The 55,819-nt window shown below is 65.9% G+C and carries 64 protein-coding genes and 2 pseudogenes (1 of these 66 cut by a window edge); 54 read left to right on the forward strand and 12 right to left on the reverse strand.

What is annotated here, in order from left to right; translation table 11 throughout:
• Together JWQ81_RS20960 and JWQ81_RS20965 are read right to left on the reverse strand one after the other, a co-directional pair.
• A pseudogene (locus JWQ81_RS20960) lies at positions 1-249 on the reverse strand (ATPase); the annotation flags it as partial.
• On the reverse strand, positions 246-596 hold the full coding sequence (locus JWQ81_RS20965) for a metalloregulator ArsR/SmtB family transcription factor (RefSeq protein ID WP_297544067.1): 351 nt from the start codon (positions 594-596) through the stop codon (positions 246-248). The pseudogene JWQ81_RS20960 and the gene JWQ81_RS20965, both read right to left, overlap by 4 nt.
• 303 nt (positions 597-899) lie before the next feature.
• On the opposite strand from JWQ81_RS20965, the gene rpoC reads away from it, so the two are divergent.
• The 4 genes from rpoC (at position 900) to JWQ81_RS20985 (ending at position 9,555) form a co-directional block, all read left to right on the forward strand.
• Positions 900-4,559, forward strand: coding sequence for a DNA-directed RNA polymerase subunit beta' (gene rpoC / locus JWQ81_RS20970; RefSeq protein ID WP_297544068.1), 3,660 nt, complete (start codon positions 900-902; stop codon positions 4,557-4,559).
• 1,069 nt (positions 4,560-5,628) lie between these two features.
• On the forward strand, positions 5,629-7,425 hold the full coding sequence (locus tag JWQ81_RS20975) for a hypothetical protein (protein WP_297544328.1): 1,797 nt from the start codon (positions 5,629-5,631) through the stop codon (positions 7,423-7,425).
• Between the two features lie 77 nt (positions 7,426-7,502).
• Positions 7,503-9,260 (forward strand): hypothetical protein, encoded by a 1,758-nt coding sequence (locus JWQ81_RS20980; RefSeq protein ID WP_297544070.1) that lies wholly within the window; start codon positions 7,503-7,505, stop codon positions 9,258-9,260.
• A 58-nt stretch (positions 9,261-9,318) separates the two neighbouring features.
• Entirely contained in the window at positions 9,319-9,555 is a 237-nt protein-coding gene (locus JWQ81_RS20985) for a hypothetical protein (protein ID WP_297544072.1), read from the forward strand.
• A 72-nt stretch (positions 9,556-9,627) separates the two neighbouring features.
• Here JWQ81_RS20985 and JWQ81_RS20990 read toward each other — a convergent pair whose 3' ends face one another.
• Positions 9,628-9,882 carry a hypothetical protein gene (locus tag JWQ81_RS20990; protein ID WP_297544074.1) on the reverse strand — a complete coding sequence of 85 codons (255 nt, stop codon included), beginning with the start codon at positions 9,880-9,882 and terminating at the stop codon, positions 9,628-9,630.
• 166 nt (positions 9,883-10,048) lie between these two features.
• Here JWQ81_RS20990 and JWQ81_RS20995 point away from each other — a divergent pair, with 166 nt between their 5' ends.
• Positions 10,049-10,543 (forward strand): hypothetical protein, encoded by a 495-nt coding sequence (locus tag JWQ81_RS20995; protein WP_297544076.1) that lies wholly within the window; start codon positions 10,049-10,051, stop codon positions 10,541-10,543.
• A gap of 5 nt (positions 10,544-10,548) precedes the next feature.
• On the opposite strand, the gene JWQ81_RS21000 is transcribed toward JWQ81_RS20995, so the two are convergent.
• Positions 10,549-11,256 (reverse strand): GNAT family N-acetyltransferase, encoded by a 708-nt coding sequence (locus tag JWQ81_RS21000; RefSeq protein ID WP_366942321.1) that lies wholly within the window; start codon positions 11,254-11,256, stop codon positions 10,549-10,551.
• 120 nt (positions 11,257-11,376) lie between these two features.
• Here JWQ81_RS21000 and JWQ81_RS21005 point away from each other — a divergent pair, with 120 nt between their 5' ends.
• The 39 genes and pseudogenes from JWQ81_RS21005 (at position 11,377) to truA (ending at position 35,683) form a co-directional block, all read left to right on the forward strand.
• On the forward strand, positions 11,377-11,532 hold the full coding sequence (locus JWQ81_RS21005; protein ID WP_297544343.1) for a hypothetical protein: 156 nt from the start codon (positions 11,377-11,379) through the stop codon (positions 11,530-11,532).
• A 344-nt stretch (positions 11,533-11,876) separates the two neighbouring features.
• A complete protein-coding gene (rpsL, locus tag JWQ81_RS21010; RefSeq protein ID WP_297544077.1) occupies positions 11,877-12,251 on the forward strand; it encodes a 30S ribosomal protein S12 in 375 nt (124 codons plus the stop codon).
• Positions 12,251-12,721, forward strand: a complete 471-nt coding sequence (gene rpsG, locus JWQ81_RS21015; RefSeq protein WP_297544078.1) for a 30S ribosomal protein S7 — start codon at positions 12,251-12,253, stop codon at positions 12,719-12,721. Before rpsL ends, rpsG begins: the two co-directional genes overlap by 1 nt.
• A gap of 63 nt (positions 12,722-12,784) precedes the next feature.
• Positions 12,785-14,881, forward strand: coding sequence for an elongation factor G (gene fusA, locus JWQ81_RS21020; protein ID WP_297544080.1), 2,097 nt, complete (start codon positions 12,785-12,787; stop codon positions 14,879-14,881).
• 136 nt (positions 14,882-15,017) lie between these two features.
• Positions 15,018-16,211, forward strand: a complete 1,194-nt coding sequence (gene tuf, locus JWQ81_RS21025) for an elongation factor Tu (RefSeq protein WP_297544082.1) — start codon at positions 15,018-15,020, stop codon at positions 16,209-16,211.
• A gap of 420 nt (positions 16,212-16,631) precedes the next feature.
• Positions 16,632-16,937: a 30S ribosomal protein S10 gene (gene rpsJ / locus JWQ81_RS21030; RefSeq protein ID WP_020668427.1), complete on the forward strand. Its 306-nt coding sequence runs from the start codon at positions 16,632-16,634 to the stop codon at positions 16,935-16,937.
• 30 nt (positions 16,938-16,967) lie between these two features.
• On the forward strand, positions 16,968-17,624 hold the full coding sequence (gene rplC / locus JWQ81_RS21035; RefSeq protein ID WP_297544085.1) for a 50S ribosomal protein L3: 657 nt from the start codon (positions 16,968-16,970) through the stop codon (positions 17,622-17,624).
• Entirely contained in the window at positions 17,621-18,310 is a 690-nt protein-coding gene (gene rplD / locus JWQ81_RS21040) for a 50S ribosomal protein L4 (protein ID WP_297544087.1), read from the forward strand. The genes rplC and rplD overlap by 4 nt, the downstream gene beginning before the upstream one ends.
• Positions 18,307-18,618: a 50S ribosomal protein L23 gene (rplW, locus tag JWQ81_RS21045; RefSeq protein WP_297544089.1), complete on the forward strand. Its 312-nt coding sequence runs from the start codon at positions 18,307-18,309 to the stop codon at positions 18,616-18,618. Before rplD ends, rplW begins: the two co-directional genes overlap by 4 nt.
• 14 nt (positions 18,619-18,632) lie before the next feature.
• The gene (rplB, locus tag JWQ81_RS21050) at positions 18,633-19,469 is read left to right on the forward strand and encodes a 50S ribosomal protein L2 (RefSeq protein ID WP_297544092.1); all 837 of its coding nucleotides are present in this window, start codon (positions 18,633-18,635) and stop codon (positions 19,467-19,469) included.
• An 18-nt stretch (positions 19,470-19,487) separates the two neighbouring features.
• A complete protein-coding gene (gene rpsS, locus JWQ81_RS21055) occupies positions 19,488-19,769 on the forward strand; it encodes a 30S ribosomal protein S19 (RefSeq protein WP_091618498.1) in 282 nt (93 codons plus the stop codon).
• 29 nt (positions 19,770-19,798) lie between these two features.
• Complete coding sequence (gene rplV, locus JWQ81_RS21060; protein ID WP_297544095.1) at positions 19,799-20,218, forward strand: 50S ribosomal protein L22; 420 nt, start codon at positions 19,799-19,801, stop codon at positions 20,216-20,218.
• Positions 20,218-21,069: a 30S ribosomal protein S3 gene (gene rpsC / locus JWQ81_RS21065; protein ID WP_297544097.1), complete on the forward strand. Its 852-nt coding sequence runs from the start codon at positions 20,218-20,220 to the stop codon at positions 21,067-21,069. The genes rplV and rpsC overlap by 1 nt, the downstream gene beginning before the upstream one ends.
• 1 nt (position 21,070) lies before the next feature.
• Positions 21,071-21,490 (forward strand): 50S ribosomal protein L16, encoded by a 420-nt coding sequence (rplP, locus tag JWQ81_RS21070; RefSeq protein WP_297544099.1) that lies wholly within the window; start codon positions 21,071-21,073, stop codon positions 21,488-21,490.
• Positions 21,490-21,741, forward strand: coding sequence for a 50S ribosomal protein L29 (gene rpmC / locus JWQ81_RS21075; protein ID WP_297544101.1), 252 nt, complete (start codon positions 21,490-21,492; stop codon positions 21,739-21,741). The genes rplP and rpmC overlap by 1 nt, the downstream gene beginning before the upstream one ends.
• A complete protein-coding gene (gene rpsQ, locus JWQ81_RS21080) occupies positions 21,738-22,043 on the forward strand; it encodes a 30S ribosomal protein S17 (RefSeq protein ID WP_297544103.1) in 306 nt (101 codons plus the stop codon). Before rpmC ends, rpsQ begins: the two co-directional genes overlap by 4 nt.
• A gap of 122 nt (positions 22,044-22,165) precedes the next feature.
• Positions 22,166-22,534: a 50S ribosomal protein L14 gene (gene rplN / locus JWQ81_RS21085; protein WP_020668416.1), complete on the forward strand. Its 369-nt coding sequence runs from the start codon at positions 22,166-22,168 to the stop codon at positions 22,532-22,534.
• A 3-nt stretch (positions 22,535-22,537) separates the two neighbouring features.
• The gene (gene rplX / locus JWQ81_RS21090) at positions 22,538-22,852 is read left to right on the forward strand and encodes a 50S ribosomal protein L24 (protein ID WP_297544109.1); all 315 of its coding nucleotides are present in this window, start codon (positions 22,538-22,540) and stop codon (positions 22,850-22,852) included.
• Positions 22,852-23,415, forward strand: coding sequence for a 50S ribosomal protein L5 (gene rplE / locus JWQ81_RS21095; RefSeq protein WP_297544111.1), 564 nt, complete (start codon positions 22,852-22,854; stop codon positions 23,413-23,415). Before rplX ends, rplE begins: the two co-directional genes overlap by 1 nt.
• Before the next feature lie 4 nt (positions 23,416-23,419).
• Positions 23,420-23,605 carry a type Z 30S ribosomal protein S14 gene (locus JWQ81_RS21100; RefSeq protein ID WP_125788823.1) on the forward strand — a complete coding sequence of 62 codons (186 nt, stop codon included), beginning with the start codon at positions 23,420-23,422 and terminating at the stop codon, positions 23,603-23,605.
• A gap of 83 nt (positions 23,606-23,688) precedes the next feature.
• Positions 23,689-24,087: a 30S ribosomal protein S8 gene (rpsH, locus tag JWQ81_RS21105; protein WP_020668413.1), complete on the forward strand. Its 399-nt coding sequence runs from the start codon at positions 23,689-23,691 to the stop codon at positions 24,085-24,087.
• 17 nt (positions 24,088-24,104) lie between these two features.
• A complete protein-coding gene (rplF, locus tag JWQ81_RS21110) occupies positions 24,105-24,644 on the forward strand; it encodes a 50S ribosomal protein L6 (protein WP_297544119.1) in 540 nt (179 codons plus the stop codon).
• 1 nt (position 24,645) lies between these two features.
• Positions 24,646-25,044, forward strand: coding sequence for a 50S ribosomal protein L18 (gene rplR, locus JWQ81_RS21115; protein WP_297544121.1), 399 nt, complete (start codon positions 24,646-24,648; stop codon positions 25,042-25,044).
• Positions 25,045-25,078: 34 nt separating this feature from the next.
• Positions 25,079-25,732 (forward strand): 30S ribosomal protein S5, encoded by a 654-nt coding sequence (rpsE, locus tag JWQ81_RS21120; RefSeq protein WP_297544123.1) that lies wholly within the window; start codon positions 25,079-25,081, stop codon positions 25,730-25,732.
• Position 25,733: 1 nt separating this feature from the next.
• Positions 25,734-25,919 (forward strand): 50S ribosomal protein L30, encoded by a 186-nt coding sequence (gene rpmD, locus JWQ81_RS21125; protein WP_297544125.1) that lies wholly within the window; start codon positions 25,734-25,736, stop codon positions 25,917-25,919.
• Positions 25,916-26,362 (forward strand): 50S ribosomal protein L15, encoded by a 447-nt coding sequence (gene rplO, locus JWQ81_RS21130; RefSeq protein ID WP_297544127.1) that lies wholly within the window; start codon positions 25,916-25,918, stop codon positions 26,360-26,362. The genes rpmD and rplO overlap by 4 nt, the downstream gene beginning before the upstream one ends.
• Positions 26,363-26,575: 213 nt before the next feature.
• Entirely contained in the window at positions 26,576-27,178 is a 603-nt protein-coding gene (locus JWQ81_RS21135) for a hypothetical protein (RefSeq protein ID WP_297544129.1), read from the forward strand.
• Positions 27,179-27,571: 393 nt separating this feature from the next.
• Positions 27,572-28,879 (forward strand): preprotein translocase subunit SecY, encoded by a 1,308-nt coding sequence (gene secY, locus JWQ81_RS21140; protein ID WP_297544330.1) that lies wholly within the window; start codon positions 27,572-27,574, stop codon positions 28,877-28,879.
• Positions 28,876-29,430, forward strand: coding sequence for an adenylate kinase (locus tag JWQ81_RS21145; RefSeq protein ID WP_297544131.1), 555 nt, complete (start codon positions 28,876-28,878; stop codon positions 29,428-29,430). Before secY ends, JWQ81_RS21145 begins: the two co-directional genes overlap by 4 nt.
• A 44-nt stretch (positions 29,431-29,474) precedes the next feature.
• A complete protein-coding gene (map, locus tag JWQ81_RS21150) occupies positions 29,475-30,251 on the forward strand; it encodes a type I methionyl aminopeptidase (protein ID WP_297544133.1) in 777 nt (258 codons plus the stop codon).
• A gap of 323 nt (positions 30,252-30,574) precedes the next feature.
• A complete protein-coding gene (infA, locus tag JWQ81_RS21155; RefSeq protein WP_033384191.1) occupies positions 30,575-30,796 on the forward strand; it encodes a translation initiation factor IF-1 in 222 nt (73 codons plus the stop codon).
• 37 nt (positions 30,797-30,833) lie between these two features.
• Positions 30,834-30,947 carry a 50S ribosomal protein L36 gene (rpmJ, locus tag JWQ81_RS21160; RefSeq protein ID WP_004558882.1) on the forward strand — a complete coding sequence of 38 codons (114 nt, stop codon included), beginning with the start codon at positions 30,834-30,836 and terminating at the stop codon, positions 30,945-30,947.
• Positions 30,948-31,150: 203 nt separating this feature from the next.
• Positions 31,151-31,531 (forward strand): 30S ribosomal protein S13, encoded by a 381-nt coding sequence (gene rpsM, locus JWQ81_RS21165; protein ID WP_297544163.1) that lies wholly within the window; start codon positions 31,151-31,153, stop codon positions 31,529-31,531.
• Positions 31,528-31,707: a hypothetical protein gene (locus tag JWQ81_RS21170; protein ID WP_297544164.1), complete on the forward strand. Its 180-nt coding sequence runs from the start codon at positions 31,528-31,530 to the stop codon at positions 31,705-31,707. The genes rpsM and JWQ81_RS21170 overlap by 4 nt, the downstream gene beginning before the upstream one ends.
• 18 nt (positions 31,708-31,725) lie before the next feature.
• Entirely contained in the window at positions 31,726-32,133 is a 408-nt protein-coding gene (gene rpsK, locus JWQ81_RS21175; protein WP_297544165.1) for a 30S ribosomal protein S11, read from the forward strand.
• A gap of 23 nt (positions 32,134-32,156) precedes the next feature.
• On the forward strand, positions 32,157-32,762 hold the full coding sequence (gene rpsD, locus JWQ81_RS21180) for a 30S ribosomal protein S4 (protein ID WP_297544166.1): 606 nt from the start codon (positions 32,157-32,159) through the stop codon (positions 32,760-32,762).
• Positions 32,763-32,925: 163 nt separating this feature from the next.
• On the forward strand, positions 32,926-34,002 hold the full coding sequence (locus tag JWQ81_RS21185; protein ID WP_297544167.1) for a DNA-directed RNA polymerase subunit alpha: 1,077 nt from the start codon (positions 32,926-32,928) through the stop codon (positions 34,000-34,002).
• Between the two features lie 80 nt (positions 34,003-34,082).
• Positions 34,083-34,547: pseudogene (rplQ, locus tag JWQ81_RS21190) on the forward strand (50S ribosomal protein L17); the annotation flags it as partial.
• A 275-nt stretch (positions 34,548-34,822) separates the two neighbouring features.
• On the forward strand, positions 34,823-35,683 hold the full coding sequence (truA, locus tag JWQ81_RS21195) for a tRNA pseudouridine(38-40) synthase TruA (protein WP_297544168.1): 861 nt from the start codon (positions 34,823-34,825) through the stop codon (positions 35,681-35,683).
• 4 nt (positions 35,684-35,687) lie between these two features.
• Here truA and JWQ81_RS21200 read toward each other — a convergent pair whose 3' ends face one another.
• The 3 genes from JWQ81_RS21200 to eccE form a co-directional block, all read right to left on the reverse strand.
• On the reverse strand, positions 35,688-35,975 hold the full coding sequence (locus JWQ81_RS21200; RefSeq protein WP_297544169.1) for a hypothetical protein: 288 nt from the start codon (positions 35,973-35,975) through the stop codon (positions 35,688-35,690).
• Positions 35,976-36,789: 814 nt separating this feature from the next.
• The gene (locus tag JWQ81_RS21205; protein WP_297544170.1) at positions 36,790-37,512 is read right to left on the reverse strand and encodes a hypothetical protein; all 723 of its coding nucleotides are present in this window, start codon (positions 37,510-37,512) and stop codon (positions 36,790-36,792) included.
• Entirely contained in the window at positions 37,509-38,690 is a 1,182-nt protein-coding gene (eccE, locus tag JWQ81_RS21210; protein WP_297544171.1) for a type VII secretion protein EccE, read from the reverse strand. The genes JWQ81_RS21205 and eccE overlap by 4 nt, the downstream gene beginning before the upstream one ends.
• A 44-nt stretch (positions 38,691-38,734) precedes the next feature.
• Between eccE and JWQ81_RS21215 the strand changes: the two genes are divergently transcribed.
• The 4 genes from JWQ81_RS21215 to JWQ81_RS21230 all read left to right on the forward strand — a co-directional run bounded on the left by JWQ81_RS21215 (position 38,735) and on the right by JWQ81_RS21230 (position 42,280).
• Positions 38,735-38,998: a hypothetical protein gene (locus JWQ81_RS21215; protein WP_297544172.1), complete on the forward strand. Its 264-nt coding sequence runs from the start codon at positions 38,735-38,737 to the stop codon at positions 38,996-38,998.
• A gap of 164 nt (positions 38,999-39,162) precedes the next feature.
• Complete coding sequence (gene eccB / locus JWQ81_RS21220) at positions 39,163-40,797, forward strand: type VII secretion protein EccB (protein WP_297544173.1); 1,635 nt, start codon at positions 39,163-39,165, stop codon at positions 40,795-40,797.
• Between the two features lie 78 nt (positions 40,798-40,875).
• Positions 40,876-41,190, forward strand: a complete 315-nt coding sequence (locus JWQ81_RS21225) for a hypothetical protein (RefSeq protein WP_297544174.1) — start codon at positions 40,876-40,878, stop codon at positions 41,188-41,190.
• 4 nt (positions 41,191-41,194) lie between these two features.
• A complete protein-coding gene (locus JWQ81_RS21230) occupies positions 41,195-42,280 on the forward strand; it encodes an endo-1,4-beta-glucanase (protein ID WP_297544175.1) in 1,086 nt (361 codons plus the stop codon).
• 51 nt (positions 42,281-42,331) lie between these two features.
• Here the strand turns inward: JWQ81_RS21230 and mycP are convergent, their stop codons facing one another.
• Together mycP and eccD are read right to left on the reverse strand one after the other, a co-directional pair.
• On the reverse strand, positions 42,332-43,936 hold the full coding sequence (gene mycP / locus JWQ81_RS21235; protein WP_297544176.1) for a type VII secretion-associated serine protease mycosin: 1,605 nt from the start codon (positions 43,934-43,936) through the stop codon (positions 42,332-42,334).
• A 28-nt stretch (positions 43,937-43,964) separates the two neighbouring features.
• Entirely contained in the window at positions 43,965-45,329 is a 1,365-nt protein-coding gene (eccD, locus tag JWQ81_RS21240; protein WP_297544331.1) for a type VII secretion integral membrane protein EccD, read from the reverse strand.
• Positions 45,330-45,681: 352 nt separating this feature from the next.
• On the opposite strand from eccD, the gene eccCa reads away from it, so the two are divergent.
• The 5 genes from eccCa to JWQ81_RS21265 all read left to right on the forward strand — a co-directional run bounded on the left by eccCa (position 45,682) and on the right by JWQ81_RS21265 (position 52,953).
• Positions 45,682-49,695, forward strand: coding sequence for a type VII secretion protein EccCa (gene eccCa / locus JWQ81_RS21245; protein ID WP_297544177.1), 4,014 nt, complete (start codon positions 45,682-45,684; stop codon positions 49,693-49,695).
• Between the two features lie 34 nt (positions 49,696-49,729).
• Positions 49,730-51,664, forward strand: coding sequence for a type VII secretion-associated protein (locus JWQ81_RS21250; RefSeq protein WP_297544178.1), 1,935 nt, complete (start codon positions 49,730-49,732; stop codon positions 51,662-51,664).
• Positions 51,665-51,680: 16 nt separating this feature from the next.
• Positions 51,681-52,046 (forward strand): hypothetical protein, encoded by a 366-nt coding sequence (locus JWQ81_RS21255; RefSeq protein WP_297544179.1) that lies wholly within the window; start codon positions 51,681-51,683, stop codon positions 52,044-52,046.
• Positions 52,047-52,285: 239 nt separating this feature from the next.
• Positions 52,286-52,600 carry a WXG100 family type VII secretion target gene (locus JWQ81_RS21260; RefSeq protein WP_297544180.1) on the forward strand — a complete coding sequence of 105 codons (315 nt, stop codon included), beginning with the start codon at positions 52,286-52,288 and terminating at the stop codon, positions 52,598-52,600.
• Between the two features lie 59 nt (positions 52,601-52,659).
• Positions 52,660-52,953: a WXG100 family type VII secretion target gene (locus JWQ81_RS21265; protein WP_297544181.1), complete on the forward strand. Its 294-nt coding sequence runs from the start codon at positions 52,660-52,662 to the stop codon at positions 52,951-52,953.
• Between the two features lie 60 nt (positions 52,954-53,013).
• Here the strand turns inward: JWQ81_RS21265 and JWQ81_RS21270 are convergent, their stop codons facing one another.
• From JWQ81_RS21270 to JWQ81_RS21280, 3 genes are all read right to left on the reverse strand, one after another.
• Positions 53,014-53,589 carry a DUF4333 domain-containing protein gene (locus tag JWQ81_RS21270; RefSeq protein WP_297544182.1) on the reverse strand — a complete coding sequence of 192 codons (576 nt, stop codon included), beginning with the start codon at positions 53,587-53,589 and terminating at the stop codon, positions 53,014-53,016.
• A 46-nt stretch (positions 53,590-53,635) separates the two neighbouring features.
• Positions 53,636-54,502, reverse strand: a complete 867-nt coding sequence (locus JWQ81_RS21275; protein WP_297544184.1) for a hypothetical protein — start codon at positions 54,500-54,502, stop codon at positions 53,636-53,638.
• A 67-nt stretch (positions 54,503-54,569) separates the two neighbouring features.
• Complete coding sequence (locus JWQ81_RS21280) at positions 54,570-55,448, reverse strand: hypothetical protein (protein WP_297544186.1); 879 nt, start codon at positions 55,446-55,448, stop codon at positions 54,570-54,572.
• A gap of 220 nt (positions 55,449-55,668) precedes the next feature.
• On the opposite strand from JWQ81_RS21280, the gene rplM reads away from it, so the two are divergent.
• Positions 55,669-55,819 carry the 5' end (the start) of a 50S ribosomal protein L13 gene (gene rplM, locus JWQ81_RS21285; protein WP_297544188.1) on the forward strand. It continues 302 nt past the right edge of the window, so the window shows 151 of its 453 coding nt (coding positions 1-151); its start codon is at positions 55,669-55,671; its stop codon lies beyond the right edge, outside the window.

Below are 55,819 nucleotides of genomic sequence, written 5' to 3' on the forward strand. Positions count from 1 at the left end.
GAACACGAGGCGCGCCGGCGGCTCGTAGGTGAGGACGCGGCCGAGCTCGTGCGGGTCGCCGTCGGCGTCGATGCCGTACCAGCGTCCGCCTTCATGCGGCTCGATGATCGAGGCGCGCGCCGGCGCCTTGCCGATCGTGTGCGTATCCAGCGGCCACCAGGCCGTCATGTTGACAAAGGTCTCGAAGGCGCGTGCGCGAGGTGCGGTCACCACGATCTCGCGGGTGACCGAAGTGGTGGTCGGGGTCATCGTTTCTCCTCGGGGGGCTGTTCGGCAGGGGCCTGTTCGGCAGGGGGATGCTCGGCGACGTCTTTGAACGCCACCAGCGCGTCACGCCAAAACCGCTCGACCGACGCCTTCAAGAGCGCGATCCCGGCGGGATCGGCCGCGTAGAGTCGTCGGGCGCCGTCGCGACGTACGGTCAGCAGGCCGGCGTCGACGAGCACCCGCAGGTGCTGGGAGACGGCCGGACGGCTGATCGGAAACTGCGCGGCGAGCTCGCCGACCGCGTGTTCCTCGCGGGTCAGGAGCTCGAAGATCGCGCGGCGGGTGCCGTCGCCCAGGGCATCCAGTTGGGCAGCTTGGTGAGTCTTCACTTACGGTAAGTGTAGGCTAACCAATGGCGCGCGTCAAGCGGTCGGCGTGGACATTGTGATCCGCGCGTGCTAAAATAGGCGTCTATGCCCCTCGGCCGATAACGCGGGCCCAAGGAACGTCAAACCGGCGTCTCCTGGGGTCTGTTCGCCATTCTCGCCCTGAGCCCGCCCGCGAGGGCCCTTCGACAACCCTTCGACAGGCTCAGGGTGACAGAGAAGTAGCGACAAGACTCCAGCCACTCCGGACCTGTGACGTCACCTCGGCCGCCTCTGTCTTGCCGACGCGCTGAGATAAAGGAATCGATGAACCTCCTCGACGTCAACAATTTCGACGCAATGCGTATCGGGCTTGCGTCACCTGAACAAATTCGCGCTTGGTCCTTCGGTGAAGTGAAGAAGCCGGAGACGATCAACTACCGGACCCTGAAACCGGAACGCGACGGCCTCTTCTGCGAGAAGATCTTCGGGCCGACCAAAGACTGGGAATGCCACTGCGGCAAGTACAAGCGCATCCGCTTCAAGGGGATGATCTGCGATCACTGCGGCGTCGAGATCACGCGCGCCAAAGTGCGCCGCGAGCGGATGGGCCACATCGAGCTCGCCACGCCCGTCACCCACCTCTGGTACTTCAAGGGCGTGCCGTCGCGCATCGGGATTTTGCTCGATATGTCGCCGCGCCAGCTCGAGAAGGTGATCTACTTCGCCGCGTACGTCGTCACCGATCCGATGGCGACCACGCTGACGAAGCGTGAGATCCTCACCGAGCAGAAGTACCGCGAGAGCCGTGAGAAGTACGGCACGAACTTCAAGGCCGGGATGGGCGCGGAAGCGATCCGCGAGCTGTTGCGCGACCTCAACTTGCGCAAGCTCCAAGAAGACCTGCGCCGCGAGTTCAAAGAGACGTCCGGTCAGAAGCGTATCAAAGCGATCAAGCGCCTCGAAGTCGTCGAAGCGTTCCTGCAGAGCGGCAACAAGCCGGAGTGGATGATCCTCTCCGCGGTGCCGGTCATTGCGCCGGAACTGCGCCCGATGGTTCAGCTCGACGGCGGCCGCTTCGCGACGTCGGATCTCAACGATCTCTATCGCCGCGTCATCAACCGCAACAACCGCCTCAAGCGGCTGCTGGAGTTGAGCGCGCCTGAGATCATCATCAAGAACGAAAAGCGCATGCTGCAAGAAGCAGTCGACGCGCTGATCGACAACGGCCGCCGCGGGCGTCCGGTCACCGGGCCGAACAATCGCCCGTTGAAATCGCTCTCGGACATCCTCAAGGGCAAGCAGGGGCGGTTCCGTCAGAACCTGCTCGGCAAGCGCGTCGACTACTCGGGCCGTTCGGTCATCATCGTCGGTCCGCAGCTGAAGCTGCACCAGTGCGGGCTGCCGAAGGACATGGCACTCGAGCTGTTCAAGCCGTTCGTGATGAAGCGGCTGGTCGACCTGAACCACGCCCAGAACATCAAGTCCGCCAAGCGGATGGTCGAGCGTTCGCGGCCGCAGGTGTGGGACGTGCTCGAAGAGGTCATCACCGGTCACCCGGTGATGCTGAACCGCGCACCGACCCTGCACCGCCTGGGCATCCAGGCCTTCGAGCCGCAACTGGTCGAAGGCAAGGCCATCCAGCTGCACCCGCTGGTCTGCGAGGCGTTCAACGCCGACTTCGACGGTGACCAGATGGCGGTCCACCTGCCGCTGTCCACCGAGGCGCAGGCCGAGGCCCGCATCCTGATGCTGTCGGCGAACAACATCCTTTCGCCGGCGTCGGGCCGTCCGCTCGCCATGCCGCGACTGGACATGGTCACCGGGCTGTTCCACCTTACCCGGCTCGACGAGGGTTCCGAAGGTGCGGGCAAGGCGTTCTCCTCGCCGGCCGAGGCCATCATGGCCTTCGACCGCAAGGCGATCAGCCTGCACGCGCCGGTCAAGATCCGGATCAAGGACCGTCAGCCCGCGAAGGCCGACGAGCCCGCGCTGATCGAGAAGGGCTGGGGACCGGGCAAGACCTGGCTCGCCGACACCACCCTCGGTCGCGTGCTCTTCAACGAGCTGCTGCCGGCGGACTACCCGTACATCAACGAGCCGATGCCCAAGAAGCGCCAGGCCGTGATCGTCAACGACCTCGCCGAGCGGTACTCCATGACGCAGGTCGCGCACACGCTCGACAAGCTCAAGGACGCCGGCTTCTACTGGGCCACGCGGTCCGGGGTCACCGTCGCCATCTCCGACGTCGTCGTGCCGCCGGAGAAGCCGGCCATCATGGACGAGTACGAGGGCAAGGCCGAGCAAGTCGAGAAGCGCTACCAGCGCGGTCAGCTCTCGCACTCCGAGCGCAACAACGAGCTGGTCAAGGTCTGGACCCAGGCGACCGAAGACGTCGCCAAGGTCATGGAGGCCCACCTCCCGGACGACAACCCGATCTCGATCATCGTGAAGTCGGGCGCGGCGGGCAACATGACGCAGATCCGGTCGCTGGCCGGTATGCGAGGCCTGGTGTCGAACCCGAAGGGTGAGTACATCCCGCGTCCGATCAAGGCCAACTTCCGTGAAGGCCTGTCGGTGGCGGAGTACTTCATCGCCACGCACGGTGCCCGTAAGGGCCTGGCCGACACCGCGCTGCGGACCGCCGACTCGGGTTACCTGACCCGTCGTCTGGTGGACGTGTCGCAGGACGTCATCGTGCGCGAGATCGACTGTGGCGGTACCCGCGGTATCTCCATGATCATCGGCGAGGACGTCGGCGGCGGCAAGGTCATCCGCGACCAGCACGTCGAGACCAGCGTGTACGCCCGCAGCCTCGCGGACGACGCGGTGGACGCGCAGGGCAACGTCGTGCTCAACCGCAACGACGACATCGGTGACCCGGCGATCGAGAAGCTCATCTCGAGCGGGATCGCCAAGGTCAAGGTCCGCAGCGTGCTGACCTGTGAGTCGGTCGTCGGTATCTGCGCCACCTGCTATGGGCGTTCGATGGCGACCGGTCTGCTGGTCGACGTCGGTGAGGCCGTCGGTATCGTCGCGGCGCAGTCCATCGGTGAGCCGGGTACCCAGCTGACCATGCGTACCTTCCACCAGGGTGGCGTCGTCGGTGACGACATCACCACGGGTCTTCCCCGAGTCACCGAGCTGTTCGAGGCTCGGGTGCCGAAGGGCAAGGCGCCGATCGCCGACGTCGATGGCCGGGTGCGCATCGAGGAGAGCGAGCGGTTCTGGAAGATCACGCTGATCCCGGACGACGGTGGCGAAGAGATCATCTTCGACAAGCTGTCCAAGCGTCAGCGGCTCGCGAACACCCCGAGCGGCCCGCTCGCGGACGGCGACCACGTCTCCGTCGGCCAGCAGCTGCTGGAAGGTACTCCGGACCCGCACGAGGTGCTGCGGGTCATGGGTCCCCGTGAGGCGCAGATGCACCTCGTCGACGAGGTCCAGAAGGTGTACCGGGCACAGGGTGTGTCGATCCACGACAAGCACATCGAGGTCATCGTCCGGCAGATGCTCCGCCGGGTGACGATCATCGAGAACGGGTCCACGGACTTCCTGCCGGGTGAGTTGCCCGAGCGGACCAAGTTCGAGGCGAAGAACCGTGCGTCGGTCGCCGAGGGCGGCGAGCCGGCTTCGGGTCGTCCGGTCCTGATGGGCATCACGAAGGCCTCGCTGACCACGGACTCGTGGCTGTCCGCGGCGTCGTTCCAGGAGACCACGCGTGTCCTGACCGACGCGGCGATCAACGGCCGCAGCGACAAGCTCGTGGGTCTGAAGGAGAACGTCATCATCGGTAAGTTGATCCCGGCTGGTACGGGGATCAACAAGTACCGCAACATCCAGGTGCAGCCGACCGAGGAGGCACGGGTGGCGGCGTACGCCATCCCGTCCTACGACGACGGTTACTACACCCCGGATGTCTTCGGTACCGGTACTGGCGCAGCCGTCCCGCTGGACGACTACGACTTCGGCCGCGACTTCCGCTAACCCCACCGCTCCACCGCTCCACCCAGAGAGCCCCCGGCCCACCGCCGGGGGCTCTCTGCATGTCCCGGCCCGCACGCCCCTGAGCTGCAGTTAGCGGGCTAAATGTAGCGCTTAGCATGCGCAAGTAATTCGAGGCGCAGGTGGGGAGCGGTGGTGGTGCGGCGGTGTGGGGGAGCGCCCTGACCTGCGTTTAGCGGGCTAAATGTAGCGCCGCCGGGTGCCGGTGGTTGTGCCCTCGTGCCGAGGGGCCGGGTCGGAGCGTCCTGCGCTCGGTCGGGTCGCTCTTCGGCGGCAGGCTCCGGGAACTGAGCAACTCGGCCGGCCAGTGGCGCTACAACCAGGCCACCAACTCACCGGCGAAGGACCAGCGAAGGACAAGGCCCTCAAGGCCGCCGTCGCGGAGATCACACCGAGCTTCAGCCAGTGCCACGCTGCGGCGACTGGATGTGCTCCAGCCTCTGCTCGGACTGCGGAGGGTATCTCTAGTTCCGGGAATCCGGTAACGAAACGGTCACGGATTCCGACGCTCGACTCGGCCATTCAGTCTAGGGATAACTCGCCGTAACGGTTCAGGTCGACACAATCGCGACATGTGGGACGGGCTAACCCATTCGGCCTAGTCAAACGACGCAAACGCGCCCACGTCGTGGGAAAGTCACCTAATTGGGTAGCGTCCCATTCTTTGATCACAAGATTGACACTTCAGACGGATCACACGAGTATTTCGCACATGCTCGCTCCGGTTCCCCTTGTGTGGCGTCGCCACGTTGATCTGCGTCAGCAGGCAAGCGCACTCTGTATGGGCTTCTGACCGACCCCTCATCGCCGTCCACTGATTCCGCGCGCCGCGCGTCGAGTCAGGTCATATCGGTGACTTCTGTCGCACGTCAACGGTTTCCGGACTCCGGACACCGCTAATAAACACGTGCTCCCGCGCTCTCCCTACATTCTTCCGGCATGCGGAGAAAACAGGGGTGAGAGGTGTGCCTATCCATGGCGCTTTTCCGAGAATCAGGAGTTATGAATGTCAGCCAAATCGCCTAAGTGGCGAAAAGTGTTCATGGGCGCGATGGCAGGTGTGCTCGCCATTGGGGCCGTGACCTACACGGGCTCGAACACGAGTGCCTACGCCGACGTCCAGGTCGTCACCGACGCCAAGACGGCGGCCGACGGCAAGCAGTACTGGGTCCAGAACCACCTGGTCACCAAGGATCTGGCGGCCAACGCCCGCGCCGCGGGTGGCACGCCCAAGAAGTGGCTGCTGGTCTGGGCCGGCGACGAGAACATCGCCGACACCGCCGTCAAGGACATCAAGAACCTGCCGGGTTCGCTCGGCGGCGGCCTGACGAAAATCAAGAACGCCTTGCCCGGCCCCGATTTCCTCGCGGTCATCGACGCCACGCAGGGTTCCCCGAGCTACGGCAAGGTCGTCAACACCGCGACCGTCGGGCCGCTCGTGGAAAACGAGCCGCACCACATGCAGTACGTGTGGCACCAGGGCAACACGGTCTACGCCGGTGCGCTGTTCGCCGCGGCGACCTACGCCTTCGACGTCAGCGCGTTGCCACAGCTGAAGCTCAAGGGCATCAGCCTGCCGACCCAGACACTGGGCGGTTCGGTTCCCGACGCGTACTGGGTCCTCAAGGACGGGACCGCGTACGGCACCTACATGGGTGGCCCGGTCGTACCCGGCCCGTACACCTACAGCGACGGCTCGACCCAGATCGGCAACGGGTTCGCCGGCAGCCCCGGCGAGGTCGTGCACTTCGACCAGAACGGCCAGGTCCTGTCCCAGTCCCCGGCGGCGACCCCGCAGGGTGACAACGCGAAGCTGTGCGATGACCTCCCGCAGCTGGGCAACCCGACCTGCGCCAACCCCCACGGCATCCAGGCCCGCGAAGACCTGAACACCCTGGTCACCAGCGACTACGCCGAGCCGCGGAACATCATCCTCGATCCGGTCAAGCAGCCGTCGCCGTACCTGCGCCGGCCGACGATCCGCACTTGGGACATCTCCGACCGCAACCACCCGAAGCTGCGTGCGGTGTCCTACCTCCAGGACGGCCCGCGTGCCGACCCGGCGGACCCGCTGCACTCGGAAAGCCGCGCGGTCATGGAGACCACGGTGACGAACCTGCCCGGGCACAAGGGCGCGTTCGCCGAGACCATGCAGGGTGGCGCGGTCTACTACACACCGGACATCACGGCTGCCGCTCCGCGGTGGCGTGAGGTGTTCGACGACGGTGCCGCGAACAAGGACATCTACGCCGCCAACGACTCCAACGGGGCCAGCTCCAACGGTGGCTGGATCCAGACCAGCCCGGACGACAAGTACCTCTACCGCGCCATCGTCGGCAGGCAGAAGGGCACCCTCAGCGCGGACGACCCCGGCACCACCGGTGGCGTCTACGTGCTGGACATCCAGAAGCTCCTGGCCGCCGGAGTCAACTACAAGGGCTCCATCGACACGAAGCTGAAGGCACAGCAGGGCGGTGGGGACGACCTCCCGACCGTCGTCGGCGCGGCCCCGATCAACGCCGGCGTACCGGGCGCGGGCCCGCACTGGGGTGCCTATGACAACTGGGACCTCGGCTCCGACGGCTACTACCACGAGACGGACCAGCCGCAGCACCTCGCGGTGTCGAACTACTTCGTAGCACGCTCCGGACTCGACGGTGACCACAAGGTCAACCTGCTGAACATCGGGACGGACGGGAACGTCGCGGTCGACCAGAACTTCCGCGACGAGTTCACCGGTCAGGTCGGCATCAACTTCAACCGCAAATCCTGGCCGCACGGGGACTTCGGCAACGCCAAGCCGCACTCCGAGCTGTTCGTGATCGCGGACGCCGACATCAGGAAATAACCGAACCATCGCGGCCGGGTCGTGAGGGGGCAGGTTCCCCTCGCGACCCGTCCGCGAGCCACTCCGGAAGGTCCCCGATGGATCACCACGACATGCCGACGACGTCGAGTACGACGTTCGACGCGCTGGCGCTCGTCCTGCGACTGGTGTTGTTGCTGGGCACCGCTTTCGTCGCCGGGGCCGGGCTGCTCCGGCCGCTGGTCGGCGACCTGCCCCGCAAGCTTGTCCGAACCATCGCCGCGTTGGGCGCGTTGTCCGCGGTACTCGCGATCGTCTCGGCGCTGACGGTCGACGTCAACGTCGTCGCCGTCGTCATCCACGTTCTGCTGGCGATCGCCATCCCGGTGCTACTGGGCCGTCCATCGCTGGTGCGGTGGATCTCGGCCGGGCTGATCCTGTTGGTGGTACTGGAAACCGCGCTCGGCAGCTCGGGCATCGACTTCGCCGTCGACACCGTCTACGTCGCGGGCGCAGCTGTCTGGTTCGGGGTCACAGTGCTGTCTGCCGGGGTCCCGGCGGACCAGTGGCGAAGCACGAACTTCCGGCTCGGCCCGTTGTCGCTGACCCTCGGCGGCATGCTTGCGCTGGCGGGCGCCGTGCAGCTCGCTCTGTCCGGCGTCGGGTTCGATCGGCGTCTGTACGAAACGGTTTTCGGCGTCTCGCTGGTCCTGATCATCGTGCTACCGGTCGCGGCCACCGTGCTCGCGGGCGTCCTGCTGGGGCGCGCCGAACCAGCTCGGGCGTACCGCTACGGCGCACTCGGCATCGGTCTTGGCTTCCTCGCGTGGAGCGCGCTCGCCGCCGTACCGCAACCGGCTCCGCTCCCGGTACCCGGCGTCCCGCTGCTGGCTCAGGCTTCCGCCGGTGGCGCGGACTTCCCCCTGTTGGTCAGCCCCCAGCGTCCGGGGCAGAACCTGGTGCACTTCCCCGACAGCGCGGGCAAGGACCTGTCTGTCGGAGTCGCCGGTGGCCCGGTCGCCCAGGCTCTCGCCAGGCCAGGAGCGGAAGGCACCTGGGCGGTCGTCGACCTACCGCACGGGCGCACCGACCTGGTGGTGCACAAGGGAAACGCGCAGACCTCGGTCGAGGTCGACGCCGGTGACCAGGCCGGACCTCCGATCGCCGACGCGGACGCACCGGAGTGCGCGTCCGCCGCGCTCGGCGGCCTGATCGCCGAGCGCCGCGAAGTCCTGACGAACTGCCCGTCGGATGCCCTGTCCACCGAGGACAACGCCGCGCTGGTCAAGCTGGTTGCCTTCGTCGCGGGCCGCAAGCCGTCCGCGATCACGCTGGTGGGGGACAGTTCGCCACGGGGAGCGGCCGCCGCCAAGGTGGTCCGTGACACCGCCGCGCAGGCCGGGCTGCCTGTCCGAGCCGATGCCACTGCGACCTCGGCGCTTCTCGTCGTCTCCGGCTGGGCCGGCGGTGAGGTGGCGATGACCCGCGCGGCCGAGGCACAGCGCCTCGCGCCGACCTACCAGTACGGCCTCTACCTGGCACCTTGGCTGCTCAACGGGCCGATCGTCAACGCCGTGTCCAGTTCGTCGGTTCCGCTGCGGTTCGATCCGCGTGAGACGTTGGCGATCAGCTACGCGGTCGCCACCAGCGATGCGTTCGGGGGCGAAAGCCCGAGCGTCGGCGGCTTTTATGACTGGCTCGGTGAACAGGGGCGGACAGTATTCGGCGACGTGCAGATCTTCGCTTCGGCGCAAGTGAACGCGATGCCGATGTACCCCAGTGAACCGCATTCTCCGGGAATCGAAATGAGCCCCGACTACACGGGGCAGTGGGTGCCACAGGGAACCATTGTCCCGGTGAGCGCGCTGCTGCGCTGAACAAAGACTTCCGCCCGATCAGAAGATCAGGAGGAGAACTCATCCGGAAAGGGAAGAAATGAAGAGAAAAACCGCACGGATCCTGCTTCCACTGGCTGCCGCGGCGGCTTTGTTCGGGCTCGCCGGTGGAGTCGCCGACGCCGCGCCGGCCACCCCCGCCGCGGCGTCCGCCGACCCCGGGACCGCGATCTGGGCTCTCCCCGGACTCGACGTCGGCTCTCTGCTCGGGTCGACGATCGCTGCTCCCACCCAGGTACTCGCGCCGTTGTACGGGCTCATCACCTTGATCTCATAGTCGTTGCACAACAACAAAAGAGCCCTTTCTCGTGCCGTTCGACCGGCACGAGAAAGGGCTCTTAGTGGTGGCTCAGTAGCCGCCGGGCGTCGGCAGAAGCTTGCCCGGAACGCCGGCCACCGACTGCAGCAGACCCAGTACCGGGATACCCAGCGGGGCGAACGTCCAGAGGTTGTTGAGGTTGGTGGTGTCCGGCTCGTCGACGATCACGACGCCGCCATTCGATGGGGTGGTGGATTCGGCGGCCAATGCCGGAACAGCCACTCCGGTAATGGCGAAACCGGCGAACAGGGTCACCGCCGCAACCCGGACAAGGGATTTCTTCATGAGGTATTTTCCTTCACCGTAGAGATGGTCCTGCCGGTTGAATAATGGCATGATCGGTGCCGAACTGAGAATACTTCCAAGTCCTGGGATATGGCCACCGGTTGGCCGCGATCGCGCATAATTCACCCGGAATCGCAGCTGTGGTGATCTTGAGTAAGGAGCCGTTATGGCCGACAAGCAGTTGCTCGTTCGTCTTGGTGTTGCCGTCGTGGCGCTCGGCGCGGTGGCGGGCGGGTTCGTCCTGCTGACAAGCCGGGACGAAGCGCCGCCGGCCAACACTGTCGCGGTCGTCGGCGCACCGCCGGCAGCCGCGCACGCTCCGCCGGCAGTCCCCTCGGCGGCACCGCAGCAGCAGGTCGCCGCGCCCGCGGCCAAGCCGCAGACGGGCGTCGACGTCGTCTACGAGCTCAGCGGGTCGGGCACGGCGACGGTGGTGTACGACGCGAACGGGCTCGGCCTGGTCCAGCAGGAGCTTTCAGTGCCCTTGCCATGGAAGAAGGAGCTAACCTGGCCGGCCTCGGTCACCGCGCCGACTGTCCAGCTCCTCGGCCAGAGCGACGGCGTGGTCGAGTGTGCGGTGTCGGTACGCGGCGCGGTGGTCGTCAGCCAGCGGTCGAAGCCGGGCGAGGTCGCCACCTGCGCCGGGAAGCTCGGACAGTAGCCCGCCTAGTAAAGAGCCTTCTCGAACCAGTGCTCGGCGTACTTGCCGTCGGAGAACGGGTCCACCTCCGCGTAGCCGCTGCGGGCGTACAGGGCTCGCGCCTCGACGAGATCGTGCCGGGTGTCGAGGCGCATGATCTTCGCCCCGAGTCCGCGGGCCGCGTCTTCGGCGGCCGCGACCAGCTGCGCGGCGCCACCCTGGCGGCGCGCGCTCTGTCGCACGTACATCCTGGTGAGTGTTCCGACGCCCGGCTCTCCGAGTTTGACCCCGACGCATCCCGCCAGGACGGCTTCCCGATGTGCCAAGAGGAACTGGCCTCTCGGCGGCACGAGACCGTCGCTGGGGTCCTCGGTCATCGCGACGTCCACTTCGGATTCGGTCGCCGGGCGGCCGTAGTACCTGCCCGCGACGTCGAAGAAGTACTCGCGCAGGAGGGCCGTGGAAACGGCATCGCCGACCGGGGCCGGCGTGATGGTCCAGAGCTGGTGGCGGGTCACGTCTTCATCGTCGCCGCGGCGTCCACCGGTTTTCACGGCCGGTGGTGCCAGGTGTGCGGCAGGCACCATCCCTAGCCGAAGGACGGCCGCGTTCCGTCGCCGGAAGGCGCAGCGCGGCTCAGTTGCCCAGTTGCCCAGCGTGACCGCGCGGCCACCACGTCGCTCCCGTGCCGCGGCCGGATTCCCGCCGGCCGCGCCTTGTGTCGCGTTTGTCACTTTCGGCTCGACCATATAGGTGACACAGATCACACCCGAGAGTCGTCCGATCGTGCGACACCCCGGTGCGGCGGGTAGCGTCTCCCGCCGCAAGTACCCGGCGACAAGGAGGAGGGCGTCGTGGACGCTGAGCGGTCAGACCAGGACGAGTCCCCGGCCGAGGTGAGCACCGGGCGGCGTGCCGCTCCGGAGGGGGCGGCGCTGCACCCGTTGATCGACCTGTCCCGCGATCCCAACCCCGGCAAGGCCGATCACGCCAAGCCGGACGACGAATAGCTGCGGACCTCACTTCGGGCCCGGACGCGCCGCGTCCGGGCCCGAAGTCTGCCTTGAGCAGGTAAGCTGGAAGTTCACCGGTCTTCAGGCCCCCCGATTTGGCTGCCCGTGAGGTAGCCGGGTATCTTTGGAGACCGTGCCCGGCAGGCGTCGGGCCGCTCCGCGTGCCTATTGGCAGCGGCGGGGTGCTCAGGCACCCGGTCGTTCGTCAGGTATAAGCGGGGTTCCACGGAAAATCCTACGGGAAGTTACCGGTCGCAAGACCGTGACGCGGGCCGACACGCCCGACCGCGGGGGCCGGGGAAGACACGAATTCAGCAAGACGCGAGAAGAAAGCTGGTCCATTGCCCACGATCCAGCAGCTGGTCCGGAAGGGCCGCCAGGACAAGGCTGCCAAGCAGAAGACCGCGGCCCTCAAGGGGAGCCCGCAGCGGCGTGGCGTGTGCACTCGCGTGTACACCACGACCCCCAAGAAGCCGAACTCGGCACTTCGCAAGGTCGCTCGTGTGAAGTTGACCAGCGGCATCGAGGTCACCGCCTACATTCCCGGTGAGGGACACAACCTCCAGGAGCACTCCATGGTGCTCGTGCGCGGCGGTCGTGTGAAGGACCTGCCGGGTGTTCGTTACAAGATCATCCGGGGGTCGCTCGACACCCAGGGTGTGAAGAACCGTAAGCAGGCGCGCAGCAAGTACGGCGCGAAGAAGGAGAAGAGCTAATGCCCCGCAAGGGACCGGCCCCGAAGCGGCCTTTGATCTCTGACCCGGTCTACGCCTCGCCCTTGGTCACCCAGCTGGTGAACAAGGTGCTCAAGGACGGCAAGCGGTCGCTGGCCGAGCGCATTGTGTACGGCGCGCTCGAAGGCGCACGCGAGAAGTCCGGCACCGACCCGGTCGTCACGCTGAAGCGCGCCCTCGACAACGTGAAGCCCTCCATCGAGGTGAAGAGCCGTCGCGTCGGTGGTGCCACCTACCAGGTGCCCATCGAGGTCAAGCCCGGTCGCTCGACCACCCTTGCGCTGCGCTGGTTGGTGTCGTTCTCGCAGGCTCGTCGTGAGAAGACCATGATCGAGCGCCTGCAGAACGAGCTGCTCGACGCGAGCAACGGTCTCGGGGCGAGCGTCAAGCGCCGCGAAGACACGCACAAGATGGCCGAGTCCAACAAGGCCTTCGCGAACTACCGCTGGTGATCGTCGCCCGGCAGCCGATAACGACGGCGCCGGGCCCCAAGTTTGAGACAGGGGAACACTCTCGTGGCACGTGACGTGCTGACCGACCTGAACAAGGTCCGCAATATCGGCATCATGGCCCACATCGATGCCGGTAAGACCACCACCACCGAGCGGATCCTGTTTTACACCGGGGTCAACTACAAGATCGGCGAAGTCCACGACGGCGCCGCGACGATGGACTGGATGGAGGAGGAGCAGAAGCGGGGTATCACCATCACCTCGGCTGCCACCACCACCTTCTGGGCCGACCACCAGATCAACATCATCGACACCCCGGGCCACGTCGACTTCACCGTCGAGGTGGAGCGTTCGCTGCGGGTGCTCGACGGTGCGGTCGCGGTCTTCGACGGCAAGGAAGGCGTCGAGCCGCAGTCCGAGCAGGTCTGGCGCCAGGCGGACAAGTACGAGGTCCCCCGGATTTGCTTCGTCAACAAGATGGACAAACTGGGCGCGGACTTCTACTACACGGTCCAGACCATCATCGACCGCCTCGGGGTCAAGCCGCTGGTCATCCAGCTGCCGATCGGCGCCGAGAACGACTTCGAGGGTGTTGTCGACCTCGTTCAGATGAAGGCCCTCACCTGGCGCGGAGACGTGCAGAAGGGTGAGGACTACGCCATCGAGGACATCCCGGCCGAGCTTGCCGACAAGGCGGCGGAGTACCGGGAGAAGCTCATCGAGGCCGTGTCCGAGGCCGACGACGCCCTGATGGAGAAGTTCCTCGAGGGCATAGAGCTCACGCAGGCCGAGATCAAGGCTGCTATCCGCAAGCTGACGATCAAGGGTGAGACCTACCCGGTACTGGCCGGTTCCGCGTTCAAGAACAAGGGCGTCCAGCCCATGCTCGACGCGGTCATCGACTACCTGCCGACCCCGTTGGACGTTCCCGCCGTCGAGGGCATTCTCCCCAACGGCGAGACCGCGCTGCGCAGGCCGAACACCGAAGAGCCGTTCGCGGCGCTGGCGTTCAAGATCGCCGCACACCCGTTCTTCGGCAAGCTCACCTACATCCGGGTCTACTCGGGTCAGGTCGCCGGCGGTGCCCAGGTCGTCAACGCGACCAAGGACCGCAAGGAGCGCATCGGGAAGCTCTTCCAGATGCACTCCAACAAGGAGAACCCGATCGAGATCGGCCAGGCCGGCCACATCTACGCGGTGCAGGGTCTCAAGGACACCACCACCGGTGACACCTTGGCCGACCCGCAGCACCCGATCATCCTCGAGTCGATGACCTTCCCGGAGCCCGTCATCTCGGTGGCGATCGAGCCGAAGACGAAGGCCGACCAGGAAAAGCTGGGCATCGCGATCCAGAAGCTGGCTGAGGAAGACCCGACGTTCCGAGTCCACCAGGACGACGACACGGGCCAGACCATCATCCAGGGGATGGGCGAGCTGCACCTCGAGGTGCTGGTGAACCGGATGAAGTCCGACTACAAGGTCGAGGCGAACATCGGCAAGCCGCAGGTCGCGTACCGCGAAACGGTGCGCAAGACCGTCGAGAAGCTCGACGTGGTGCACAAGAAGCAGACCGGTGGCTCCGGCCAGTTCGCCAAGGTGATCGTCAAGCTCGAGCCGCTCGAGACGACCGAGGGCGCGCTGTACGAGTTCGACAACAAGGTCAGCGGTGGCCGTATCCCCCGGGAGTACATCCCGTCGGTGGACGCGGGCGCCCAGGACGCCATGCAGTACGGCGTGCTGGCGGGTTACCCGCTGGTCGGGTTGAAGTTCACCCTGCTCGACGGTGCCTACCACGAGGTCGACTCTTCCGAAATGGCCTTCAAGATCGCCGGCTCCATGGCGATGAAGGAAGCCGCCAGGAAGGCCAGCCCGGTTCTTCTCGAGCCGATCATGGCAGTCGAGGTGACCACGCCCGAGGACTACATGGGTGACGTCATCGGCGACCTCAACTCCCGCCGTGGCCAGATTTCGGCCATGGAGGAGCGCGCCGGCACCCGCGTCGTCAAGGCAACGGTGCCGTTGTCGGAGATGTTCGGTTATGTAGGCGACCTGCGGTCCAGGACCCAGGGTCGTGCGAACTACTCCATGGTGTTCGACTCCTACGCCGAGGTTCCCGCGAACGTCGCGAAGGAAATCATCGCGAAGGCGACAGGGGAGTAGTTCCCTGCCGCACGCGGGCACAAGGAACACTCCTGAACGTCCGCAGCACCGAACACCGCAGCAAAATACCAGCGATTCGCCGCCCGACAGCCACGTTGGCCGGTGAGCAAGCAAAACAGTCCAGGAGGACATTCCAGTGGCAAAGGCGAAGTTCGAGCGGAGCAAGCCGCACGTCAACATCGGAACCATCGGTCACGTCGACCACGGAAAGACCACTCTGACCGCGGCGATCACCAAGGTTCTGCACGACAAGTACCCCGAGCTGAACACGGCGTCGGCGTTCGACCAGATCGACAACGCGCCGGAAGAGAAGCAGCGCGGTATCACGATCAACATCTCGCACGTCGAGTACCAGACCGAGAAGCGTCACTACGCCCACGTCGACGCCCCCGGTCACGCTGACTACATCAAGAACATGATCACCGGTGCCGCGCAGATGGACGGCGCGATCCTGGTGGTTGCGGCGACCGACGGCCCGATGCCGCAGACCCGTGAGCACGTGCTGCTCGCGAAGCAGGTCGGCGTGCCGTACATCGTTGTCGCGCTGAACAAGGCCGACATGGTGGACGACGAGGAGATCCTGGAGCTCGTCGAGCTCGAGGTCCGCGAGCTGCTGTCCTCGCAGGACTTCGACGGCGACAACGCCCCCGTGATCAAGGTCTCCGGCCTCAAGGCCCTCGAAGGCGACGTCAAGTGGGGCGAGACCGTTCTCGAGCTGATGGACGCGGTCGACGAGAGCGTCCCGCAGCCCGAGCGCGAGCTCGACAAGCCGTTCCTGATGCCCGTTGAGGACGTCTTCACGATCACCGGTCGTGGAACCGTCGTCACCGGCCGCATCGAGCGCGGTCGCGTGAACGTCAACGAAGAGGTCGAGATCGTCGGCATCAAGGAGAAGTCGCAGAAGACGACTGTCACCGGTGTCGAGATGTTCCGCAAGCTGCTCGACCAGGGTGAGGCCGGCGACAACGTCGGTCTGCTCCTGAGCGGCATCAAGCGTGAGGACGTCGAGCGCGGCCAGGTCGTCGTGAAGCCCGGCACCACCACCCCGCACACCGAGTTCGACGCTTCGGTGTACATCCTCTCCAAGGACGAGGGTGGCCGGCACACGCCGTTCTTCAACAACTACCGGCCGCAGTTCTACTTCCGCACCACTGACGTGACCGGCGTCGTGACCCTCCCCGAGGGCACCGAGATGGTGATGCCCGGTGACAACACCGACATCTCCGTCGTGCTGATCCAGTCGGTCGCCATGGACGAGAACCTGCGTTTCGCCATCCGTGAGGGTGGACGGACCGTGGGCGCCGGACAGGTCACCAAGATCACCAAGTGATCTCAACCCGGGCTCGGGGTGTGTCACTACACCCCGCGTTCGGGGCCTGAAGTCACGTATGCGACACTATTTAGGTTGCTCGTCGTGGGGCCGGCCGGACCTTTCGAGATCTGGCCGCCTCCGCGCGAGTAGCCATGGTCCGTTGAGCTTCGCCTTCGGGTGGGAGCACGCGGGCAAGGGAAAGTCAGTCGCTTCCGCGGCCGGTGGACCCCCTCATGTTGAGGACAACCAGGCACGACGATGATCCTGCGGGATCGGTCTGTGCGCCGGGCGCGACACGCCCGACCGCGTGGACCGGGGGCAGGGCGTTGAACTGCGAAAACCGGGGCCGAACGGTCCAATGCAAGGCGTTCGACTGTAAGACCGCAGAGCTCCGGTAGTGAGATAGCGGCACAAGACGACAAGGAACGAGCAGCCACCATGGCGGGACAGAAGATCCGCATTCGGCTCAAGGCCTACGACCACGAGGCGATCGACTCTTCGGCACGCAAGATCGTCGAGACGGTCACGCGCACCGGCGCCCGTGTTGTCGGGCCCGTGCCGCTGCCCACCGAGAAGAACGTTTACTGCGTCATCCGCTCGCCGCACAAGTACAAGGACTCGCGCGAGCACTTCGAGATGCGCACGCACAAGCGTCTGATCGACATCCTCGACCCGACGCCGAAGACGGTCGACGCGCTTATGCGCATCGACCTTCCGGCGAGCGTCGACGTCAACATCCAGTAGCGGCGGGCGAGCGGCGGAGATAAGAAACTCATGTCTGACAGGCAGATGAAAGGCATCCTGGGCACCAAGCTCGGCATGACCCAGGTGTTCGACGAGAACAACCGGATGATTCCGGTGACCGTCGTGCAGGCGGGGCCGAACGTGGTGACTCAGGTTCGCACTCAGGAAACCGATGGCTATGTGGCCATCCAGCTGGCGTTCGGCGCCGTTGACCCGCGCAGGGTCAACAAGCCGCGCACCGGTCACTTCGACAAGGCCGGCGTGACGCCGCGGCGATACCTCGCCGAGCTGCGCACGACCGACGCCGAGACCTACGAGATCGGCCAGGAGATCACCGCAGCGGTGTTCACCGACGGCGCGGTCGTCGACGTCACGGGCACGAGCAAGGGCAAGGGCTACGCCGGTGTCATGAAGCGTCACGGCTTCAAGGGCCAGGGCGCCAGCCACGGTGCCCAGGCCGTGCACCGCCGTCCCGGCTCGATCGGTGGCTGTGCCACCCCGGGCCGCGTCTTCAAGGGCGTACGGATGGCCGGCCGGATGGGTAACGACAAGGTCACCACGCAGGGCCTCACCGTGCACTCCGTGCGCGGCGACGACGGCCTGCTGCTGATCAAGGGTGCCGTCCCCGGACCTAAGGGTGGCGTGGTGTTCGTCCGCGACGCCGTGAAGGGTGGTGTGACCGAATGAGCACGCTCGAACTGAAGACCCCCGCGGGCAAGACCGACGGCACCGTCGAGTTGCCCGCCGACATCTTCGATGTCCAGGCCAACATCCCGCTGCTGCACCAGGTAGTGGTGGCCCAGCTGGCCGCCGCTCGCCAGGGCACGCACTCCACGAAGACTCGTGGCGAGGTGCGCGGTGGTGGCAAGAAGCCGTACCGCCAGAAGGGCACCGGCCGCGCCCGTCAGGGCTCGACCCGCGCTCCGCAGTTCACCGGTGGTGGTGTCGTCCACGGCCCGCAGCCGCGGGACTACACCCAGCGGACCCCGAAGAAGATGAAGGCTGCCGCCCTGCGTGGCGCCCTCTCCGATCGGGTTCGCGCCGGTCAGCTGCACGTCGTGACCGAGCTCGTGACCGGTGAGAAGCCGTCCACGAAGGTCGCACTGCAGGCCGTTGCCGCGATCACCCAGGCGAAGAAGATCCTCGTGGTGCTGCACCGCGACGACGAGATCTCCTGGCGTTCCGCGCAGAACGTGCCCGAGGTTCACCTGATCACGCCGGACCAGCTCAACACGTACGACGTGCTGGTCAACGACGACGTGGTCTTCACCAAGGCCGCTTACGACGTTTTCGTCGCCGGCCCCGTCCGAGGCAAGGGTGCGAAGGCTTCCGCTCGGTCGAGCGAAGTTTCGGAAGGGAGTGACGAGCAGTGAGTTCGGTCGCCATTCCTGACCCCCGCGACATCTTGCTCGCGCCGGTGATCTCCGAGAAGTCCTACGGACTCCTCGAAGACCACAAGTACACGTTCGTGGTTCGCCCGGACTCCAACAAGACCCAGATCAAGATCGCGGTCGAGCAGGTGTTCGGCGTCAAGGTTGTCAGTGTCAACACGCTCAACCGTCAGGGCAAGCGCAAGCGCACCCGCGCAGGCTTCGGCAAGCGTAAGAACACCAAGCGCGCCATCGTGACTCTTTCGGCTGAGAGCAAGCCGATTGAGATCTTCGGCGGACCAGCCGCGTAAAGGACTGAGCAGACATGGGCATCCGTAAGTACAAGCCGACCACGCCGGGACGGCGCGGCTCCAGCGTTTCCGACTTCGCCGAGATCACTCGGTCGACGCCGGAGAAGTCGCTGCTGCGTCCGTTGCACGGCCGCGGTGGACGTAACTCCTCCGGCAAGATCACCACCCGGCACAAGGGTGGTGGCCACAAGCGCGCCTACCGCGTCATCGACTTCCGTCGCCATGACAAGGACGGCGTGCCGGCCAAGGTCGCGCACATCGAGTACGACCCCAACCGCTCCGCACGCATCGCACTGCTGCACTACGCCGACGGCGAGAAGCGCTACATCGTCGCGCCGGAGAAGCTGAAGCAGGGCGACACGATCGAGAACGGCCCCCGCGCTGACATCAAGCCGGGTAACTGTCTCCCGCTGCGCAACATCCCCGTCGGTACCGTGATCCACGCGATCGAGCTCCGCCCCGGTGGCGGCGCGAAGATGGCGCGTTCGGCCGGCGCGAAGGTGCAGCTGGTCGCCAAGGACGGGCCGTACGCCCAGCTGCGTCTCCCTTCGGGCGAGATCCGCAACGTGGACGTGCGCAACCGCGCCACCATCGGTGAGGTCGGCAACTCCGACCACTCCAACATCAACTGGGGCAAGGCGGGTCGTAACCGCTGGCGCGGCAAGCGTCCCACCGTCCGTGGTGTCGTCATGAACCCGGTCGACCACCCGCACGGTGGTGGTGAGGGTAAGACCTCCGGTGGTCGCCACCCGGTGAACCCGAACGGTAAGCCGGAGGGTCGTACCCGCCGCAGCAAGCCGAGCGACCAGTTGATCGTCCGCCGCCGCCGTACCGGCAAGAACAAGCGCTGAGCAGGGAGGTAGACACAAATGCCACGTAGCCTGAAAAAGGGCCCGTTCGTCGATGACCACCTGCTCAAGAAGGTGGACGTTCTCAACGAGGCCAACAAGAAGACCGTGATCAAGACCTGGTCACGCCGCTCCACGATCATCCCGGACTTCCTGGGACACACGATCGCGGTGCACGACGGCCGCAAGCACGTCCCGGTGTTCGTCACCGAGGCGATGGTGGGTCACAAGTTGGGCGAGTTCGCCCCGACGAGGACCTTCAAGGGCCACATCAAGGACGACCGGAAGTCGCGCCGCCGCTGAGCGGGCACGAGAGAACAAGGGAAGCAGCGATGAACGCCCAGAACAACGCGACGGCCGAGGCTCTGCCTGTGGCTTACGCGAGGGCTCGCTTCGTCCGGGACTCACCGATGAAGGTGCGCCGGGTAATCGAGCTCATCAAGGGACGTAGCGCCACTGACGCCTTGGCCGTGCTCCGCTTCGCCCCCCAGGCGGCGAGCGAGACGGTCGCGAAGGTGCTGGCAAGCGCCGTGGCCAATGCCGAGAACAACCTCCAGCTGGACCCGGACACGCTCTGGGTCAAGAACGCTTACGCCGACGAGGGCCCGACCCTCAAGCGCATCCGGCCGCGTGCACAGGGCCGTGCGTACCGGATCCGTAAGCGGACGAGCCACGTCACGGTTGAGGTCGAGTCCCGGCCCAAGGCCGAGCCGAAGAAGGCCCAAGGCAAGAAGAAGGCAGGTGGCCGGTAGTGGGCCAGAAAATCAACCCGCACGGCTTCCGCCTCGGTATCACCACCGACTGGAAGTCCCGCTGGTACGCCGACAAGCAGTACGCGGAATACGTCGGCGAAGACGTCAAGATCCGCAAGCTGCTGTCCACGGGCATGGAGCGCGCCGGCATCTCCAAGGTCGAGATCGAGCGCACCCGTGACCGCGTCCGCGTCGACATCCACACCGCCCGGCCGGGCATTGTCATCGGCCGCCGCGGCGCGGAGGCCGACCGGATCCGTGGCGCACTGGAGAAGCTGACCAAGAAGCAGGTCCAGCTGAACATCCTCGAGGTCAAGAACCCCGAGGCTGACGCTCAGCTGGTCGCGCAGGGTGTCGCGGAGCAGCTTTCGAACCGCGTGGCGTTCCGCCGCGCGATGCGTAAGGCGCTCCAGACCTCCATGCGCTCGCCGCAGGTCAAGGGCATCCGCGTGCAGTGCGGTGGTCGTCTCGGCGGTGCCGAGATGTCCCGCTCCGAGCACTACCACGATGGCCGCGTCCCCCTGCACACGCTGCGCGCCGACATCGACTACGGCTTCTTCGAGGCCAAGACGACGTTCGGTCGCATCGGCGTGAAGGTGTGGATCTACAAGGGCGAGATCGTCGGTGGGCTCAAGGCCAAGGAGGCGCGTGACGCCGCCGCGGCCGCCGAGCGTGCACCGCGTCGCGACCGTGGAGATCGTCCCGCCCGCCCGCGCCGTTCCGGTGCGTCGGGTACCACCGCGACCTCGACCGAAGCCGGTCGGGCCGCAGCCGCGGCGCAGGACAGCGCGCAGACCCCCGAGGTCGCCGCCGCTCCGGCGCCGGACGTGGCAGAGAAGACGGAGGGCTGACGTGCTTATCCCCCGTAGGGTCAAGCACCGGAAGCAGCACTCTCCGAAGCGTGCCGGTGCCGCCAAGGGCGGTACGAAGGTCAGCTTCGGCGAGTACGGCATCCAGGCGCTGGAGCACAGCTACGTGACGAACCGGCAGATCGAGTCCGCTCGTATCGCCATGACGCGTCACATCAAGCGTGGCGGCAAGGTGTGGACGACCATCTTCCCGGACCGTCCGCTGACCAAGAAGCCCGCCGAGACCCGCATGGGTTCCGGTAAGGGTTCGCCCGAGTGGTGGATCGCCAACGTCAAGCCGGGTCGGGTGATGTTCGAGATCAGTTACCCGAACGAGGAGACGGCTCGCGAGGCACTGCGCCGCGCGATCCACAAACTGCCGATGAAATGCCGAATCGTGACCCGTGAAGGTGGTGAGTTCTGATGGCGAGCAAAGCTGGAGCCGTTGACGCGTCAGAACTTCGTGAGCTCACTGCGGAAGAGCTCGTGTTGCGCTTGAAGGAATTCAAGGAGGAGCTCTTCAACCTCCGGTTCCAGATGGCCACCGGGCAGCTGGACAACAACCGCCGGCTGCGCACGGTCCGTACGGACATCGCGCGGATCTACACGGTTATGCGTGAGCGGGAGCTCGGCCTGTCCGTCTCCCCTGACGCCGAGAGTGAAGGTGCGGCATGACCGCTGAAGAGCAGAGCGGGAATTCGTCTTCTGTCGAGACAGCTGAGGCCGGCCGCAACGACCGCAAGGTCCGCGAGGGCTACGTCGTCTCGGACAAGATGAACAAGACAATCGTGGTCGAGCTCGAGGACCGCAAGAAGCACGCGCGTTACGCCAAGGTTCTCCGCAGCACCAGCAAGGTCAAGGTGCACGACGAGAACAACGAGGCCGGCGTCGGCGACCGGGTTACCCTGATGGAGACCCGGCCGCTGTCGGCCACGAAGCGGTGGCGCTTGGTCAAGATTGTCGAAAAGGCCAAGTAAGTAAGGCCAAGTAAGTAGGGCTCTTTCCGAGTCCCTCAGTTCCGCAAGGCTCTGTTAACGCTCGATCCCGCAAGCGGATCTTCGGGCGCAACCGAGAACCAGCGCGACATACAGGAGTTGACGTGATCCAGCAGGAGTCGCGGCTACGGGTTGCCGACAACACGGGCGCGAAGGAAATCCTTTGCATCCGCGTTCTCGGTGGTTCGGGGCGGCGCTACGCGGGCATCGGCGACATCATTGTCGCCACCGTGAAGGACGCCATCCCGGCTGCCGGGGTGAAGAAGGGTGACGTCGTCAAGGCGGTCATCGTTCGCACGCGCAAGGAGCGTCGCCGTCCGGACGGTTCTTACATTCGTTTCGACGAGAACGCCGCAGTGCTCATCAAGAACGACAATGAGCCCCGCGGCACCCGCATCTTCGGCCCGGTGGGCCGCGAGCTGCGCGACCGAAAGTTCATGAAGATCATTTCGCTCGCGCCGGAGGTGTTGTAGAGCATGAAGGTGAAGAAGGGCGACACGGTCGTCGTCATCACTGGTAAGGACAAGGGCGCCAAGGGCAAGGTCATTCAGGCCTACCCCGAGCGCGAGCGGGTGCTGGTCGAAGGTGTGAACCGGATCAAGAAGCACACCCGGATCACTCAGACCCAGCGCGGTGCGCAGTCGGGTGGCATCGTCACCCAGGAGGCCCCGATCCACGTCTCGAACGTGCAGGTGGTCGACTCTGACGGCAAGCCGACCCGGGTGGGCTACCGCATCGGCGAGGACGGCAAGAAGGTCCGTATCTCGCGTAGGAACGGTAAGGACATCTGATGACCACCGCAGAGAAGATCGTGCCCCGGCTCAAGACCCGGTACCGCGAAGAGATCAAGGCGGAGCTCCAGAAGGAATTCTCCTTCGAGAACGTCCACCTGATTCCCGGCGTCGTCAAGGTCGTCGTGAACATGGGTGTCGGTGACGCCGCCCGTGACAGCAAGCTGATCGAGGGTGCTATCCGGGACCTCGCCGCGATCACGGGCCAGAAGCCCGAGGTCCGCAAGGCCCGCAAGTCCATCGCGCAGTTCAAGCTGCGCGAGGGTCAGCCGATCGGTGCGCGCGTCACGCTGCGCGGCGACCGGATGTGGGAGTTCCTCGACCGGCTCGTCACCATCGCGCTGCCGCGAATCCGCGACTTCCGCGGGCTTTCGCCCAAGCAGTTCGATGGCAACGGCAACTACACGTTCGGTCTCAACGAGCAGTCGATGTTCCACGAGATCGACATCGACGCCATCGACCGCCCGCGCGGTATGGACGTCACTGTTGTGACCACCGCCAACACCGACGACGAGGGCCGCGCGCTGCTTCGCCAGCTCGGCTTCCCGTTCAAGGAGAACTAAGCCGATGGCCAAGAAAGCACTGGTCCACAAGGCCGCGAAGACGCCGAAGTTCAAGGTGCGCGGCTACACCCGCTGCCAGCGTTGCGGTCGCCCGCACGCCGTCTTCCGCAAGTTCGGGCTCTGCCGTATCTGCCTTCGCGAGATGGCACACGCCGGCGAACTTCCCGGTGTGCGCAAGTCCAGCTGGTAAAGCTCGTTAAAACTCCCACTTCGCCACAGGCCCTGCAGAAATTCACCGCAGGGAACCAGGGCGAGAAAGGTTGACAGGTCACCATGACGATGACCGACCCCATCGCAGACTTCTTGACTCGTCTGCGTAACGCAAACTCGGCTTACCACGACGAGGTTGTGCTTCCCCACTCCAAGATCAAGGCGAACATCGCCGAGATCCTGAAGCGCGAAGGCTACATCGCGGGTTACCGCGACGAGCCGGGCGAGAAGCACAAGAACCTCGTCGTCGAGCTCAAGTACGGCCCCAACCGTGAGCGCAGCATCGCCGGTCTCCGGCGCGTGTCCAAGCCGGGTCTGCGGGTCTACGCAAAATCGACCGAACTGCCGAACGTTCTCGGTGGCCTCGGCGTCGCGATCATCTCGACGTCGTCCGGGCTCCAGACCGATCGTCAGGCCAAGCGCAATAGCGTGGGCGGCGAAGTCCTCGCCTACGTCTGGTAAGGAAGGGGACCTAACGCATGTCACGCATCGGAAAGCTGCCGGTCACCGTCCCTACCGGGGTCGAGGTGACCATCAGCGGTCAGAACATCAAGGTCAAGGGGCCCAAGGGCACTCTTGAGCACAACATCGCAGAGCCGATTTTCGTTGAGCGCGCCGAAGACGGCACGCTGAACGTCAAGCGTCCCAACGACGAGCGCACGAGCCGCGCACTCCACGGTCTGACCCGCACCCTGGTGAACAACCTGGTTGTCGGCGTCACGGCCGGATACGAGAAGAAGCTCGAGATCCACGGCGTCGGTTACCGCGTGGCGGCGAAGGGGTCGGACCTCGAGTTCGCCCTCGGTTACAGCCACCCGGTCAAGATCGTCGCGCCGGACGGCATCACCTTCAAGGTCGAAACGCCGACGAGGTTCTCGGTTTCCGGCATCGACAAGCAGAAGGTCGGCGAGACGGCGGCTGTCATCCGCAAGCTGCGGCGCCCGGACCCGTACAAGGGTAAGGGCCTGCGCTACGAGGGTGAGAAGATCCGTCGCAAGGTCGGAAAGACGGGTAAGTGACATGAGCGATACGACTACGAAGCGCAAGCTGGTCGGCAAGGACGCCTCCACCAAGAGGCGTATCTCGAAGAACCGCCGGCACTTCCGCCTTCGCAAGAAGATCAGCGGCACCGACCAGCGTCCGCGCTTGGTCGTCAAGCGGTCTTCGCGGCACATCGCCGTCCAGCTCGTGGACGACCTTGTCGGCAAGACCTTGGCGTCGGCCTCCAGCTTGGAAGCCGACGTGCGCGCGATCTCCGGCGACAAGAAGGCCAAGGCCGCCAAGGTCGGGGAACTCGTCGCGGCCCGCGCCAAGGATGCGGGTATCTCGGCAGTGGTGTTCGACCGTGGCGGCAACGCCTATCACGGTCGCATCGCCGCGCTGGCTGACGCCGCCCGCGAATCAGGGCTGGTGTTCTGACGATGCAGAAGCTTGTGAATGGAAGGAAAGCCTGATGCCGGGACGTACACGGCAATTCGGCGGCGGTCAGGGCGGCCCTCCCGGACAGGGCGGTCAGGGCGGTAACGACCGCAATGACCGTCGTGGCGGCGGCCGCGATCGTCGCGACGGCGGCCGCGGCGCCGGCCAGGAGAAGACCCCGCACCTCGAGAAGGTCGTGGCGATCAACCGCGTCGCCAAGGTCGTCAAGGGTGGTCGCCGGTTCAGCTTCACCGCGCTGGTGGTCGTCGGAGACGGCGACGGCCAGGTCGGTGTCGGCTACGGCAAGGCCAAGGAAGTTCCCGCGGCCATCGCCAAGGGTGTCGAGGAAGCGAAGAAGAACTTCTTCCGCGTACCTCGCATCGCCGGCACGATTCCGCACCCGATCCAGGGTGAGGCTTCGGCCGGAGTGGTCCTGCTTCGTCCGGCCAGCGCCGGTACCGGTGTTATCGCCGGTGGCCCGGTGCGCGCCGTGCTGGAGTGCGCCGGTGTCCACGATGTGCTGTCGAAGTCGCTGGGTAGCGACAACGCCATCAACATCGTGCACGCGACCGTCGCCGCGCTGAAGGGTCTGCAGCGTCCCGAGGAGGTCGCGGCCCGCCGCGGCCTGCCGCTCGAGGACGTCGCTCCGGCCCGGATGCTGCGTCAGCGCGCTGGCCAGGTGAGCTGATATGGCGAAGCTGAAGGTCACGCAGGTCAAGAGCAAGATCGGCGCCAAGCACAACCACCGCGAATCGCTGCGCACCCTCGGGCTGCGCAAGATCCGGCAGTCGACGGTGCGCGAAGACACCCCCGAGGTCCGTGGCCTGATCAAGGCCGTCCGGCACCTCGTGGTTGTTGAGGAGGTCACAGAATGACGGCCATCAAGATCCATCACCTTCGTCCGGCGCCTGGCGCCAAGCGCGACAAGATGCGCGTCGGCCGTGGTGAAGGCTCAAAGGGTAAGACCGCCGGTCGCGGTACCAAGGGCACCAAGGCCCGGAAGAACGTGCCTGCCGGTTTCGAGGGTGGGCAGATGCCGATCCACATGCGGCTGCCGAAGCTGCGTGGGTTCACCAACCGGTTCCGCACGGAGTACCAGCCGGTGAACCTGGGTGACATCGCCCGCGTGTTCCCCGAGGGCGGCACCATCGGCAACGAGGAACTCGTCGCCAAGGGTCTCGTCCGCAAGGCGAAGCTCGTGAAGGTGCTCGGCAACGGTGATCTGAACGGCGTCAAGCTGAACATCACCGCTGACGGCTTCTCCGGCTCCGCCAAGGCGAAGCTCGAAGCTGCCGGTGGCTCCGCCACCGTCAACTAGCTCCACCGCTCCGCTCGCTCCACCAACGCGGCCCGCCAGGTTCTCACCCAGAACCCGGCGGGCCGCTTTGTCATGCCCAGCGAGGTGCGTTTAGCCCGCTAAACGCACCTCCGCAGCCTCCGCCGAGTGCATTTAGCGGGCTAAACGTCGTCAGTGGGCGCCTCTACTGTGTCGTGCGGCGGCCTGACCACGGCTCTCTGGGACGATTCCTCCATGACCGCGCCAGCGCACCAACCGCCTCCGAACGAGCCATCGGCAGGCGTTGGGCGGGACGGTCTCGGCTCGAACCGGGTGATCGCGTCGCTCCTGCTCTCCGGCGCCGGGTTGCTGACGATCGTCGCTCCCTTCTTGTCGCTCTTCGTCGGTGAACTCCACTCGAGGATGAGCCGGGGCCTGCTGTCCGTCACAGGCTGGGCGACGGAGTCCGTCAGCAACGCGGGACGGGCCGGTCGCAGTCATGACATCTCGTCCGCGCCGGTCGGCTATCCACTCCTTTTCGCCGGTGCTCTGCTTGCGGTCGCCGCAGTGATCGGTTTCCGCACCCCGCGAGCGGGCACCGCCGTCGTCAGGCTCCTGCCGGCCGTAGGGGCGACGTTCCTGGTCGCGACAGTGACGACTGTCGGCATGCAGGGAATCGGTTGGGCCGGTCAGGTTGACGCTGTCGGTATCAGCACGCGGCCAGGAGCAGGTTTCTGGCTCCTCATCGTGGCCGCCGTCGTAGCAGTCGTCGCGGCTCTACTGCCCCAGCCAGCGGCACCCATCCCCGCTGCCACGCCCAGCCCTCCCATCGCTGGCACTCCGACGCCGCCGTCATGACGGCCCGGACCTGCGTTTAGCGGGCTAAACGTCGCGCCCGCGTTCCTCGTCGCGGCACCAGCGAGCCTCGTGACAGGACCTACCTGCGCCCATTGACCAGTGACCGACAGCTCCGGACAAATGGCGCCCTTGCTGCGTTTAGCGGGCTAAACGTCGCGTGCCGACCACCCCCACACCCGCCCACGCCAAGATCCACTACCGACCTACGTCGGGAAAAGCCGCACACACTGCGGGCGCTCCCGGTGAAGCTGTTAGAGTCGGCGACACGCTTCGGGACGAGTGTGCCCCGAAGCGTTCCTGGCTTGCCTGCCAGTGAGCTGTGTTCCCGCCGGTCTTGTGCCGGCTAAGCCGATCGTCGGCTCGATGGCCGACGACGCCGAGGAGGTCCCCCGCGTGCTCAGCGCCTTCCGCTCGGCTCTCGCGACGCCGGATCTACGTAAGAAGATCCTGTTCACGCTGGCCATCGTCGCCGTCTTTCGTATCGGCGCGATCATCCCAGCGCCGGGGGTCTCCTACGTAAACGTGCAAGCATGCATGAACTCTGTCCAGGATCAGGGCGTCTATTCGCTGCTGAGCCTGTTCAGCGGTGGTGCGCTCCTGCAGTTGTCGATTTTCTCGACCGGCATCATGCCCTACATCACGGCGAGCATCATTGTTCAGCTGCTCACCGTGGTCATCCCGCGCTTCGAAGAGCTGAAGAAAGAGGGTCAGTCCGGTCAGAACAAGCTGACCCAGTACACCCGTTACCTCACGGTCGCTCTGGCGATCCTGCAGGCGACCGGTGTGGTGGCGCTGGCGGACCGCGGCGCGCTCTTCCAGAACTGCAAGTCGCCGGTCATCCCGGACAACAGCGTGTACTCGCTCGCCGTCATTGTCATCACCATGACCGCCGGTACCGCGGTGATCATGTGGCTCGGCGAGCTGATCACGGAACGCGGCGTCGGCAACGGCATGTCCGTCCTGATCTTCCTGAACATCGCCGCGCGCATCCCGCAAGAGGGTGGCAACATCCTGTCGAACTCGGGTGGCCTGGTCTTCGCGCTGATCTGTGTCTTCGGCTTCGTGATCGTCGCCAGCGTCATCTTCGTCGAGCAAGGCCAGCGCCGGATTCCGGTGCAGTACGCCAAGCGCATGATCGGCCGCCGGATGTACGGCGGCACCTCGACCTACCTGCCGATCAAGGTCAACCAGGCAGGTGTCATCCCGGTCATCTTCGCGTCGTCGCTGCTGTACCTGCCCGACCTCATCAGCCGGCTCGTGGGCAACCCGAACAGCAACTCCGGCTGGCAGGTCTTCCTGGCGAACTACGTGGTGAACCAGTCCAGCTGGGTGCACATCCTGCTGTACTTCGCGTTGATCATCTTCTTCACGTACTTCTACATCACCATCACGTTCAACGTGGACGAGCGCGCTGAGGAAATGCGCAAGTTCGGCGGGTTCATTCCGGGCATCAGGCCCGGTCGCCCAACGGCGGAGTACCTGAGCTACGTGCTGGGCCGGATCACCCTTCCCGGTTCGCTGTACCTCGGTATCATCGCGATTCTGCCGAACTTCTTCCTGTCCATCACCGGCGGTGGGAACAACCAGAACTTCCCGTTCGGTGGCACGGCTGTGCTGATCATGGTCGGTGTCGGTCTCGACACCGTGAAACAGATCGAGAGCCAGCTGATGCAGCGTAACTACGAAGGGTTCTTGAAGTGACCCGACTGGTCCTCGTGGGTCCGCCAGGCGCGGGCAAAGGTACGCAGGCCTCCGCGCTGTCCGAGCAGCTGGGCGTTCCCCACATCTCGACAGGCGATCTCTTCAGGGCCCACGTCGGCGAGCAGACGCCGCTCGGCCAGGAGGCGAAGCGTTATCTCGACTCAGGCGAGCTCGTGCCCGACTCGGTGACCAACGAAATGGTCCGTGAGCGGTTGTCCGAGCCGGATGGCGCCGCCGGGTTCCTGCTTGACGGGTTCCCACGGAACACCAAGCAGGCCGAGGTCCTCGGGCAGATTCTGTCTGAGGCCGACACCTCGCTCGACGCTGTCATCCAGCTGGCTGTTCCGGAAGAGGTCGTCGTCGCGCGGCTCATGTCACGTGGTCGCGCGGACGACACCGAGGACGTCGTCCGTCGGCGTCAGCAGATTTACGCCTCGGAGACGGCCCCCCTGCTCGAGTACTACGCGGACGTCCTGATCGCCGTTGACGGGGTCGGTGAAGTCGAGGAGATCTCGGCGCGTGTGCTGAAAGCGCTGCGCGACCGCACGTGAATCTCGGAGGATTGCGTGTTCTGCAAGTGCTCCGGCGTGGGCGCATGATCGAAGTCAAGACCCCCGGTGAGCTGCAGTTGATGCGTGCCGCCGGTTTGGTAGTCGCTCGGACGCTCGCGCTCGTGACAGCGGCGGCGAAGCCTGGTGTCAGCACAGCGGAGCTCGATGAGTTGGCCGAACAGACGATCCGGGACGCTGGCGCGGTGCCCTCCTTCAAGGGGTATCACGGCTTCCCCGCCTCGATCTGCGCGTCAGTCAACGAGCAGATCGTGCACGGCATCCCGTCGAAGACCCAGGTGCTCGCCGATGGCGACCTGATCTCGGTCGACTGCGGTGCGATCCTCGACGGCTGGCATGGCGACTCCGCGGTGACACTCGCCGTCGGTGCGGTTTCGGACCGTGACTTGGCGTTGTCCGCGGCCACCCGGGCAGCGATGTGGGCAGGCGTCGAAGCCGTGGTTCCTGGTGGCAGGCTGACCGACATTTCGTACGCGGTGCAGACAGCCGCGGAGAAGGCCGGTCGCGCGGACGGCATCGACTACGGGATGATCGTGGAATACGGCGGACACGGCATCGGCCGTCAGATGCACATGGACCCGTTCCTGCCGAACGTCGGGAAGCCGGGGAAGGGCCCGCGGTTGAAGGTCGGGATGGCGTTGGCCATCGAGCCGATGCTGACCGGCGGTGGCGGCGAGACCGTCGAACTCGACGATGGCTGGACAGTCATCACGGCGGACCGCTCACGCGCGGCGCACTGGGAACACACCGTCGCGATCACCGACGACGGTCCCTGGGTCCTCACCGCACCCGAAGACGACTGACCCCCCGCTCCACGAGTGCGTTTAGCCCGCTAAACGCACTCGGCTGCTCCCGTGCGGCGACGTTTAGCCCGCTAAACGCAGGTCCAGGCGGTGCGGCCCCGCCCCGCGGAGGCAGCCGACCACGGCGCCCCGGGCACCCATGTAACACAGTTACCCCCAGTTTGGGGGTCATGACACGGGTTGCGTACACTATCAAGTCGGCGTACTCATCGCGCCGATTCCAGCGCGCTCGTTATTTCTCGCGACATTGGAGTCGGGGTGGAGTGTGTGCCAGCACCACCAGCCAAGCACTCGCGCTCAACCGATCACGAAACGCGGAGGACATGGGCAAGAAAGACGGGGCCATCGAGGTCGAAGGCCGCGTAGTCGAGCCGCTCCCCAACGCGATGTTCCGCGTGGAGTTGGAGAACGGCCACAAGGTCCTTGCACACATCAGCGGCAAGATGCGGCAGCACTACATCCGCATCCTGCCGGAGGACAGGGTCGTCGTGGAGCTTTCGCCCTACGACCTGACTCGTGGTCGCATCGTCTACCGCTACAAGTGATCGCGACTAGCCGAGCACAAGCAGGAGAGCAGGAGACGTGAAGGTCCAGCCGAGCGTCAAGAAGATCTGCGACAAGTGCAAGGTGATCCGTCGTCACGGTCGGATCATGGTGATCTGCGAAAACCTGCGGCACAAGCAGCGGCAGGGCTGATCACCCGCACTCGTAACAGAGTGGATTGACAGCTACATATCCTCCCCGCACCTGCCGGGCCGCCAGCCGGTCCGGTTCACCCCCGGACTTCAGGCCGGGGCCGGGACACCAGCCGCGCAAGCGGGTGGCACGACAGCGAGTCGGTCCCGGAACCGGACGGGGAGAAGACCTGAAGACACGAACCGATAGGAGCACCAGCGCCAATGGCACGACTCGCTGGCGTAGACCTCCCCCGCGAAAAGCGGTTGGAGATCGCGCTGACTTACATCTACGGCATCGGCCGTACCCGCTCGAAGCAGCTCATCGCTGCGGCTGAGCTCAACCCGGACACCCGCGTCAAGGACGTCAGCGATGACGACCTTGGCAAGCTGAGGGTCCACATCGAAGAGAACTTCAAGGTCGAGGGTGACCTTCGCCGCGAGGTGAACGCCGACATCCGTCGGAAGATCGAGATCGGGTGCTACGAGGGTATTCGGTGGCGCCGCGGACTCCCCGTCCGTGGGCAGCGTACGAAGACCAACGCCCGTACCCGTAAGGGTCCGAAGAAGACGGTTGCCGGCAAGAAGAAGGCTGGCAAGAAGTGAGCGTCGTCGGCAAGAAGATCGTGCAGATGGGCGGCGCCCAGCGCCGCGGCTGTGCTTCGCCGAAGTCGCTCTACGCCCGCCCGATGGCGCTGCGCAACCTGTACTCCGACGCCGGTTCTGTCATCCGGCGCGGACAGCGTGAAGCAGCAGCCGCTCACCAAGAGAACGCGCGCTAAGAGGAGAACCCGCAAGACATGCCACCGAAGTCTCGTACTGGCGCTGGGACCAAGAAGGTCCGGCGCAAGGAAAAGAAGAACATCGCGCACGGTCACGCGCACATCAAGAGCACCTTCAACAACACCATCGTCTCGATCACGGACCCGACCGGTGCCGTGATCGCGTGGGCGTCGAGTGGTCACGTGGGCTTCAAGGGCTCGCGTAAGTCCACCCCGTTCGCCGCGCAGATGGCCGCCGAGAGCGCCGCCCGCAAGGCGGCCGAGCACGGCATGAAGAAGGTCGACGTCTTCGTCAAGGGCCCCGGCTCCGGTCGTGAGACGGCGATCCGTTCGCTTCAGGCCGCCGGCCTCGAGGTCGGCACCATCCAGGACGTGACCCCGCAGCCGCACAACGGTTGCCGCCCGCCCAAGCGGCGCCGGGTCTGAGGAACGGGGAGGAATAAGAAGAGATGGCACGTTACACAGGCCCCGCGACTCGTATTTCCCGTCGCCTCAAGGTTGACCTTGTCGGTGGCGACCAGGCTTTCGAGCGTCGCCCCTACCCGCCCGGCCAGCACGGCCGCGGCCGGATCAAGGAGAGCGAGTACCTGCTTCAGCTCCAGGAGAAGCAGAAGGCTCGCTACACCTATGGCGTTCTCGAGCGCCAGTTCAGCCGTTACTACAAGGAAGCCGCTCGTCGCACCGGCAAGACCGGTGAGAACCTGCTGCAGATCCTTGAAGCCCGTCTCGACAATGTGGTGTACCGCGCGGGCCTCGCCCGCACGCGTCGTGCCGCTCGCCAGCTGGTGAGCCACGGCCACTTCATCGTCAACGGCAAGAAGGTCAACGTCCCGAGCTTCCAGGTGTCGAAGTTCGACATCATCGATGTGCGACCCAAGTCGTTCGCGATGCTGCCGTTCGTCATCGCCAAGGAGTCCTTCGGTGACCGGCCGATCCCGGCGTGGCTGCAGGTTGTCCCGTCGAACCTCCGGGTGCTGGTCCACCAGCTTCCGGAGCGCGCGCAGATCGACGTTCCGGTTCAGGAACAGCTGATCGTCGAGTACTACTCGAAGTGATCCCGGCAGGGCTCCGGCCCGGCCGTGATCGTGCGGCGGCACGCAGGGTGTGCCGCTCGCATCGCCTGGGCCGTCCAGGGTGGTTCGCCACGATGGACGGCCTGGGTACGCCATCCCTTTCGACGTCATATGGCGGTCGTCGAACGGAAAGGAAAAAGGAAAAATGCTGATTTCCCAGCGGCCGGCTCTCGCAGAAGAGACGGTCAACGAGACCCGTTCCCGGTTCACCATCGAACCGCTGGAGCCCGGCTTCGGTTACACCCTCGGCAACTCGCTGCGGCGTACGCTGCTGTCGTCCATCCCGGGCGCGGCCGTGACGAGCATCCGCATCGACGGCGTGCTGCACGAGTTCACCACGGTTCCCGGGGTCAAGGAAGACGTCACCGACATCATCCTGAACCTCAAGGAACTCGTTGTGAGCTCCGAAGAGGACGAGCCGGTCACCATGTACCTGCGCAAGCAGGGTCCCGGTGAGGTCACCGCGGCCGACATCGTGCCGCCGGCCGGTGTCACCGTGCACAACCCGGATCTCCACATCGCGTCGCTGAACGGCAAGGGCAAGCTCGAGATTGAGCTCGTCGTCGAGCGCGGCCGCGGTTACGTTCCGGCCCTGCAGAACAAGCAGGCCGGCGCGGAGATCGGCCGGATCCCGGTCGACTCGATCTACTCGCCGGTGCTCAAGGTGACGTACAAGGTCGAGGCGACTCGTGTCGAGCAGCGCACCGACTTCGACAAGCTGATCCTGGACGTCGAGAGCAAGCCGTCGATCACGCCGCGCGACGCGGTCGCGTCCGCCGGTAAGACGCTCGTCGAGCTGTTCGGGCTTGCCCGCGAGCTCAACATCGACGCCGAGGGCATCGAGATCGGCCCGTCGCCGCAGGAAGCGGACACCATCGCTGCCTACGCGATGCCGATCGAGGACCTGGACCTCACGGTCCGGTCGTACAACTGCCTCAAGCGCGAAGGCATTCACACGGTCGGCGAACTGGTCTCGCGCAGCGAGGCCGATCTGCTCGACATCCGCAACTTCGGTGCGAAGTCGATCGACGAGGTCAAGCTCAAGCTCGTCGGTCTCGGCCTCGCGCTCAAGGACAGCCCGCCCGGGTTCGACCCGACCGCGGCCGCGGCCAGCTATGACGGAGAAGGCTGGTCCGAGGGCGTCGACGGCATCACGGACGGTATTTCGGACACCACCAGCCACGATGATGGCCAGGACTACGCAGAGACGGAACAGCTGTAAGGCCGGTTACGGGCCCGTACGCTGTGACTTCATAGCGGCGGGCCCGGGCCTCCAGCTGTTTAGCTGAACGAGGAGATTCGATGCCCAGCCCCACGAAGGGTCCCCGTCTCGGTGGATCGCCCGCTCACGAGCGGCTGATTTTGGCGAACCTGGCCACACAGCTGTTCGAGCACGGCAAGATCACCACCACCGAGGCCAAGGCGAAGCGGGTCCGCCCGCTCGCCGAGAAGCTGATCACGAAGGCCAAGCGGGGCGACCTGCACAACCGTCGTCAGATCCAGCGGGTCGTGCGCGACAAGAAGGTCGTGCACAAGCTGCTTGCCGAGATCGGTCCGTTTTTCTTGGAGCGTGAAGGCGGTTACACCCGGATCACCAAGACGCTGGCGCGTAAGGGCGACAACGCCCCTATGGCCGTCATCGAGCTGGTGGCCGAGAAGACCGTGACCACCGAGGCCGAGGCCGCCCGCAAGACCAAGTTCGCCAAGGACGCGCCGAAGCCGGCCGCCGAGGTCGAGACGGTCGAAGCGACCGAGGCCGCCGAGTCCGCTCCCGAGGGCAGCCACGCTCCTCTCGAGGACGGCTCGCAGCCCGAGGGTTTCCCGATCAAGGGAAACGCGGACTCGATGCTGTACCACACGCCTGAGAGCTCCTACTACGAGCAGACAGTCGCCGAGGTCTGGTTCGCCAGCGCCGAGGCCGCTGAGGCCGCGGGCTACAGCCTGCCGCCGTCGCAGGTTGAGGACGACGAGTCCTGACGACTCCGGATTCCCCGAACGAGCCCGCCATCCCCGCTGGGGACGGCGGGTTCGTTCGTCTGCGCTTGGACGTCAGCTACGACGGCACGGACTTTTCGGGCTGGGCGCGTCAACCCGGCCTTCGCACGGTCCAGGGTGTCATCGAGGACGCCCTCACCAAACAGCCGCCCGGTGCCTCCGTCGCCACCCCCGTTGTCGTGGCCGGCCGGACAGACGCCGGAGTCCACGCCGCCGGCCAGGTCCTCCACGTCGACGTGGTGCCTTTAGCGGGCAAAACGTCGTCGGCGCGCATCGAAGTAGACGCACAGGGGATCCCGGACCTGGGCCGCATGCTGCATCGGTGGAACGGACTCCTGCCACGCGATGTCAGGGTTCTGGGTGCGCGTGTCGCCGCACCTGGTTTCGATGCTCGTTTCGCGGCCGCGCGTCGGCACTACCGCTATCAGGTGTCAGACGCGCCTTGGGGAGTGGATCCACTGCACCGCATCGACACCATCCCGTGGGGAAGGCTGCTGTCGACCGAAAAGATGAACGAGGCATCATTGCCTCTGCTGGGGCTTCAGGACTTTGCGGCGTTCTGCAAGCACCGAGCGGGTGCGACGACGATCCGGGAGTTGCAGCGTCTGACCTGGCAGAGAACGGGCCCACATATGGTCCAAGCGGACGTGTCGGCGGATGCTTTCTGTCACTCGATGGTGCGAAGTCTCGTGGGCGCCTTGCTACTTGTTGGTGACGGTCGGCGTCAGTCGGACTGGCCGGCGAGGGTGCTGAGCAGTCGTGTCCGGGGGAGCGCAGTGGCTCCTGCGCGCGGACTCACTTTGGTCGGTGTCGACTATCCACCTGATTCCGAGCTTGCGGCCCGAGCCATGCACACCCGCAACATTCGAACCGTTACACCGCCGTCGTCGTCAGAGCCGCGCAGTTAGCGGGCTAACTGCGCTCGGTCGCCGCCCGAACGCGCTCGACGATCCCGGAGTAGTCGGTCGCGAGCTGGTCCGAGTCGACGATGACGAACGCCCACTCCTCGGCCATCAGTCGCTGCCTTCGTTCTCGATCGTGGATGACTTGGTCCGGCGTGTTATGCCACCGGCCGTCGTACTCGATCGCGACCTTGCTTTCCTCGATCGCGAGATCGAGTCGACCGAGGAAGACTCTCTTCTTGCGGACGTTGTGCTGGGGTTTCGGACGGAATCCGCCGACAGTCAAGATTACGCGCAACTCCGATTCGGGTAGCGATTCCGCGCGCGGGTCTGCGAGCTGCACGGCATGTCGGGCGAGTCGGATCCCTCGATTTCGTCGCCCCCAGACCTGCCGCTCCAAGGCCGACCGACGCACCAGCCCTGACCGAAGAAAGACGTCGAGGTCCGGTACTCCGATGCGTAGCCGCCGCACCCAGCCTCGCTTGCGTGGGGACAAGCGAAGTAGCAGGTCTAGTGCAATACGAACAGGCTTCGCGATCCTGATACCGGCCCATTGGCGGGATTCTTTCGAGACGACCTCTGTCCTTCGGATGTGCATTCCGTCGATGGGGCCGAATCGAGACTTTTCCGGTACGACGAACTCCACCGGATCCAGTGGCTGTGCAAGTTCGACGCCCATCACGGTCGCGGCAGATCGGCCCGTCAGTACAGCTTCTTCCGGTGCGATGAGCGCCGCTCCTCGGCAGCGGAGTTCGTGGGTCACGACGATGTGCGCCGGGGCGTAGACGTCTTGAAACAGCCGCCTAACGGACGGACCGCGAAGCTGGCCTGCGGTGATCAGACCCGCCTTACGCGCATCGGAACCGCGAAACACGTCCGGAAGATGGTCGAGATCAGGTGTCGTTGACATGAGGACACGATTGATCCGAACACCGACACTCTCTTACGCCTGCTGCCGACGCTCGTCGAGTTGTCCACGTCTACCCCAGCCTTGTGGATAACTGAGACTCGGCACTTGACAACCTCGAAACAGCTGCTAGAGGACAGGGCGCCCTTCTTGCGAAAATACGGCCGCGTGAGTGCGTTTAGCCCGCTAAACGCACTCGCCGGGCTCAGTCCCCCCGCCGCACAGGCCCCAGCAGCTGTTGCTCCTTGGCGGTGGTGACGAGACGCAGGGGACGCCAGAGGTTGCGCCCCAGCGCGACGACCTGGTCGTCCTTCAACGTCGTCAGCTGCCGCATCATCTGCGGCGGCAGCCGCCAGATCCGCGCCGCGAGCTCCGCCTGCCCCATCGGCAGGCGCTGCATGAGAACCAGGTCTGCCGCGTTCGCCGTGGCACCGGCTTGCGGGTGCAGGTACGGCAGCACGTAGACAGTCGTCTGCCACGGGGAACGCGGCGGGAAGAGATCCTGCGGAGTCGGCCCGCCGTCGGTCACGACCAGCAGCGGCGCGTCCTCGGACGGCCGCGGCAGCTCGACAGGCGATAGCCGCCGGATCTGCACCAGCGGCGACGGGCCGCCGTTCGGCTGCTGTCCCGCGGCCTTGGACAGCACCTGCCAGGCTGCAGGGCGCCCGGTGGCCACCACTACCCAGGCGCCCACCGCCATCGCCCGGAGCGCGACCTGACGGGCCAAATAAAGGCCGCCCACCAGAACGATGCGAGTCGGGGTGGACCGCAGGGCCGAAATCGTCAGCGGTTCGCCTTTGAGTCCGGAGCCGAGCACGATGCCGCCCCGGTCGCCGGACGGACTGATCGCGTCCAGTAGTGCGGGGTCTACAGTGAATTCTGGGGCAACGCCGGCTTTCTGGCCGGCATCGCGAACGCGGGCACTCATGCCGTTCCTCCGATCGGCAGCGTCGCGGCGAAGGCGGCGATCTGCAGCCCGCGCAGCGGGGTCAAGGTGACGCCCAGCCTGTCGGAGATAGCTCGCAGGCGCTGGTCGGCCGTGTCGAGTTCACGCGGGTTGCGGGCACTCAGCCGCACCACCCCGCGCAGGCCGATCTGTCCTTCGTCCGCCGACGGCGAGATCGCCATGGCAACCGTGGCCGACAACGCGCGAACGCTCGTCAAGGCGTTGAGGCTGCTGGTGATCTGCCCCTTCGGCCAGCCTGAGATCGCGTAGCTGGCGTGCCCGATGCCGGCAGCGGTGACCCCGGTCCACCGTTCCTGCAGGCTCACCTTGCTTCCGGAGCCGGCAACAGCGGTCAGTTCGGCGGCGGAGATCCCGGCCCGGAGCAGTTCGTCCGGGTCGAGCGGTCTGGTCGGGACTCCCTGTGACTCCAAGGCGTTGCGCACCCGGGACAGAGCGCCGATCAATGCCCGGTGCGCGCCGACGACGCCGCCCCCGCGCTCGCGGACTGCGGCGGGGCAACGACGAGGGTCAAGTCGGATGGCCACCCAGGTGGTCCGCCGCGCCGCCGCCGGCAATGGGCCGAGGACCTCCATGTAGGAGCTGAGCGCGGGCGAATCAGCGGGCAGTGCGGCGCTACCCGGGTAGCAGTGCCAGATCATCTGGATCGAGTCGAGGACGACGCCGCGGTCTTCCAAGCACGGTGCGAGCGCGGAGAGCGGAAGACTCGGCGCGCCACCGGCTTGCGTGATCAGCGCGGGCGCGGGCTCGACGAGGAGGACGGCCGTCCAGGTGCCGTCGTCCCACGCGAGGCCGACCTGCTGCCGTTCGTGGTCGACGCCATGCGCGACGACCAGATCCGGAACGGCCAGCCTCAACAGGTTCACGCGTGCGTCATCGGGGCCGGTGACGGCGTCTTCTTCCGCTGCGATGGTTTCGATGCTGCTCGGCGGCGCCGGGTTTGCCACCCGATCGTGTGAACGAAGCGTGTACCGCGTCGTAAGTCCAACCCATTGGGTGAACCACTTGCCGCCCCACCGCAGAAAAGCGATGAACAGCGCAACGACGACCACGCCTATCCCCACGTACTTCAGGGAAGAATTGATCGCCAGCAGGACGAGCCCGATCGCGAACCCGACTTCCAGTACGACGAGGTTCGACACCGGCAGCGGCCCGAGGCTCGCACCTGTGGCGCGTCGGCGCGCTGGTGGCGCGATACGGGGTGCGGGGCTCGCCGCCGCTGGTGGCGGCGGCTGCTGGCCAGGAGGCGGACCACCAGGCCCACCAGGGCCTCCGGGACCATTTGGGCCTCCGGGCCCGCCAGGACCTCCCGGTCCGCGTGGTCCGGCCGGCCCACCTGGGCCGCCGACTGGGCCTCCAGGTCGTCCAGGCCGCGGTGGGGGGCCAGGTGGTCGCCCCGATGGCGGCTGGGACCCAGGTGGCGGCCCATTCGGACGTGGAGGAGTGGTGACGGACATCCGCGCTTTCTCTTCCCCTCGTGCGTGCTGCTTTCCCCGGAAAGCCGGTCCCGGGATGTCAGACACTAGCTGGAGTTGGTAGAAACCCCACACCAGACGGTCCCCGTACGGCTATCCTGCGGAACCGTACCGCGACTGGGAGAGCTGTAGGTCGAGAATGCCGTCAACACCGACAACAAAGTCTCAAGTTCAGGCGTACCGGTTCGTGCTGCGACGTATGCAGTCCGCGCTGGTCCGCAGGGACGCCGTGATGCTGAACGACCCCATGCGCACGCATACCCGCGCGACGATGGTGGGCGTCATCCTGGGCGTGCTGGGCTTGCTCGGCTTCGTCATCTTCGGCTTGATCAGCCCGGCACCCACGGTTCCCGCCGCCGGCAACATCGTCATCGGGGAGCAATCGGGAACGGTCTACGTGGTCGTGGGCAACCCTGTGACGCTCATCCCCACGTTCAACCTCGCTTCGGCGCGTCTGCTGCTGATGGCCCAGCAACAGGGCGCGCAAGCGCAGGCGGCCGGCCAGGCCGGCGCCGCGCCGCCAGCCGCACCCGCAGCGGCGCAGACGGTCGCGAACCCGGTGGTCGTCTCCGACGACCAGCTGAGGAACATCCCGCGAAGGAAGCTCACCGGGATCCCCGACGGGCCGCAGCTGCTTCCAACGGCGAGCCAGCGGATCTCCAACAACTGGGGGGTTTGCGACAACCTCCAGCTGAACTTGGATCTGCCGGACCCGACCAGCCCGCACAAGGTCGAGACCACCGTGCTTGCCGGAGTGCAGTCGATGGGCAACGAGCTCGGGCAGAACCAGGCGTTGCTGGCCACGGCCGACAACGGCAAGACGTACTTGATCTACTGGCCGGCGAGCAGTGCCGGCCAGCCCAACGCCAACGCCGTACGAGCCGAGGTCGACCAATCCAGTCCCGCGGTGATTTCCGCACTCGGCCTGAGCACGGTGAAGGGCCGGCAGATCTCGATGGCGCTGCTGAACGCCATCCCGGAGGTGGGGAAGCTGACGGCCCCCCAGATCGTTGGGGACGCAACTCCGCCCGGATTTCAGATGAACGGGCTGAACATCGGTGATGTCTTCTCCACGGCGCCGACGGGGACCGAAACCCTGCAGTACTGGGTGGTCCTGCAGGGCGGGATTCAGAGCATCTCGCGCGCGGTGTCCGACATCATCCGTAGTTCGAGTGCCAACGGCCAGACCGCGGTCCCGCCGTTGAGCCTGGACAAGATCAATGTGCCCAGGGTCGTTCAAGGCAACCCGAACTTCCTGCCGGTCAGCGACTACCCGCAGACAGTGCCCGTAGTGCGAAATCCGGTCGACCAGAGCAAGGTTGCTTGTCTCGGTTGGAGCCTGGTCGGCGACCCGGCCAGCCCGAGCCCGCACACCGCGGTGTACGTCGGCAACACCATGCCGGACAAGGTCGACGCGCAGTCGATCCAGGTTGGTCAGGCAAGCCCGGACGGTACGCGGATCGACAAGTTCTACATGCAGGCCGGTTACGGCGCGGTCATCCAGTCGGCGACTGGCAAGGACTCGTTCGGCAAGGGCCCGATCGAGCTGATTTCCGATCGCGGTCTGCGCTACGGCGTGCCGGACCTCAAAACGGCAACGGGGCTCGGACTCGACAGCATGTCGCCGGCCCCGGAGTCGATCATCAGCCTGCTGCCCACGGGCGCTTCGCTGAACATCCAAGCCGTCTTGCAGACGTTCGACTCGGTGCCGATCGATCCGAGAGCAGGCACGTATCCGACGGCGAGTGCGGCTGCACCACCTCCGGGCAACTGACCGCGGGAAGACCGGGAACCGCTCACGAGCTTTGGCCGTCCTACGGCGGAATTACAGCCGTAGGAGCGGGAGGCTTTAGTGACCGGTTTCAGGATCGACACGGAGGTCGTCGTCAGGTACGCCGCCAAGGCCGAGGCGTCCGCCGCTCGGCTGGACGCGGCTGCCGAATCGGTAAGTCACTGTGAGATGTCTCATGAGATGGTCGGTGACCTCGGTGGGCAGACCGGTGTCGGTGAGGCGTACGCCCGGGCGGCGGAGGTGCTCCGGAAGCACCTTGCCGAGGGGAGCGCCGCGCTGCTGTCGGCGTCGGGCGCCCTGCGCGAGGTCACCGGTCACCATGCCGACCGCGACAGCGAGCACGCCGACTTGATCACCAAGGCTGGGGAGCTCTGACCGCATGTCCGACGACAACCTGGACGGCCCCGCGACGGAGTCCATCGCGCACCCGCTCTCGCGCTCCGCACCTGGCCCGGCGAGCGCCTTTAGCGGGCTAAATGCACTCGCCGGGCTCAGCGGGCACTTCGGCTACCTCAGCGAGCTGGCGGGGGAACTCGGGGTGGTCGACGTCGTCGCCACGTACTTCACCCCGATCGCGGGGCGGTGGGGCGACCTGCACTCGGAGGCAGCACGCTGGCGTGCGGCCGCTGACGTCGCGGGCAGTGTCTCCGCCGGCCTCGGTGAAGGCCTCGGTCGGGTCGACGCCGAGTGGGCCGGTACCGACGCCGAAGCCTTCGCTGCCTACATCGGCGAGATCGCCGTCGCAGGCGGTGACGCCGAGGACGCGATGAACGCGATGGCGGATGCACTCTGCGACACCGCGGATGCCCTTCAGCAGATCGTCACCGACCTCTCCGTCGTCCTCGTCGACGCGGCTGAGCTCACCTCTGAATCGGCGATGCTGCCGGTGGGAGGTGAGCGGCGAGCACGAGCGCAGCTGATCGACGCAGGAGACTCAGGCAAGGCACTCTTTGACGCCGCTCGTGACGTCCTGGAAGCCTTCGGCCGGTTCTGTAACGGTGTGGACGCGCCGGACGCCGTTTCGCCGAGCATCGAGATCTCCCATCCGTACCCGCGTGCGCAGTTCGTCCTCCACAACGATCGGGGGAGTTCCATCAGCCCTCAGGCATCGGAAGACAGCGGCTCGACGTCGCCGTCGTCTGCTTCCGGGGACGATCAGGGACACGCGGGGAAGGGTTCGCCTGATCAGGGGCGTCAGACGTCGAGCGGAGTGCTTCCGGACGTCAGCGCCCCGTTGGAGCCACCTCCCGTGCCCGATCCGAGTGCCGCAGCGTCGGCTGGCGGAGGCGGCATGATGATGCCGATGGGCATCCCACTGGGCGGGGGCGGACGCGGGGCCGCCCGCGATCGCAAGCCCCAGTCGCGGCCCGTCACTCAACCGAGTGAACTGTTCGGCGAGCCGGACAAAGTGGTGGCCCCGGTGATCGGTGAGGACGCCCCACATCCGGACGCCCACAAGCGGTGACGGTCTCGACCCACCGAGTGCGTTTAGCCCGCTAAACGCACCTCCGCCGCACTAAACGGGCTTCCGCACACCGGGTGACCCAGGCCGATTCCGGCGGATGGTGTGGACGACGAACAGGGTGATCAGCAGCGCGATGAGCCCGCCACCGGCACCGGCCAGGGCGACGATCATCGGGGTCCAGTTGCGGTTGTCCGGCGGCGGCAGGTCGGCGGGTACCCGGATGTTCGACGCCACCGGGATGCCCTCCTCCGACGGCAGGCTTGCCGTCAGCGCCGCGATCGGATTGACCACGCCGTGTCCGATGAACGTGTCCCGGCCGCCGGGTGCCGCCGGGTGCTGCGCGGTGTCCATGATCCGCTGCATGACCTGCGGGGCCTTCAGCGCCGGGTACTTGGCCCGGACGAGTGCCACGACGCCGGCGACGTACGGCGACGCGAAGCTGGTGCCCTGGATCGCACTGGGCTGCTGGTTGCCCTCGATGGTGAGGTTCGCCAGCCCGGTGGACCCCACGGCAGGATCGAGCGAAGTGATCTCGGTGCCGGGCGCGGCCACACTGGTCCAAGGCCCGTTCACACTGAAATTCGCGACGCTGCCCGTCTTGTCGATCGCGCCCACCGACAGCACCTCGTCCGCGAACCACGGCGGCGTCACAATCACCTTCGGCTTGTTCGGGTCCATCTGGTCGTTCTGCGGGCAGGTTTGGGACGTGTTGCCGGCCGCGGCGACCATGACGATGTCCCTCTTGAAGGCGTAGTCGATCGAGGCGTGCAACGCGGATTCGCCGCCGGTGATCGTGCCGTCTGCCGTACGGCAGTTGTCGACCGACATATTGATCACCTTGATGCCGCCCAAGTCGGCGGCGTGCCGGATCGCCATGGCCAGCGTCGTGAGGTCCCCGGCCGAGCCATTCGCAGCAAGTTCACGTCCCTGCCCGGTTTGCCCCGGCTGGGTCCCGCCGGCCGCGGATGGACCGCTGCCGCCCTGCGGGGAGCCTCCACCGGACGTAGCCCGCGCGTCCGGCGGGCCGAAGTTCTCGCTGGACTGGCGAATCGACACGATCGTCGCGTCGGGCGCGACGCCGGTGAAGCCGATCCCGGCGCTCGCCGGTGGTTTCGCGGCGATGATCCCGGCGACTTCGGTGCCGTGGCCGTCGCAGTCCTGCAGCCCGGGTGCGACACCTGCCGGCGGGGGAGCGACGTATTCGCCACCGGATTGGATCCGGCCGCCGAAGTACGGATGTGGCGTCACCCCGGTGTCGATCACCGCGACCTTGATCCCGCCGCCCGCAGTGTGGTCGGGCGTCGCGGCACGCACCAGCGCCTGGGCGGTCTCGATCTGCAGGTACTCCTGGCCCCAGGGTTTGGCCTTGATGTCGACGTGCGGGCCGAGGGCCTGCTGGACGCAGGCCTTCGTCTGTTTGTAGGCCTTGTCCGGTGCGCCGGTGTCGGCGATCAGGTCGACAGAGTTGACCGGTGGCGGCGTCGCGTAGTAGTTGCCCGGCGTTGGCGTCGTACTGTCCTGCTGGGCCCACGCCGGCACCGAGATGACTCCTGGCGTCAACGCTCCGATGCCGGACGCCAGCAGTACGACGGCGATCCGTTTCGGAATGCCGTACGACCTGGTGCGCCCCCCCCGGGACCTCCGCGCAGATGTCATCAGAGACTCATCCGATCTTCGAACCGATTCACTTGAAGCTGATGTGGCGCAAAGTGGTGTACAGGTCCATGACGCCCAGTGCGAGCGGGAGGACCGTGGCGATGCAGGTGGCCTCGATGATCTCGACGGTCCGCCGCAGCGGCGGCGAGAAGCGCTGGTCCGGGAAGACGACCCCGACCACGAGCGCGCCCGCGGCGACCAGGATCAGCACCCCGAACACCCACAGCGTGCGGCCGAGCGGGCTCTGGGTCGACATCCAGTCGACGAGGATCCCGCCGCCGGCCAGCATGCCGGTGGTCAGCAGGGCGATGGACTGGCTGCCGTTGGCGTAGGCCCTGGCGCGCAGCAGCAGCACGAGCGTGGCCACCACCCCGAGGATGATGCCGAAGACGCTCGGTGACGTCGCCGCGATGATCGCCGAGACCGCGGTCGTGGTGCCGCAACCGATCAGCAGGCCGGTCATGTAGTTGTGGGCGATGCTGGTGCGGCGTTCGATGGCCCGGTAGTCGGGGAAGCCGGTTTCCTCTTTGAGCTCTTCGGCAGTTCCGGGCACGTGCGGCATCGGCAGCTTGGCGAGCCAGATGGTCGCCCGGGGCAGGATCGAAATGCAGGCGAGTGCCAGCGCCGCGGTACCGGCGGCGATGCCCGGTGCCGGGTGGGCGACGAAGGTGCCGAAAAGGAACGCGACGACGCCGAAGGTGCCGGCCGTGGCCGCGGCGATGAACGTGGTGATGCCGGCACCGATGATCATGATGCACACCGAGGCGACGATGACCACCAGCGCGCTGCCAAGCAGCAGGTTCGCCCGCAGGGACAGGCCCGGCACGATGTAGAAGCCGCTGACGAAGGCCAACGACAGCCCACCGGCCGCCGAGATCAGCACACCGGTCGCTTCCGCCTGGTAGGCCTTGGCGAGGGTGGCGCCGACCGCGACGCAGGCGATGGCCGCCACGCCCGCGGTGACCGCCACCGCGATCGCGTTGCCGCCGAAGAGCGAGCCGCCGAAGAACAGCGCGACCGAGGCCAGAACCAGCGCGATCCCGCCGGCGATGTGGCCGAAGCGACGCGCCGTCTCCTTGGTCCACGGACGGAAGCTGTCCGGCATGGATTCCGCGATCGCGTCGACGACGTCGTCGTACAGCGGCGGAGGAGGATTCTCGTTGCGACGCCGCAACTGCAGCAGCTCGCCGTCGACGATGCCGAGCGAAGCGAGCGTGCGACTGGGGTCCAGTGGCGCGTCGCCCAGTTTGGCCAGCGCCCAGCCACCATGGCGGGCGCCGCCGTCGGGCGTCGCCTCCTTCGCCATCTCTAGCAGCATCGGCAGCAGGTCGGCCACTGCCACGTCGGCCGGTAGTGCCACGTCGATCCGGGTGCGTGGTGCCACCACCGTCACCCTGCTGAATACCGTCGTGCCCGTTGCCACCTGCTAGCCCCCTGCCTGGAGAGAATGCCTCGGGTACTTATACCGAAGACCCGGGCACGCATCGTTGCCCGCCCAGAAACTACCGGTAAGGGCCGACAGCTCGTGGGAAACCAGCGTAATGGGTGTCGAATTTCGCCGAATCGGCCCGCCTCTGTCGGTGCGCGGTCCTAGTATTAGCCCACTGGACGCCGCGGTGGGGCGCATCCGCTCGATCAAACCTGGTCGGGCGGTCGTGCACCGAGCGGGGCCGTGGTTCGCTACCGTGTGGACCGGTCTCGCGTCACGCTGGCCGTCATCGCCGAGTCGAATGAGGGGTCTTTCGGTGAGCACGCTGCAATTCAAGCGGTCGCCGCGCCTTGCTGCGCCCCGCCCGCCGGGCGGCGAGGTTCACCTCGAGCCGCCGCCTGAGGTACCGCGGACGATCCCAGGCAGCATCGTGGGCAAGTTGATGCCCGTCGTGATGGTCGTCGCCACGCTGGGCATGGTCGTGGTGATGTTCACCTCCGGCGGTCCGTCCGCGAAGAGCCCGACCACGCTGATGTTCCCCATGATGATGCTGATGTCGATGGGCGGCATGATGGCCGGCGGCGGCAAGGGCGGGGGTGCCAAGAAAGCCGAGATGAACGAGGACCGCAAGGACTACCTGCGGTACCTCGGTCAGATGCGCGACCGGGCCCGAGAGGCCATGGTCGATCAGCGAGCTTCACTCGAATGGGTACATCCTGATCCGCAGACCCTGTGGTCGCTCGCCTCGAGCCGCCGCATGTGGGAGCGCCGCCAGAACGACCAGGACTTCCTGCACCTGCGTGTCGGCCGCAGCTCGCACCGGCTCGCGACCAGGCTGGTGCCGCCGCAGACCGGACCGGTCGACGAGCTCGAGCCGATCGCCACGCTGGCGCTGCGCCGGTTCGTCCGCGCGCACTCGATCGTGCCCGACCTCCCGACCCAGATCACCCTCCGCGGGTTCGCGGCGGTCAGCATGCAGGGGGACCGCGAGCTCACCCGAGGCCTGACCAGGGCGCTGCTCGCGCAGATGGTCACGTTCCACAGCGCCGACGACGTCCTCGTCGCGGTGGCCACGGCCGGCCGCGCGAAGGCCGAGTGGGAATGGGCCAAGTGGCTGCCGCACGCGCAGCACCCGACGATGTCCGACGGCATCGGCCAGCTGCGGTTGATGGCCGGTTCGCTGGCGCAGATCGAGCAGTGGCTCGACGACGAGCTTCGGGACCGTCCCCGGTTCTCTCGCAACGCGACCCCGGCCCCCGACCAACCACACGTCGTCATCATCATCGACGACGCCGAGGTCACCCGGGAAGAGCAGATCATCCTGGAAGAGGGCCTGGTCGGCGTCACGCTGATCGACCTGTCCGACTCCACCGGGAACCTCTCCGCCCGCCGCGGGCTGCGCCTAGTCGTCGAAGAGGACAGGCTCGGCGCGCGCAGCGCGAGCGGAGTCGAATGGTTCGGCCGTCCGGACACGCTCAGCGTGGTCGAGGCCGAATCGCTGGCCCGCAGGCTTTCGCCGTACCGCGTCGGTTCGGCCGCGCAGGAGGCCAGCGAGGACGAGCCGTTGCTCTCCAACCCTTCGCTGCTGGAGCTGCTGGGCATCCCCGGCGACCCGATGACCTTCGACGTCCAGCAGGCCTGGCGCCCGCGGCCCGTCCGCGACCGCTATCGCGTGCCGTTCGGTGTCGGCGAGTACGGGCAACCGGTCGAGCTGGACATCAAGGAAGCCGCGATGGAGGGCATGGGGCCGCACGGCCTGTGCATCGGCGCCACCGGTTCCGGTAAGTCGGAGTTCCTTCGCACGCTGGTGCTGGGCATGCTCGCTACCCATTCGTCGACGACGCTCAACTTCGTCCTCGTCGACTTCAAGGGTGGTGCGACCTTCCTCGGTCTCGACGTCGCTCCGCACGTTTCGGCGACGATCACCAACCTCGCCGACGAAGTCACCCTGGTCGACCGTATGAAGGACGCGCTCGCCGGTGAGATGAACCGGCGCCAGGAGGCGCTGAAGAACGGCGGTAACTTCAAGAACGTCTGGGAGTACGAGAAAGCGCGGGAAAACGGCGCCGACCTCGACCCGCTGCCCGCCCTGTTCATCGTGGTCGACGAGTTCTCCGAACTGCTGAGCGCGAAGCCCGACTTCATCGATCTGTTCGTCGCCATCGGGCGGCTGGGCCGGTCGCTGCAGATGCACATGTTGCTGGCGTCGCAGCGGCTGGAGGAGGGCAAGCTGCGCGGGCTGGACTCGCATCTGTCCTACAGGATCGGTCTGAAGACGTTCTCCGCGGCGGAATCCCGCGCGGCCATCGGTGTTCCGGACGCGTTCGAACTCCCGTCGGTCCCCGGTGGCGGTTATCTCAAGTACGACACCTCGACGATGGTGCGGTTCAAGGCGTCCTACGTTTCCGGCCCGTACCGGCCGTCGGGGATCAAGGCCGTGGCGCCAGGCGCCGCGGTGGTGCGCGCCGACAAGCGGCCGCAGATGTTCGTGCCCGACTTCATCGAGCTTCCCCGCGAGCCGGAGCCCGTGATCGACGAGGCTCCCCAAGTCGAGGAGAAGCAGCCCGAGGAAGCGGTCGAGCCGAGCGACCTCGATGTCATCGTCGGCCGTCTGGTCGGCCAGGGTCCGCCCGCGCACGAGGTGTGGCTGCCGCCCCTGAAGGAACCGAACTCGCTCGACACGCTGCTGCCGAACCTCAACCCGACGGAAGACCGAGGACTTTCCCCGGTCGGTTTCTTCGGCAACGGCCGGCTGCAGGTTCCGCTCGGCATCGTCGACCGGCCGTACGAGCAGCGTCGCGACCCGCTGTGGGCGGACTTCTCCGGTGCCGCCGGGCATGGCGTGCTCGTCGGCGGTCCGCAGTCGGGCAAGTCGACCATGCTCCGGACGCTGATCATGTCCATGGCGCTGACCCACACCCCGGAAGAAGCGCAGTTCTACTGCGTCGACCTCGGTGGTGGCACGCTCACCGGCCTCGCCGGCCTGCCCCACGTCGGCGGTGTGGCGGTCGCCCGCCGGGAACCGGACAAGGCCCGCCGGATCGTCGCCGAGCTCACCACCTTGATGAACGAGCGTGAAGGCCGGTTCGGCACGCTGGGCATCGACTCGATGGCCGAGTTCCGCAACCGCAAGCGCCGTGGCGAGATCAGCCCGGACGAAGACCCGTTCGGTGACGCCTTCCTGATCGTCGACGGCTGGAAGGCCCTCCGCGACGACTTCGAGGAGCTCGAGCCGGCGATCACCAGAATCGCCACCCAGGGGCTGACCTACGGGCTGCACGTCTTCATCAGTGCCAACCGCTGGGCCGACATCCGCCCGGCGATCAAGGACATGCTCGGTACCCGGTTCGAACTCCGGCTCGGTGACCCGAGCGAGTCCGACATCGACCGGCGTGTCGCGATCAACGTGCCGGAAGGCAGGCCAGGCCGGGGACTGACCCGTGACAAGCTCCACCTGCTCACGGGCCTGCCGAGGATCGACGGATCGAGCGAGCCCGAAGATGTCGGTGCCGGGGTGGCCGACGCCGTGGCCAAGATCAAGGCGGCCTGGCGCGGGCGTCCGGCGCCTCAGGTGCGCCTGCTGCCCGAGATGATCAGCTACGAAGAAGTGCTCGCCATCGACAACAAGCAGAACACGAAGCTGGTGCCGATCGGCGTCAACGAGGAAGACCTCGCGCCGTTGTACCTCGACTTCGAGGCGGACCCGCACTTCTACGCGTTCGCGGACGGCGAGTCGGGCAAGACGAACCTGCTGCGCCAGATCTGCAAGGGCATCACCGAGCGGTACACCGCCAAGGAAGCCGTCATCATCCTGGTCGACTACCGCCGCACGATGCTGGGCTTCATCGAGGGTGACCAGCTGCTGGGCTACGCCGTCTCGGCGAACCAACTGGACGACATGATCAAGGACGTCGCCGGGTCGATGAACCGTCGGCTGCCCGGGCCGGACGTCACGCAGGACCAGCTGCGGAACCGATCCTGGTGGACCGGTCCGGAGCTGTTCGTCATCGTCGACGACTACGACCTGGTGGTAACCGGGAGCAACAACCCGCTCAAGGCGCTGTCCGACTTCCTCGCGCAGGCCAAGGACGTCGGTCTGCACGTGATCGTCGCGCGACGTACCGGTGGTGCGTCCAAGTCCTCGTACGACCCGATCATCGGCAAGCTCAAGGAGATCGCGGCGCCGGGCCTGGTGATGAACGGTTCCAAGGACGAGGGTTACCTGATCGGCAACGTCAAGCCGTCGCAGATGCCGCCGGGCCGGGGCAACATGGTCAGCCGGAAGAACGGCAAGCAGCTCATGCAGGTGTCATGGATTCAGCCGCTCTGAGGGGCAACGGCACACCACGAGCCGGGGGCGGTCGGTGACGCTGCGGGTAGCGGTGGACTTCGGGACATCGAGCACGTGCGTCGTCGCGTCCGTCAACGGCCGCGAACCGCAGGTCGTCGTGATCGACGGGCAGCCGCTGATGTCGTCGGCCGTGTACGCGGCGGCCGACGGCACCCTGTTCGTCGGCCAGGAGGCGGAGCGTCAGGCGGCGGTCGATCCGTCGCGGTACGAACCGAATCCGAAACGGCGGATCGACGAGGGCGAGCTCCTGCTCGGGGACACCGTCCTGCGTGTCACCGAGGTCGTGCACGCGGTGCTGCAGCGCGCGGTCACGGAAGCGCGCGCGCTTGCCGGTGGCGCGGAAATCGATCTGCTGGTGCTGACCCACCCTGCCGAGTGGGGTGCCGTTCGGGCGCGTCTGCTGCGGCAGGCAGCGGGCGGGCTGGCGCGTGAGGTCGCGCTGGTGCCGGAACCGGTGGCGGCGGCGGTGTTCCACGCGGCCACCTTTTCGGCGTCCGATCTGCCCGCGGACCGCGCCGTCGAGGTCAACGGACGTCCGGGCGAGACGCTGGCCGTGCTCGATCTCGGAGGCGGGACGGTCGATGTCAGCGTGGTTCGGCGGAGTGCCGGTGTCGACCACACCGGCCGTCCATCGCGTGGTTTCGAGGTGCTGGCGACGCGCGGGGACCCGAGTTTCGGGGGCGCCGACGTCGACCAGGCGTTGCTGGAGCACGTCGGCTCCCTGGTCGCGTCCGCGGACCCCGACGCCTGGCAGCAGCTCGTCGAAGGCAGGGCGTTGGTCGACCGACGGCGTCGGCGGGCGCTTCGCCAGGACGTCCGAGGCGCGAAGGAGACGCTGTCCCGGCACGCGTATACCGATGTGCCGATGCCGCCGCCGTTCGCCGATGCGCACGTCACACGTGAGGACCTGGAACGGCTGATCGTCGCGCCGCTCGGGCGGATCGTCGAGCTCGCCCGCGGCGCCATCGAGGACGCGGGGCTCCGGCCCAAGCAACTCAGCGCGATCTTCCTGGTCGGCGGGTCCAGTCGCATCCCGATGATCTCCCGGCTCGTCTACGAGCGGACCGGAGTCGTCCCAACCACCCTCGACCAGCCGGAAACCGTAGTCGCCCGTGGCGCGCTCCGCGCTGTCCAAGCCGAGCTGGATCGCTCCGCTGCTGGGGCCCGTGGTGCGTTTAGCGGGCTAAACGCACCCGCGTCGGCCTCGGTCGGCCAGCGGACCGAGATCGTCCGGCCCGTCTCCGGCTTCGCGCCTGCACGGCAGCCACGGGCCCCGGGCGCGACGTTTAGCCCGCTAAACGCACCTCACCGAGGTACCGGGCCCCAGGTAGCCCCCCGACCGGGACCCCAGTGGCGAGGTGGGGAGATGGAGGCGCCGAAGGGGCCGGTGGCGGCGGAGCGGCCGAAACGCAAGAGCAAGGCGCCGTGGCTCATCGGAGCCGCTGTGCTTCTGGTCGGTGTCGCTGTCGGCGGTGTGCTCATCGCAGTCAACGGCGATGGCGCCCCAACGGCGGGGCGCACCTTCTCGCAGTACGACTATCACTTCAGCACGCCGTCCGACTGGTCCCAGACCGGCGACAACGCGGCGGCGAAGCAGGTAGTCGTCCGGCCCGCGGATGCCCAGACCGGGAACGACCTCGTCGTCGCCCAGGAGATCGACATGGACTTCGACGCCACGGCCGACCGTCAGCAGCTCGTCGACTTCCTCCAGGGCGTCGCCAAGAAGAGCACTATCTACAGCCAGTTCAACAGCGATACGACGTACGCGGGCAGGCAGGTCATCAGCTACCTGGAGACCAAGGAAGCCGCCACGGTGGATTGGTACGTCGTGGCGCAGGGCAAGGTCCGGGTGCACGTCGGATGCCAGTACGCCACCGCGTCGCCGCAACACGATCGGGTGGCAAGTGCCTGCGAGCAGGTAGTCCGCACGCTCGCGATCGGCAACTGAAAGGCGGGTCGACGACATGGCCTCTCCGTCGGAAACGAATGACGCTGGTACCGAGTTCGCCAGAACGACCCAGCACGCGATGACGTATGCCGGCCGGGTCAAGGGGACGGCGCTGGCACGCAATCAACGCCATCGCGCGGACAACGCCGAATTGATCAAGCGACTCGGCTTCCGCAAGCTAGGCCCGTCGAACGAGCCGACTCCCGGTGCGCTGCGCAGTGCCGCGAAAAGGTTTCGTGTTGCGGCCGGGTTGCCTGTGCAGGACCTACCGGACGCGGCTGACTTGGTTCCTCCACGTCCAGTCCAGCCCGTCGAATCACCTCGATCGGGTGACGACGACGAAGACTTTTCGCAAGCGCGAATCATGATCCACGGCGAGTGATCGTCGTTTGCTTTTGCGTTTTCATCGGCGAAAAGCCTGGTGGGGGCCATTTTTTTGACAGGGCGACGAGCATGCGCTTTGCAGCCTCGGCGTTGGTTCCCGGAGACCGCGTTCCCGCTAGCAACTACTTGTCGGCAAATGGCGACAAGCCGGAACCAACCATGGCATGGTCTTCGTCGTAGGCCTGTACAAGCAAGCAGTCCGTACGGGCAACCACTAACTGAAGGGGGATACTCCCAATGGCAGGCGGCTTTCAAGGTGACCCGACACAGTTCGCGACAGCGCACGGTCAGGTGTCGGATATCAAGCAGCAGATGGACTCTCAGTTGAGCTCGCTGCGTGGCAGCATCGAAGCGACGCAGGCGATGTGGCAGGGCAAGGCAGCGAAGGCGTTCCAGAACGTGATGGAGCGTTTCGACGAGAAGGCGAACGGTCTCAACAAGTCCCTGCAGGACATCGCGGACCTCCTGCAGTCCTCCGGTGTTCAGTACTCGACGCAAGAAGACGACGTCAACGCTCAGGTCGGAAAGCTCGGCGGCGGCATCCTCGGCTGATTCAGCCTTGATCTTTTTGGCAATACCAGCGAACGTCAATTACCAGAGGGAGTGTTTACATGTCTGACAGCATGAAGATCGATTATGGCACCATCAACAACGCTGCGGACGACTGCAAGAAGGCCGGCGGCCAGCTGCAGTCTCTGTTCGATGACCTCACGAACAAGTTGAAGCCCCTGACCGACAGCTGGCAGGGTGACGCGCAGACCTCGTGGCACCAGATGCAGACCGAGTGGAACCAGAAGCACGACGAGATGAACCAGGTCCTGGCTCAGATCGCGTCTGTGCTCCCGCAGATCGCCGAAAGCTACCAGGGCACTGAGGGCAAGATCAAAAGTGGTTTCAACGGCTGAGCGAGTTTGCTCGAATCACGGTGGGCTGGGCAATGTGCCCGGCCCACCGTTCTTTGTTTGTCAGTGCGGAGCACCGACAACGAATTCCGGCTTTCCGTTGAGAACTCGAATGGTGATCTTCTTCTGTTGGCTGGCAATCTCAACCGTGCAGTCGAAGGTGTTTCCAGTGGTGATTTCTTCACCTGACGGGCATTGAGTGTTCTTGACGTCGTGCTCGCCGTAGCTGTCTGTCAAGACTTTTGTGACACCGTCTTGGGTGGACTGCTGATCCAAGGTGTCACCCGAAAATGCGCCAAGTAGCCACGCGACACCTCCTGTGGCTGCCACGAATAGCACACCGATTCCGCCGAAGATCAGTGGCTTCTTGGACCGCTTCCGCGAAGGTTCGCTTTCACCGAAAGCGCCCAGCCCGCCGTAGTTGGTCGGCTGATAGCCGAAGCCCGCCGGGCTTTGCTCTCTATCTCCCGCTGCAGGGTTACGTTGTCCCCGCGAGGGCTGCCAGTGCTGAGCTTGCGGTTGGCTAGGCGGTGGCCAAGGATTCGGGTGACTGCTCCCGTATGGCTGTGGTGGCTGCGGATTCTGCGGTGCTCCCGTGGGCCGCCACCACTGCTGCGGCTGGTTGGGCGGCTGAGTCATCGAAGGTCACCTCGCGTGCTGCTGTGCAAATCGTCGCTAGAAGCAGTCATGATACGTGGTTCTGGAGTTCGTCCGTGCGGCGATTGAAGTCCGCTACGGCCGCCTGGTCGGGCAGTACTGTGACTTGGGACGCATCAGGCGCTGATGGGAAGTCTTGAGCTTTCGCCTCGCCGGTGAAGTGGAACTCTTGGCTCATTTCTATGTGATGGCTGTCTTTGTCAAGAGTGCCGTTCATGCTGATCTGCTTCACAGTGCTATCGGCCTCGATGGTCACCTTGGTAATTATGATCTGGTGTCTTATGGCCTCGGTTATCTTGCTCCTCAGCGCGTCTGGAAGTATCTCGACGTGTTCTTTCAGGATCGCATCGAGTGTCACATTGACCACCAACTCCGTTTCGCCGCTAGGCAGGCTACCCGCGCTGATGACTGCAGCCTTGTTTGCTTCAACGGAAGCCAGTACGGCATCCACCATATTGCATACTTCAATTGTTCCGAGCCATGCGCAAATCGGGCCGTTTCCTCCTGGCTTCTTCGGCATTGAAACCCACGGCGTCGGAGCCAGGCTGCTGTAGTGTTTTCCCAAATGTATGTAATCGACCGATCCGCTGGCTGGTGAGAAGTCGTCTCGCGTCTCGTCTGGATCCCTCAAGGAATGCTGTTGAACAATACGAGCTTCGGGTTCACCCAGTCGTGACGCCGTGAGCTGCGTGTGGTCCCACTTGTCGTCGATCCGGAAGTAGCTGTCGACTGAAGCCGATATGTTCCGTTCGTTACCGAGCTTGGCGGTGAGGGCCTTCATTGCGCCGTCGAACTTCGCGGTCACGTACGCGGCAGCGTCGTCGCCCTTGGGTAGCGCCGTGCCTGCCTTCGCGTGGCCGCAGGCGGTGAGGAGCGCCAGCAGGAGCGCCGACACGCTCACGAGAGCCGTAGTTCGTCTCATAGTCCTGACACCGTATTCGCCGGGCCCTTGCTTCCGCAGCTCATTGTCCCTGGATCTTGTCTTTTCGGGCGTTGAACTCGTCGACTGCCGCTTGGTCAGGCAGGACTGTCACCTGGCTCGCGTCCGGAGCCTGGGGGATGTCCGCTGGTGTGGCCGGCCCGACGATCTGGAAGTGGTAGTCGATGTCAAACGGAGAGTCCTTGCCGGCCTTGTCCGTCGACGGGAACTTCGCGACCATTTCGATCTGCTGAAGCGTCCCCTGCGGGGTGATCGTGATCGTCGCGTGGATCAGCTGCTGGTGGACTTGGTCGGCCGTCTTGTCGAGAACCGCCTGGGGAATGACGACGACCTGGGCGTCCTGGAAATCTTGCAGCGAGACGTCCGCCTGCAGTACGACCGTTCCGTCAGCCAGATGTTTGGCGGACTTGACGGCTTGGCCCTTCTTGGTCGCTCTCGCCACGGCGCCGAGCATTTTGCACGCCATGTGGTACGTGTCGCCGGTGATGCACGGGCCGTAATCGCCGGCGAGGTGAGGCATCGACACCCACGGAGTCGGCTCCAGGCTGTTGTACAGCGGGCCGAGGAGTACGTAGTCGGCGGGGCTGCCCGCGGGATGCAGGAAGTCCAGCCGGTCGTTCAGGTTCTTGTTCGAGTCGTTGTGAGTGATGCTGGCCTGTCCAGTTCCGGACTGCGCTGTCGACAGGGTGCCGTCGATGCCCTTGCCGGCGATGAAGAATCGCGTCAGGAGGGTCGTTTTCACGGCGTCCCCGCTTTGCATCTTGCTGCTCAGCTGGTTCAGCGTGCTGTCGAACTTCGCGCTGACGTACGCGGCGGCGTCCTCACCTTGCGGTAGCGCGGTGCCCGCCTTCGCCTGGCCGCAGCCGGCGAGCACCATGCTCACGCAACCCGCCATCGCCATAAGCCGTATGGTTCGGGCGCGGCTGTGCCTCGCCATCTCGTGGCCCCCGGGGGTGGATGTGTGGTCAACTAGGGGGCAGCCTAGTATGAGACGACGGATGGACCCCCGCTTCACCCCACACCGGGGCTTGCGGGTATCTTCATACGTCGATGTGCGCTGCGGCGCGAAAGCGCTAGGCCCGTACAGAACCCACACGCAATGTTGACGACGAGGTAGACCCTTGCCCACGTACAGCCCCAAGCCCGGCGACGTAACTCGTGCCTGGCACGTGATCGATGCCGAGGATGTCGTGCTCGGCCGGCTCGCGACTGAGGTCGCCACGCTGCTGCGCGGCAAGCACAAGCCGACCTTTGCTCCCCACGTGGACACCG

The sequence above is a fragment of the Amycolatopsis sp. genome (assembly GCF_025464955.1).
In the GTDB taxonomy this organism is placed as follows: Bacteria; Actinomycetota; Actinomycetes; order Mycobacteriales; family Pseudonocardiaceae; genus Amycolatopsis.

Bases quoted from the DNA above. Each gene is read 5' to 3' on its own strand.
- rpoC (WP_297544068.1), top strand. From the start codon at position 900: ATGAACCTCCTCGACGTCAACAATTTCGACGCAATGCGTATCGGGCTT.
- JWQ81_RS20975 (WP_297544328.1), top strand. From the start codon at position 5,629: ATGGCAGGTGTGCTCGCCATTGGGGCCGTGACCTACACGGGCTCGAAC.
- JWQ81_RS20980 (WP_297544070.1), top strand. From the start codon at position 7,503: ATGGATCACCACGACATGCCGACGACGTCGAGTACGACGTTCGACGCG.
- JWQ81_RS20985 (WP_297544072.1), top strand. From the start codon at position 9,319: ATGAAGAGAAAAACCGCACGGATCCTGCTTCCACTGGCTGCCGCGGCG.
- JWQ81_RS20990 (WP_297544074.1), bottom strand. From the start codon at position 9,882: ATGAAGAAATCCCTTGTCCGGGTTGCGGCGGTGACCCTGTTCGCCGGT.
- JWQ81_RS20995 (WP_297544076.1), top strand. From the start codon at position 10,049: ATGGCCGACAAGCAGTTGCTCGTTCGTCTTGGTGTTGCCGTCGTGGCG.
- rpsG (WP_297544078.1), top strand. From the start codon at position 12,251: ATGCCCCGCAAGGGACCGGCCCCGAAGCGGCCTTTGATCTCTGACCCG.
- rpsJ (WP_020668427.1), top strand. From the start codon at position 16,632: ATGGCGGGACAGAAGATCCGCATTCGGCTCAAGGCCTACGACCACGAG.
- rplC (WP_297544085.1), top strand. From the start codon at position 16,968: ATGTCTGACAGGCAGATGAAAGGCATCCTGGGCACCAAGCTCGGCATG.
- rplD (WP_297544087.1), top strand. From the start codon at position 17,621: ATGAGCACGCTCGAACTGAAGACCCCCGCGGGCAAGACCGACGGCACC.
- rplB (WP_297544092.1), top strand. From the start codon at position 18,633: ATGGGCATCCGTAAGTACAAGCCGACCACGCCGGGACGGCGCGGCTCC.
- rpsS (WP_091618498.1), top strand. From the start codon at position 19,488: ATGCCACGTAGCCTGAAAAAGGGCCCGTTCGTCGATGACCACCTGCTC.
- rplV (WP_297544095.1), top strand. From the start codon at position 19,799: ATGAACGCCCAGAACAACGCGACGGCCGAGGCTCTGCCTGTGGCTTAC.
- rpmC (WP_297544101.1), top strand. From the start codon at position 21,490: ATGGCGAGCAAAGCTGGAGCCGTTGACGCGTCAGAACTTCGTGAGCTC.
- rpsQ (WP_297544103.1), top strand. From the start codon at position 21,738: ATGACCGCTGAAGAGCAGAGCGGGAATTCGTCTTCTGTCGAGACAGCT.
- rplX (WP_297544109.1), top strand. From the start codon at position 22,538: ATGAAGGTGAAGAAGGGCGACACGGTCGTCGTCATCACTGGTAAGGAC.
- rplE (WP_297544111.1), top strand. From the start codon at position 22,852: ATGACCACCGCAGAGAAGATCGTGCCCCGGCTCAAGACCCGGTACCGC.
- JWQ81_RS21100 (WP_125788823.1), top strand. From the start codon at position 23,420: ATGGCCAAGAAAGCACTGGTCCACAAGGCCGCGAAGACGCCGAAGTTC.
- rpsH (WP_020668413.1), top strand. From the start codon at position 23,689: ATGACGATGACCGACCCCATCGCAGACTTCTTGACTCGTCTGCGTAAC.
- rplF (WP_297544119.1), top strand. From the start codon at position 24,105: ATGTCACGCATCGGAAAGCTGCCGGTCACCGTCCCTACCGGGGTCGAG.
- rplR (WP_297544121.1), top strand. From the start codon at position 24,646: ATGAGCGATACGACTACGAAGCGCAAGCTGGTCGGCAAGGACGCCTCC.
- rpsE (WP_297544123.1), top strand. From the start codon at position 25,079: ATGCCGGGACGTACACGGCAATTCGGCGGCGGTCAGGGCGGCCCTCCC.
- rpmD (WP_297544125.1), top strand. From the start codon at position 25,734: ATGGCGAAGCTGAAGGTCACGCAGGTCAAGAGCAAGATCGGCGCCAAG.
- rplO (WP_297544127.1), top strand. From the start codon at position 25,916: ATGACGGCCATCAAGATCCATCACCTTCGTCCGGCGCCTGGCGCCAAG.
- JWQ81_RS21135 (WP_297544129.1), top strand. From the start codon at position 26,576: ATGACCGCGCCAGCGCACCAACCGCCTCCGAACGAGCCATCGGCAGGC.
- map (WP_297544133.1), top strand. From the start codon at position 29,475: ATGATCGAAGTCAAGACCCCCGGTGAGCTGCAGTTGATGCGTGCCGCC.
- infA (WP_033384191.1), top strand. From the start codon at position 30,575: ATGGGCAAGAAAGACGGGGCCATCGAGGTCGAAGGCCGCGTAGTCGAG.
- rpsM (WP_297544163.1), top strand. From the start codon at position 31,151: ATGGCACGACTCGCTGGCGTAGACCTCCCCCGCGAAAAGCGGTTGGAG.
- rpsK (WP_297544165.1), top strand. From the start codon at position 31,726: ATGCCACCGAAGTCTCGTACTGGCGCTGGGACCAAGAAGGTCCGGCGC.
- rpsD (WP_297544166.1), top strand. From the start codon at position 32,157: ATGGCACGTTACACAGGCCCCGCGACTCGTATTTCCCGTCGCCTCAAG.
- JWQ81_RS21185 (WP_297544167.1), top strand. From the start codon at position 32,926: ATGCTGATTTCCCAGCGGCCGGCTCTCGCAGAAGAGACGGTCAACGAG.
- JWQ81_RS21205 (WP_297544170.1), bottom strand. From the start codon at position 37,512: ATGAGTGCCCGCGTTCGCGATGCCGGCCAGAAAGCCGGCGTTGCCCCA.
- eccB (WP_297544173.1), top strand. From the start codon at position 39,163: ATGCCGTCAACACCGACAACAAAGTCTCAAGTTCAGGCGTACCGGTTC.
- JWQ81_RS21230 (WP_297544175.1), top strand. From the start codon at position 41,195: ATGTCCGACGACAACCTGGACGGCCCCGCGACGGAGTCCATCGCGCAC.
- mycP (WP_297544176.1), bottom strand. From the start codon at position 43,936: ATGACATCTGCGCGGAGGTCCCGGGGGGGGCGCACCAGGTCGTACGGC.
- JWQ81_RS21255 (WP_297544179.1), top strand. From the start codon at position 51,681: ATGGCCTCTCCGTCGGAAACGAATGACGCTGGTACCGAGTTCGCCAGA.
- JWQ81_RS21260 (WP_297544180.1), top strand. From the start codon at position 52,286: ATGGCAGGCGGCTTTCAAGGTGACCCGACACAGTTCGCGACAGCGCAC.
- JWQ81_RS21265 (WP_297544181.1), top strand. From the start codon at position 52,660: ATGTCTGACAGCATGAAGATCGATTATGGCACCATCAACAACGCTGCG.
- JWQ81_RS21270 (WP_297544182.1), bottom strand. From the start codon at position 53,589: ATGACTCAGCCGCCCAACCAGCCGCAGCAGTGGTGGCGGCCCACGGGA.
- JWQ81_RS21280 (WP_297544186.1), bottom strand. From the start codon at position 55,448: ATGGCGATGGCGGGTTGCGTGAGCATGGTGCTCGCCGGCTGCGGCCAG.